We start from the raw sequence: 57671 nt of genomic DNA, 5'->3' as shown, positions 1-57671 counted from the left end.
ACTGTTTCTGAAATTCTGGAAATAGAGGCAAAGCTAAACGAAGTGCGTTACGAAATCGAGCAATATGAGCAAATGATAAAAAATTATGATAATCAACTGGCTTACAGTTCCTTAAATATTAGTCTGTATCAAGAATCAAGGCGCGAATTAGAATTTTTTAAAAAGGTCGGAGACGGCATTTACGAAGGATGGGACAACTTTCTGAGGTTTTTAATCGGCATCGTACATCTTTGGCCATTTGTCATCTTGATTTTGGTAGTAGTATATCTATTGAAGTTCAGGCGAAAAAAGTGAGCCGACTTCATTTTTTGTCTTTTTAAGCACTTTTTCTTCTTTGTACTTTTAAATGATTTGTATGAACCTTCGTAAGGTGTATTACCTTTATCGAGAATCATAAAGGAATTTTAAAGAATGGAATACAGTAAATTAGGTAAATCAGGTCTGCCTGTGAGCAGACTTTCTTTCGGTACATGGATCACCTTCGGCAATCAAATTGGTTACGACACTGCCAGAGAGCTCATGGTAATTGCTTATGATGCCGGAGTTAATTTCTTCGACAATGCAGAAGTATACGCCCATGGACGATCTGAAGAGGTAATGGGTCGCATTTTGAAGGAAACTGGCTGGTCAAGAGACACCTACACCATATCGAGCAAGGTCTTTTTTGGGGCAGGGGGGAAGCAGCCCACCCAGCGAGGCCTGCACCGCAAGCACATCCGCGAGGCCTGTGATGCTGCCTTGAGGCGGCTGCAAGTGGATTACTTAGATCTCTACTTCTGTCATCGACCTGATAAATCAACGCCCATCGAAGAGACTGTCTGGAGTATGCACCAGCTCATCATGGCAGGAAAAGTACTCTATTGGGGCACCAGCGAATGGAGTGCTCAAGAAATCATGGAGGCGCACATGATCGCTGCCCGATACAATCTTATCGGCCCTGTGGTAGAGCAACCTCAATACAACATGTTTCATCGCCATAAGGTCGAAGTCGAATTTGCGCAGATTTATAAAACTGTAGGCTTAGGACTCACTATTTGGTCGCCTCTGGCCAGTGGCTTGCTAACCGGAAAATACAATAATGGAATATCAGACGATTATCGACTCAAACGCGATGAACTCGCCTGGCTTGCCGAGCGAAATCTGGTTGAGGAAAATCTGAAAAAAGTAGCTCAGTTAATGGAATTTGCCAAAGAAATCGGCACCGATGTAACAAGGCTGGCCATCGCGTGGTGTTTGAAAAATCAGAATGTAAGCACCGTGCTTTTGGGGGCCAGTAAGCCCGGGCAACTTAAGCACAACTTAACAGCCCTTGAAGTTGTGCCCCTGCTAACTGGCGAAGTGTTGGATCGCATTGAAACTATACTGAACAACAAGCCTCAGCATCCACCCTTCTGATGATCGGCAATGAGTTTTTTACGTTCGATAGCTAATCAAATTTTTCAAGAGCATAAAAATCACCTGCACGACGTCGCTGTGGTATTGCCTTCACAGCGGTCGTGCATATTCTTTTTAAAGTATTTAGCTGATTGTTCAGAATCGGTCAGCTTAGCCCCTGATGTACTTACGATGGACCAGTTCATGACACGTATTGCCCAACAAGAGCCTACGGAATACTCAAAATTGCTGCTCGCCTTAATAGAGGTTGCTCGTAAACAAATACCTGAGCGCTGCGGCACACTGAGTGAGTTCCTGTCGTGGGGACCCATCATACTCAACGATTTCAATGCACTGGACGAACAACTGATTGAACCCAAATCGATACTTACTAATACAGCTCGTGCCAAATTACTTGAGCAGTGGCAGCTGCAAAAAGATCGGGAAAAAGGCGAAATCGAGAAAAAATTTGAAAAATTTTACGAATCACTTCCTGAGCTTTACAATGAATTCCTAGTTCAACTTAAACAGAAAAAATACAGCTCTCGAGGCCTTGTGTATAGAAGGGCAGCTGAGAATGTAGGTAAATACCCTTTACCGGGCCACAAGGTGTACTTTATCGGTTTTAATGCACTTACAAAAGCTGAATTTGAGGTGATAAATACTTTGGCACTATCGGGAAAGGCTGAATTTATTTGCGATTATGACGAATATTACTGTACCCATTTTCAAAATCATGAAGCCGGTACATTTTACCGAAAATGGCGAGAAATGGACCTTCTGTCACAAAAAAGTAGGTTCACAAATGACCTTTTGACACAGCAAAAAAGAATTACTCACCACCGCGTGGCTGGTCGAATACAACAAACACAAATTATCGCTCAAGTGATAGAGCAACTCAAAGAATACGGCAATGCAGATTTTAAGCGCGTAGCCGTTGTACTGCCCGATGAAAACATGCTCTTTCCCATACTGCATAATCTGCCGGTAGTGCCTGATGGCATCAATGTGACCATGCAACTTCCATTAGAACAGCTACCGGTTTATCAATGGATAATATCCTTCATTAAATCAGTGGAATATGCGAGCCGCAGTGAATCGTGGGGTACATATTATCATCGACAGCTGAAAGAAATATTATCAAATGCCTTAGCATATTCCTTTTTTGATCCTGAACGCATAAAAAAACTTTTACAAGAAATCATCAACTACAATTTAATTTTTGTCGATTACAAAAAGATTAACCAAATCCTTTTCGATAGCGATCATTTTCTCTTTACACCCGCAAAAACACCACAACAACTCATCGATGCGACACAAGCGCTACTCGAATTGGGGATAAGAAAATCGCCCGAGCGTGATATACTCGAAAAAGAGCAGTTGTACATGATGCGCGAAGTGCTTGCCGAACTGAAAGATGTAACGGCTGCTTGGCCTGACGACTTTTTAAAGCTCCAAGATTTGGTGCTTTTCGTAGAGGATATTGCTCGAAACTACGGCATTAATTTACGCGGAGAGCCTATTCAAGGTCTCCAAATCATGGGAATGCTTGAAACGCGATTGCTCGATTTCGATACAGTCATCATCCTCTCGGCCAACGATGGTATTTTGCCAAAATCTACATTTCATCAGTCAATCATACCCTACGATATTGCTGTAGCTCACGGATTGCCGGAGCATCGCCATCAGTTGGCTATTTATTCCTATCACTTCTATCAACTGATTAGAAATGCCAAAGAGATTCATCTGATCTCCTACGCACCAGCCATTGGAAACGAAGAAGCAATACCATCCCGTTTCATTTTTCAAATCGAATGGGAGCTTGCTGCTGAAAATAAAAATGTTCAATTCAACTACATTTCACATACCCTTACTCCGAAAATTGACAAGTACTCGTTAGAATTTCATCTAAAAAAAGATGAAGCCTTTGCACGTGATTTGTCAGAAAGGCTCAAATCAAAAGGAATTTCTCCAACACATTTGGCTAATTATATAGAGCGTCCAAGGGATTTCTACACTAAGTACATGCTCGGCATTCAGGATGTAGATGAAGAGGTAACAGAGCAGGCCGACGCCCGAATCAAAGGTGTCGCTGTACACAATACATTGAAGCGCCTGTATGAACCCTTTCTAAATTCCACATTCCCGAGTGTTGAAGCATTAAAAGCTTTAGAAGCCCAAGTGGACCAGATACTCGATGAAGAACTTCACCGTGAGCTACCTAATGCTGATTGGAATACAGGCAGAAATTTTCTCGAAAAATTTCTCATCAAACAAATGATTTTAAATCAATTACAAATTGATAACAACAGACTTAACGATCATCCTCGAAACACAAGGAGTCTATCCATTGTGCATTTAGAAAAATCATTTGAAACTACTTTAAACGTGCCAAACCTTGGTGAAATAAAATTGTACGGAACTTTAGATCGACTCGAAAGAGACGGCAATCACTTTCACATTATTGATTATAAAACCGGATCGACTACCCAAAGCAAACATTTTGATCTTGAAAACATTGACTTTTTTGACAAAAAAAAGCGATTAAAAGCAGGGAAGCCACTTCAACTCTTGTGTTACATGTTGATGGTAGCTGATTCTTTAGGTAAAGAAGGAAGTACTTACTCGGCTGCACTCCATTTTATAAAATACAAGAAAGAGCAAGAGAAATTTTTGTTTAAAGCAAAAACCAAAGGACGGTATTCTTTGGACGATTTAGACAGTTTTACTTTTAATTCTGAAGATTTAGAGACCTACCGAGCCATCGTCATTGGTTTGATAGAAGAAATGCTCGACATCCACACCATTGAAAATCAATATCTAAGTGAAATTCAAGAATTTAATAATTGATTTTAATTATCAAAAAATAAATTCAATTTAAATATGCAATATTTTCAACCTGCTATTTTTGCGCAAAAAGAGAAAACATGGCCGTAATCTTAGCTAATGATCAATCGTTTAAACAATTACTTTCTGAAAACGAAAAAGTAGTCGTTAAATACTTCGCGGATTGGTGTGGCGCGTGCAAGATGTTTGCCCCAAAATATCGCCGTGTGAGCGACGAGGAAAAGTATAAGGATATTGTATTCCTGGATGTAAATGCAGAAGAAAACCCCGATGCTCGCCATGCAGCTGGTGTAGATAATTTGCCCTTTTTAGCTATTTTTAAAAATGGACAACTTATCGAGGGCAGTGCCTCTGGCAAAGAAGAATACTTGAGAAAACTACTTGAAAAACTTCAACAGGCATGAAAATACCAGCCATAAAAAAACTTTTACCCTATGATATTGAGGCTCTTCGAAAAGCCGAGCAAGACCTCTACGAAGAACGCACCCCAGATATAACCATCGATGGCGAAGACGAGGGCGAACAACTCACTCATGTATTAGCTGCCATCTGGATCAAAGAACAGATGCAGGCCGGAATGAGCGAAACCGAAGCCATCAGAGCATATACGCAGCGCGTGCGTAACTCCATAACATAGAAACTATGCCTGTGGTTAGACACAGGTTTGGCGATTTTTTACCGCCGGGTGTGCGATGGATCTTTTTGGGTACGTTCAACCCAGAAGCATCGTGCAACCCGGCTTCTTTCTATTACAGTCGCCCTCAGAATCACTTTTGGCGGCTTTTACCGGAAATTTTTGGAATGCCCTCGCTGAAAAATGCCCCGTCTGAGGAAAAAAAATTCTTTTCAGAACAATTGAATATAGGTTTTATTGACCTGATTCGATCGGTAATTGTACCCTCTGACTGCGAATGCAATTTTAAAGACGCCTATATCGATAACAAAGTAATAGAATGGAACAACGTAACCGAGCTTCTCAGTGATTTGAAAACAATTGATCAAGTGCTCTTTACGCGTAAAAGTTTTCATGATATTCCCAACATTCGAAAGCAAATTATTTCGATTCAGTCTTTTTGTGAGGAAAAAGGAATAAAGTTTTCACTCTTACCTACACCGGCGAGAATCTATTCAATTGAAAAACAAAGAATTTGGAATAAAGAATTTATTTGGAAAGACCAAAATTCAACATTAGCACAACGTCAAAATCACTATCTTTGATATTAAGCCCAATTTAAAATTCGAGATTTCCTCGTACAGATTTAATGACATTTACAAAAGTACCGGTGGTCGGCAAGATTCACCTTCGCACAAAAACAGTCGATCAACTTCTGAAGAAAAGCGATTCTTCAAAACATCCACCTCCGATGGCCTCTGTGAAGAAATTACAATTCCATCAGAAAGAAATTTTTTCCTGTATTCCATTGCCTTAATATGAGCCGATGGACCGGTTATTACATACATTTTCCATTCTGATGCGTGCATGAGGTACACATACCACCAATGGTAATAGGCCTCCGGATGCTCGGCAGCTCGCTGTTGTAGGGCATTGATCATGGCCATCGATCGTTCGGTGTACTCTGGTTTTCCAAGAAAATGACCCATCAACATCAGATTTTCAGCCATAATGGCATTTGACGATGGAATGACGTTGTCTTCCGTTTCCACTGCCCGCTGAAATAGCAAACTATCATGTGCCGGCGTATTGGAAAAGAGAATTCTGTCCCGGGTTTCATGGGCTTCAAAAACTTGTTTTAAACACTTTTCAGCCCTTTCTAGATACCTTTCATCGCCTGTAGCGGCAAAGAGGCGGAGAGATGCCCGGATGTTCTGAGCGAGGTCATCGAGCAAACATCTCGATAGATATTGACCATTTTTATAGTAATGTGCATGTCGGTCGATTATTTTTTGAACAAAATCGGCCAAATCAATGGCTTTTTCAAGCCAACGACCTTCGCTAGTAGCTTCATAGGTGGATACTAAAGCACAAACGACCATCAGATTCCAGGAGGCAATCACTTTGTCATCTACACCCGGACGAGGTTTTTTAGCTCTTGTAGTATTTGCCCTTTTTATAAATTCATCGCGATAGAATTTAGCTTCGTTCAAGCTAAATTGGTGTTTTTCGGCATACGATTCAAGCGGTTCTCTCTGGTGCAGTACATAATGTCCTTCCCACTGTTCGCTGGGATACAGAGCATACACATCGCGTAGAAAATCAGCTGGTAGGCCCTCGAGTATTTTTTCTATCTCTTTTGGCGTAAAAGTGTAAGTTTTGCCTTCCTCGCCATCAGTATCGGCATCGAGAGCTGCGTAATAGCCTCCCTCTTTTTTACTCATTTCATTTTCTAACCAATTAAATGTTTTCTGAAGAACTTCTAAATACATTGGATTACTCGATTGTTTAAAGGCTTCAGCGTAGAGCTCCATGAGCAATGCATTGTCGTAAAGCATTTTTTCGAAGTGCGGAATTTTCCACTCCGCATCAGTCGAATAGCGGTAAAATCCGCCTGCAGTTTGGTCAAAGATGCCACGTCGAGCCATTTGTTGCAACGTAAGATGCACAAAATCAATAGCTTTTTTATTCTCAGCCCATACGCCAAGCCGAAGCACATCAAGCAATTGCATAGGCATCATAAACTTAGGAGCTCGGGTGGAGCCGCCTGTATCAAAATCGCGATGCTGTAAATACTTTTCGAGTGCCTTTTCAATTTCAGATCGCTCGGGTTTATGAAATCCTTTGAAATCGGGTGTACTGTGCAGAATGCTGATGCCTTGGCTCAATTTATCGGCATATTCCAGTAGCTGATTTGGATTATTCTTTTGTAATTCAGCTATTTGTTCTAGAGCACTCATCCAACTTTTCTTGGGTAGATATGTCACGCCCCAAACAGGCCGACCGTCAGGTAAGGCTACGATGTTCAGCGGCCAGCCTCCGCGGCCGGTCATCAGTTGAAGGGCATCCATGTAGATTTGATCAACATCCGGATGCTCTTCGCGATCCACTTTTATGGAGATGTAGTGTTTATTCATAAGGCGAGCTACCTCTCGGTCTTCAAAGCACTCGCGTTCCATAACATGGCACCAGTGGCAGGCTGAATATCCGATGCTGATGACCAACAATTTGTTTTGATTTCTTGCTGTATGAAATGCTTCTTCTCCCCAAGGATACCAATCCACCGGATTGTGTGCGTGCTGAAGTAGGTAAGGGCTGGCAGCGTTTTTAAGGCGATTCACTGACTTATCCGATTAATAATTGCGTCGAAAGATAGGTGTTTTTAGTCCTGTAAAACCCTTTATAGTTCTAATCTTTCATAGTTGTTAGCAATTCTCTGTTTTTAACAACTTCCCCCTTGCGATTGACCTTTTTTAATTAAATGGTTTAGAGAAAGGCTTAAGATTTAAATATGTTAAAATATTGTTTAAGTGTATAAAATACACTTTCTTTGTAGCAAAGTATTGATTTAATGAAAAAAGTATTACTTTCTGCGTTTACCTTTTGTACATTTTGGCTGCAAGCTCAGTTGAGGACCGTAACCTTCAGGGTTGATATGAGTCAGCAAACGGTTTCTTCAGCCGGAGTACATATAGCCGGGAGTTTTCAAAACTGGAATCCTGCCACCTCACAAATGTCAGCCGTAGGCAGTGGTGTGTACTCTTTTAGTACACAAATTGCACAGGGAACTGCCATTCAATACAAATTTATTAATGGAAATACGTGGGCAGGAGAGGAGCAAGTACCATCAGCATGCGGTGTATCTAATGGATTTGGAGGATTCAATCGATCGCTAACGGTTACACAAGACACAGTATTACCTATTGTTTGTTTTAGCTCCTGTACTACCTGCCAACCCTTGCCGCCTACCAAGCTTGTGACCTTTCGCGTAAACATGTCGAATGTTGCATCAGTCAGTCAGTTAGGTGTGCGAATTGCGGGTAGCTTCCAAGGCTGGAACCCAGCATCTACACCCATGACCAAGAGCGGAAGTATTTGGAGTTATACCGTAGCTCTACCTGTAGGGCAGACCGTGCAATACAAATTCATCAATGGAAATGCATGGGGACAAGATGAGACTGTGCCCGCGGCTTGTGGCATAGGCAATCCGGTAAATCGCTTCCTCACCGTACCAAATAACGATACGATACTTCCGGCTGTTTGTTTCGGAACATGTAATACAAATTGCCCCGTAATACCTCCAACTCCGAAAAAAGCTGTCACCTTTAGAGTGGATATGAGCCAGCAGACGGTGAGTCCGAATGGTGTATATGTGGCCGGGAATTTTCAAGGCTGGAATCCGGCCACTTCCCCAATGACTTTTGACACGGCTACCGGATTTTACGTGCGCTTAGATTCAGCAAACGTGGGCGATACAATTTTTTATAAATTCATCAACGGCAATGCATGGGGGCAGGATGAAACTGTACCAGCTGCTTGCGGCATAGGAGTACCCACGCCTAATCGTTGGTTTGTGATGCCAAATACAGATACTGTTCTGCCTGCAGTATGTTTTGGCATGTGTGGTCCTTGTCCTGTGCCTCAGCCGCGAAATGTCACTTTCAGAGTTGATATGAAAAATCAAACCATCTCACCAAATGGAGTTTATCTGGCCGGTAGTTTTAACAATTGGTCGCCTAAGGCTACGCCAATGACAGCCAACGGAACCATATACACAGCTACTGTAGTGATCAATGCCGGTTCGACTGTTCAGTATAAATTTTTGAACGATTCTACCTTCACAGGTGCTGAGGCTGTGCCCCCGGCCTGTGGAGTGAGCGATGGTTTTGGTGGATTCAATAGAGTTTTTACCGTTGCCAACGATACCATTTTACCAGCAGTTTGCTTTTCGATGTGCGATACATGTCCGGCACAGGTGCCTACTTCTAAGGTTACCATCTCAGTACTCACACATGGCATACAAGTGTCGCCCCAAGGAATGTTTGTAGCTGGTACATTCAACGGATGGAATTTTACACAACATCAAATGAGCCTGGTGAGTCCTAACAAGTATCGAATCACATTAGACCTACCAAAAGGCGAACAAATATTGTATCGATTTTCTACGACAAATAGCCCGGCTGGTCAAGAGCTTATCACCGGATCTTGTGGATTCCTTGGATCCAGAAATCTCACTGTCCCAACTTCAGACACTACACTGCCCGATGTGTGCTTTAATCGATGCGACTTGGTTTGTACATCATTTTCTATCGACGAAAATGCCTATTTCTCTCCGAAGGCTTCCTATCGCAATGGAGTTCTAAACTTATCTGGACTCCCTGCCGGAGGTGTGCCAACCACACTAAGAATAGTAGATGTGTCAGGTAAGTTGATTTATTCTATTGTTTTTCATTCATCCGGTGAGTTTACCTCACAAGTTGAGTTAGCTACAGGTGTTTATTTTATTCATATTTATGTAGATGGAATCAATAAAATACAAAAACTTCCAGTGGCTTATTACTAATTTTGATAAAAGATTCATAAAGAGCGGGGAGCAAGGAGCTTCCCGTTTTTTATTTAAATAAAAAAATTCAAAAATTAATTAATACAAATGCCAGTGTTAATAACTCAATTCTTCTCACCTCTGGCAGAATTGCGATAGTTCTTAAAATTGAGAGTTGATAGTTTAGGTTAATGTTATTTCAATAAATGTCTGAAAATCAAATAAAATATACCGAAGAGAACATCAAGACTCTCGAATGGAAGGAGCACATTCGTCTGCGGCCAGGCATGTACATCGGCAAGCTTGGCGATGGAAGCTCGCCTGACGACGGGATTTACATATTGCTTAAAGAAATCATCGACAACTCCATCGATGAATTTGTGATGGGAGCGGGTAAGACCATAGAAGTTACTATAAATGACCGCACTGTGACGGTGCGCGACTATGGCCGCGGCATACCCCTTGGCAAAACAGTGGATGTAGTAAGCAAGATCAATACCGGCGCTAAATACGATAGTCAAGCTTTTAAAAAATCAGTTGGTCTGAATGGTGTGGGCGCAAAAGCTGTAAATGCACTTTCTTCGTACTTCAAAGTACAAAGCATTCGCGATGGCAAAACAAAATGGGCTGAATTTGAACGAGGTAATTTAAAATTTGAATCCGACATTGAAGATACAACTCTCAGAAGAGGTACCCGTATCATTTTCACTCCGGACGATACGATTTTCAAAAACTTCAAATTTGTCGATGAGTACGTAGAGAGAATGATGTGGAATTACGCCTACCTGAATGCCGGACTTACCATCATCTACAATGGACAAACCATTCGTAGTGAAAACGGACTCAAAGACTTACTAACCCATACGATTGACTCGCCCATCTTACACGAAATCATACATTTGAAAGGCGACGATATCGAAATAGCAATGACCCACAGCGAACGCTCGCAATCAGAAATTTATCATTCCTTCGTAAACGGCCAGCATACTACACAGGGTGGCACACATCAAGCGGCCCTTCGCGAAGCGATGATAAAAACCATTCGCGAGTTTTACAACAAAAATTTTGATACAGCAGATATCCGCCAGTCTGTAATTGCCGCAATCTCTCTAAAAGTAATCGAACCAGTCTTTGAATCTCAAACAAAAACCAAGCTTGGCTCTACAGAAATGGGTCCAGGCTTGCCCAGCATCAGGGCGTATGTAAATGATTTTGTCAAAAAAGAACTCGACAATTATTTGCATAGAAACCCAGAAGTGGCTGACGCCATCTTGCGAAAAATCGTAGCTGCTGAAAAAGAGCGTAAAGAACTGGCCGGCATTCAGAAGTTGGCCCGCGAGCGAGCAAAAAAAGTCAGTTTGCACAACAAAAAGTTGCGCGATTGCCGCATTCACCTCACTGACGTAAAGGATGAGCGCTGCTTCGAATCAACTTTATTCATCACTGAGGGCGACTCCGCCTCAGGCAGCATTACTAAAGCCCGCGATGTAAATACACAAGCTGTCTTCTCTCTTAAAGGTAAACCCCTCAACTGCTATGGCCTGACTAAAAAAGTGGTGTATGAAAACGAAGAATTTAACCTGCTTCAAGCCGCCCTTGACATCGAAGAGTCGATTGAGAATCTTCGCTATAATCGCGTAGTGATCGCCACTGATGCCGATGTGGATGGCATGCACATCCGATTGCTGCTCATCACCTTCTTTTTGCAATTCTTTCCTGAATTGGTTCGCGAAAATCACCTCTACATTTTGCAAACACCCCTATTTAGAGTACGAACCAGAAAGGAAACCATCTACTGCTACAGCGAAGAGGAAAAATATGAAGCTCTTAGAAAGCTTGGAAACAAGGCTGAAATCACCCGATTTAAGGGACTTGGGGAGATTAGTCCCGATGAATTTCGCCATTTCATTGGCAAAGATATACGCTTAGAGCCAGTACTCATTGGTAAAGACCAAACCATCGACCAAATACTCGAATTTTACATGGGTAAGAATACCCCGGCTCGTCAAGAGTTTATCATTGGCAATCTAAAAATTGAAAAGGGCGAAAATCCCCTTGATTTGAATGACCATCAGCCCGCCGAACTCATCGAAGAGCAGCTATGAATCTATATCCGCGCATAGTATACATGGGCACGCCTTATTTTGCTGTGCCAGGTTTGAAAAAACTAGTGGAAAACAACTATCATGTAGTAGCTGTAGTCACCACACCCGACAAACCCGCCGGACGCGGACTTAAATTGCAATCTAGTGCAGTAAAGCAAGCGGCTATTGAACTCGGAATACCTGTCTTGGAGCCTCAAAACTTGAAATCAGACGATTTTTTTGAGTGTCTAAAATCTTTTAAACCAGATATTCAAATAGTAGTAGCCTTTAAAAAATTACCCGATAGAGTTTGGCAACTTCCACCTCTTGGCACATTTAATCTCCACGCATCCTTGCTCCCTCAGTACAGAGGTGCTGCACCCATCAACTGGGCAATCATCAATGGAGAGCAAGAAACGGGTCTAACCACCTTCTTTATTAACGACAAAATAGACGAAGGAAACCTTTTGCTCCAAACCAAAATACCCATTACACCCGAAATGACGGCTGGTGAACTACACGATATCATGCTTGAGCCAGGCGCTGAACTGATACTGAGAACTTTGGAAGGAATACTTAAAAAATCCATTATTCCTAAAAAACAAGAAGATCAGGAAAATCTTAAATCAGCACCTAAGATTTTTAAAGAGAACTGCCTGATTGACTGGACTAAAAGTGCTACAGAGGTTCATAATTTTGTCAGAGGTCTGAGCCCGAGTCCGGGAGCATATACGATCTTAGAAATTCAAAATAAACCAACTATTGTAAAAATTTTAAAAACAAAAATTCTCGAAAACTCCATCAAAATTCCTCCTAAAATACTACATGTCGAAAATAAAAAACAGCTCATCGCAGGGTGTGCAGATGGGGCTCTCAGCATTGAAAAACTAATGCCCGAAGGAAAAAAAGAAATGACTGCAACTGAATTTTTAAATGGTATTTTGAATAAAACAAATCTGTTAAAGATTAACAGTTAAACGTTAAAAATTTACCTCAAATTTTTTTCTCAATCTCTTGTATAATTTCATCTTTCAGCTACTTTTGTCGTTGTAAAGAAAAAATTAACATAAAATTTACTATTATGAACAAGACAGAATTCATCGATGCCGTAGCATCAAAGGCAGGAATGAGCAAGGCTAGCGCCAAAGCTGCAGTTGATGCTTTCATTAGTACTGTAAATGAGGTACTTAAGAATGGAGACAAAGTGATCCTCACAGGTTTTGGTACTTTTTCAGTGGCTGAAAGATCAGCTCGCGAAGGAAGAAACCCTTCTAATGGCCAGACCATTAGCATTCCTGCAAAGAAAGTTGCTAAGTTTAAACCAGGTAAAGAGCTTGCTGATAGCATTTCATAAGAAGAACAACTTTTATCAGCAACTCTACTCGGAAAAGATTCTACCGGCCCTCGAGTGGCCGGTTTTTTATTCATCAATTATACCAAGTCGGTTCATAATCTCAGGATTGATAAAGAGATAAGAGTGAAATTTCAGATCTTTTGAACTAAACAAGTAAATGTCATTAACACAAATTGGCAAATAACCTGTATCTTCTAAATCTTTAATGCAAAAACACTTGTCCTTAGTATTCCAAAGTATTACTCCCATGCGCTCTATCCCTACATCAATGCGAAATTCCACGATATCGAGCTCATATAAGTGCTGATTGTTTCGGTCTTTTAAGCCAGAGTATTCATCTATTTGCTTGTAGTACAGTTGATGACCCGACCACCATAGACCATTGCGCGAATAGAATTCATACGATTCACTCATCACGCGCTTATAACCTACGATTTTATCGTCTATTCTTAGCCGATATCGCTTTTCTTCAAACATGCTATTTTAACGGAAATGAGATTAAAATGTTTTTGATCAAAAATTCAAAGCACAATGTATCATGCCGTTGGCAGTGGGTGTCAGTTGTATAGAATGGTTGGAGCGTCTGGTTTGAAGATGAATTTTTGGTATGAAGTAACCAATTGACCATCCTAATACTGCCCCTGTCATTACGTCGGTTAGATGATGTACTCCTGAGTAATATCTCAAAAATCCAGAAATAACAGCTGACGTATATGTGCTATACATTAAAAAGGTAGCCCATAAACTTTGCTGTTTAAAAACTTCCTGGCAGGAGTGTACAAATCCTGCAGCAGCGAAGGCCATTGCCGTATGTCCGGAAGGGAAGGCATTCAAACTCTCGATGCCCTTATATCTCATAATGTCATATTCATCGGTGTACATTTCAGGTCTTGGCCTTCGAGTAAGAGCTTTCAGTGTTTGAACAACCAGTAAGGTAGTGGTGTAAGTCTCAATGCCCATGACTGCCATTGTCGATAGATGGGAGAATGATTTCGAATAGGTCGCCAACAAAACAGGTAAAGTGATGGTAGTCAGCATTGCATAATGACTTACGCGCTCTGTAGTGGAATTATATGTTCTGAAACTAATTCTATCGAGATAAAACAATCGTTCTCGATCAAGTTGTAAAATTTCATCCGCTTTGGGTACACTTAAATGAGCTTTTATAGCTCTATTTGTGCCGACTAATACTAGATTCCCAACTGTTAGGGATATATCTAAAGAATATGACAGCCGATATGGAAAGGTTGAACGTTGAGTGAACGCAGTAAAAGGCAGCAAAAGGATCAATAAAAAATAAATTTTATAACTTCTCATTTTCAAGCTGTTTAGCTGCATCATCGAGTTTTTGGTACCACTCCTCTCCGTATTTTCTGATGATGGCATTTTTTAAAAAAGCATACACTGGTACCTTTAGTTGAGCACCCAATTCACAAGCCGGACTGCAGATTTCCCAGCGATGAAAGTTCACTGCTTCAAAAGTTTTGTATTTTGTAATTCGGATAGGATATAAATGACAGGAAATTGGTTTTTGGAAAGCAGTTGCCCCAGCTTTCCAAGCCAATTCAATACCGCATTTAGCTGTTCCATCAGCGTCAAAAACGACATAGGCACATTCTTTCCCATCCACAAGAGGAGTTACAGGTTCACCATCACGTGGGTCTTTCAACCAGATACCTTGTTCTTCTATGGCTCGTATGCCCTCAGGCCTTAAAAATGGTTTAATATTCTTGAATTCTTTCTCCAGAATCCGAGTTTCTTCCTCCTCTAAAGGTGCACCAGCATCGCCTTGCACGCAACAAGCACCTTTGCATCTCGACAAATTACATACAAATTCTTTGGCCATTACATCTTCAGCCACTACTGCACCGTCAATTTCTACCGCAAACACAAGCAAGAATTTATGTTACAAAGTAACTGTATAACTCCTCAGGAAAAAATTTACACTTTAAGAAGTATTACCAGTGACCTTGTAAAAAGTAAAAAGACACATTTACATCTTACTTTTGACGCAAATCAAAGCCTCAATAATCTACCTGCTCAGATGTGTGCCCATCACCACCACACCTTTACCATTGATATTCATACACATATATTACCCGAACATTTACCTGACTTCAAGAAAAAATTTGGTTACGGAGGATTCATTTTTCTCGAGCATCACGCTCCCTGCCGTGCACGCATGATGCAAGATGGTCGATTCTTCCGCGAAATAGAAGACAACTGCTGGGATGCAAATACTCGCTTACGCGAATGCGGTATGCACCATGTAGATGTGCAAGTGCTCAGCACAGTGCCTGTCATGTTCAGCTATTGGGCTAAACCAGAGCACACCCTTTACATTTCCAAGTTTTTAAACGACCACATAGCAGAGGTCGTGCATCGCTATCCCAAGCGATTTGTAGGGCTTGGCACTGTTCCTCTGCAAGACACAGAATTAGCAATCGGTGAATTAGAACGCTGTAAATCCATAGGTTTAGCCGGAGTGGAAATTGGCACGCACGTAAACGATCTTAATCTCGATGCACCTCAGTTGTTTCCCTTCTTCGAAGCATGTCAAGACCTGGGAATGGCAGTCTTTGTTCACCCTTGGGATATGATGGGCAAAGAAAAAATGCCTAAATACTGGCTTCCCTGGCTCGTAGGAATGCCAGCCGAAAGTTCTTTGGCCATTTGCTCGTTGATTTTTGGGGGAGTATTTGAGCGGCTGCCGGATTTGCGGGTAGCTGTGGCACACGGTGGAGGGTCATTTGCAGCCACTTTTGGCAGAATCGCTCACGGATTCGACGTCAGACCCGACCTCTGTGCCATCGACAATCCGTATCATCCGAGTAGATATTTGGGTAAATTTTGGGTTGATAGCTTAGTGCACGATATCAACATGCTCGATTTCATCATACGCATGTTTGGTGCTGACCGTGTTGCTCTTGGCACAGATTATCCTTTTCCTTTAGGCGAGTTAAACCCCGGTGAACTAATTCATCAATACACTGATGACGAAGAATTGAAGGCTAAGTTGCTTCACGGAGCAGCCCTGCAATGGCTCAACTTGGATAAATCGCTCTTTCTGGCTGATTAAAACCGTATTAATATTTGATTCTTCTCTACTGCATCGCCTTGTTTTACTAAAATAGCAGTCACCGTGCCTTCAGCTGAGGCCTTAATGACGTTTTCCATTTTCATAGCCTCCAGCGCAAGTAGGGGAGTACCTTTTGTAACCGCTTGTCCTTCATCGACTAATATACGCCTAACGAGTCCGGGCATTGGAGCTTTCAACTCACTGACTTTCGTCGATGCGTTTCCGCCCAGTCCCATTTGCTTCATTATGAGCTCTTGATCGCTTGTAATTTCGAGTTCAATGACCTTTCCATTGATTATAAGTTTGGCTGAACCGCTTTCAGGTATCTGAAAGGGTTTTATTACTTTGAACTTGCGACCTTTATAGTGCAGAATGTATTCATATTCAGTTAAGCGCTTCAACTCGATCTCGTAAGGCTCCCCATTAATTTCGCCTTTCAATCGGTTGTTTTTTCTCGGCTTTACGTCTAAAACCTGATCTTCGTATTTTATTTGCATATCCAGCGTATGGAAGTTCAGCCAAAAGTAAACATAAACTCAGTGTTTAGAATTCTACTAACCTATTTTTTAATTCTTTTGATACATGGAAAAGCAATATCTCAATCAATTGAAAATCATCATATTGAAGTCAATCTTCATGTAGATTTTACAAAAAATGTAGCTAAAATTTCCTATTTACTCACACCTCCACCAGGAAATTACACTGCGGAATATTTGATAGAAGTCCCAACTCAATCAATACAACATTTTAAAAAGTACGTTTTAAAACCACTGGATGAAACAGCTTATCAGTACGATGGAAAAAGGCTTATTTTTCAACACAGCAATAAAAAATTTTTAAAATATTATTTCGATGTTGAAATTCCTCTATCTGACCTACAAAATGATTTGATAATAACGGAGGCTAAAAATATATTGGTATTTCAATTTAATGAACAAACTTTCAAAAGATTAATTCCAAAACCTTTCAAGAAAAACTACCTAGTTTCACTATCTATTTGCAGCACAGTCAATTTTAAAGTAAATGGCTCAAAATTTCACAGCTTTTCCGATAGAAAATCGAATACTCAATGTGTCTTTTCAAGATCTTTGACTCAAGATGATTTACAAAGGATAAATATTGCATTTGAAAGACCAGTAGTTATCGCCTCTTCGATAGAAAATCAAACATTGAAACCGTCAATTCAACCCCCTTCATCTGTTATAATTAACCAAAAAACAGAACCAACAATTCAGTCCACAGATACAGATAATCAGCAGCTGGCAGCAGCAGAAAAACAATCACAACCATCGATAATTAACGAACCAAAAGTCACATCGAGTTTGGCCCAAACAACTTTATCAAAATCAAATGCTTGTTTCACATTTATACCATATTTTAATAATTGCGGGGTTGATTCAACAGTATTTCCCAGTATTTTTTACATACCAAAGAATCGGAATTATTTCCTGATGCCACAAAGAATTTCAAATGAACACATGTGTCTTCAAGTAGCATTGATGCAATGTTTTAAAAATTCTGAAATTTTTGATGTACTCAATGCCTTTGAATTGGTAAAAGAAATAGTAAAAACATCATATCAAAGTACACATGCATTAATGCTGAGAAACATTGTTGATAATCATGTGAAAAACAACAATTACACAAATAATCGACGACTATATTATATACTTTTGTTCTACAATATGTATCACTATAATGGATTTGATGTATTAAAAGAAGTAATAGATGAATTTATTACAAACTATGCTCAAAAACAAATATATGAAATACTCCAAAGTAAAAACATTCAAATAGATATCAATCGAATTCATTTTAATAGACCTATTACCAATAAGTTTTTTATAACTTATGAGATAAAAATGTCATCCAATCCAAATGTCTTTAAAATTCAAATTTTAGATGAAAATCTATTAATAAAAAAAGGTACTTTTCTCCGATGGATTGCCTATATGAAAGATCAAAAAATAGATACTATAATTACTCCTACTACAGGTGAAAAAGTCATGATTTTCGATATATCAACACCCTCAGATATTCTCTTTTTGTACCCGCAGTGGGAAGAACATATATTGATACCAACTCATGAAATACGGCCTGAATACCAGGCACTGCTCGAGCTCAACTATGGATATACTCCTTTAAATCGATACAGAGCCTTCCGTACTATGATTGCAACCGGCAATCCCAACTTACTCGCAACAGCTGTATCACTCGCATTAGACGATTCTCTCCCAGAAATCCGCAACTTCGGATTTGAACGTCTCGACGAAGTACCAGATTTTCAAATCAGAAAGGTAAAAGACGGAATACTTTTGGGAATAGCACAGACCGATGCCTATACACGGCCCATTGCCTATCGCAATGCAGAGCGTTTCAAACTACCGGTAAAAAGACCTGCTATCAGTGATCAAAAAGAACAGGATTTATACGCTGATCTTTTGGTTATGCAGCAATTCGAAGGTCTTAAGGCCACAGAAATGGCGTTAGAAAGTTTTATAGAAGGCAACACAGATCCTGGTCTCATTTGGTTTTTAGCTGAAGCAGGTGAAAGAGAGATACTCGACCTACTCCTTACCTTCGAAAGTGGTATACCTTTTGGCGATGCATTTGAAAGAATTAGTATTGTTTATCAGGCACTTGTGTTTAATTCCAAAAAAGAACAAAACCGTTTGGGTCTAATGAATAAGGAATACATCTTAACGAAATTATTAAATGCAGGTATGAATACATCAGAAATTGAAATTTTGTGGAAAAATCTCGAAGCAAACATCCAACTTTTTAAAGCATCTTTCACCAATTAAACGATGAACTTTTTAGTTTTTTGTAAATTGTTTTAATTGCTTGTAATTAATATATGGATATTTTGATTCGAATCAGCCAATTTTTGTTAAGCCTTTCCATTTTAATTATTTTACATGAGTTAGGGCACTTTATCCCAGCAAAACTTTTTAAAACCCGCGTCGAAAAGTTTTATCTCTTTTTCAATCCTTGGTTTTCTCTTTTTAAGAAAAAGATCGGAGAAACTGAATATGGCATAGGATGGCTTCCGCTAGGCGGATATGTGAAAATATCTGGAATGATTGACGAAAGCATGGACACCGAACAGATGAAACAACCTCCTCAGCCCTACGAATTTCGCTCAAAACCGGCCTGGCAAAGGTTAATCATTATGGTAGGAGGTGTCACCGTCAATGTGCTTTTGGCAATAGTCATCTACATAGGCATGCTGATGTACTACGGCGAAGAATACATCCCTACCCAGAATGTAAAATACGGAATTGTAACTGACAGTGTAGGAACTGCCTTAGGATTTAAGAATGGCGATAAAATCCTATCCGTCAATGGAAAATATCCCGAACGCTTCCATCAGATTCCTTTAGAAATATTGCTTTCAGGTGGTGGCTATGTAGAGGTCGAGCGCGATGGAAAGCCTGTGCGAATTACCATTACGGAAGAAAAAATTTCAGACATCATTAAATCCAAAAGTACTCTTTTCGGGCTTCGATTTCCATATTACGTCGGTGGATTTGTAGAAGACAGTGAGGCAAAAAAAGCTGGACTTCTAGAAGGTGATCAATTGGTGGGCATTAATGACTTACAACTACAGTTTTTTGACCAATATTTGGAGGAAATTCCCAAACACAAAGGCGATACAATCACATTACGTGTTAACAGAGCAGGCAATATTGTCTCCATACCTGTATTTGTGCCAGAAAGTGGAAAAATAGGTGTGTTTGCTCAGAATCCCTCTCTGTTTTTTGAAACTAAAGTAATAAAATACGGATTTTTTGAAAGTATCGGTGCGGCATTTTCAAAAGCTGCAACCATGCTGAGTGACTACGTACGTCAGTTTAAAATCATTTTCAATCCAAAAACTGAAGCTTACAAAGAGGTCGGTGGATTTATAATGATTGCGAAGCAGTTTGACACCACATGGAACTGGGAGAAATTTTGGTCGTTCACAGCTTTTCTATCCATTATGCTGGCCTTTTTAAACATTTTGCCTATACCAGCTCTTGACGGTGGCCACGTGGTATTTCTGCTATGGGAAATACTTACCGGCAAACCAGCTTCGCAAAAGGTTTTGGAATATGCTCAGATCGCAGGATTTTTCATACTGTTAGGTCTTTTAATTCTAGCTAATTCAAATGATATTATCAAACTTTTTTAATTCCCAAATATCAATGTAAGCTTTGATTAAAATCATTTCATAGAATGAAAGAATCTTTTTCATTTGCTTCGTTTCCTGGAAGTGTGATGAAGGATAAAGAGCAGTTCATTAAAGATAATTTTAACAAACTTTTGCCTGAAGGTTCTCATATTCTTTTACAATATTTCATATCATCTGGTGATATAAAAATTTTCAAAATAGGTGAAGAGATTCTAAAAAAAGGCGAACCTTCCGATAAGTTTTATTGGTTGATCGAAGGAGGAGTAAAAAGCTATAGAAACGGCGAATTAATTCTTCATAAAAATGGTGATTTTTTAGGCATTTCAGCTGCCATTCAGGATATGCCAATTTTATACAATTATTCTTGCATTTCAGAATTATCGGTTTTACTCGAATTACCGACCAAAAAATTGCACGAGCTTATGACTCGTGAGCCACAAGCTGTTTTTCCAATAATGCAAGTCATTTTTAAAAAAGCTGAACTCACAGAGCAAAACGGCGTACAAATCATACAAGCGGACTCAGAGGGCAGGCTCCTACAAGTGCTTAAATATTTGATTTCCAAATATGGATTAACAGAAGACAACAGCATCCCAGTAGAATTAAACAGCGATGACCTTGCATTGCTCAGCGGATCGTCACGCACGTCTACTTACCGTTGGTTGAAAAATTTCGAAGAAAAAGGAATAATAAAAAGAAACGGAAATAAAATAAAACTGATTAATCAAAAGCTTTTTCAAAAACCATTGATTTAAAAAACTCTTCGAACAAATTATACATCTTTTTGAGGTATTGTGAATGTGAAGTGAAGTACTTTTGCATGTATGTATTCGAGCGATTCATTCCATTACCTCAAACGAGGAGTTTCAGCCAGCAAAGACGATGTACATGCAGCAATAAAAAATGTAGATAAGGGGCTATTTCCAAAAGCTTTTTGTAAAATAATTCCTGATTTACTTGCTGGCGACCCTGATTATTGCTTAGCTATGCATGCCGATGGCGCCGGCACAAAATCATCTCTGGCCTATGCCTACTGGCGCGAAACCTGCGATTTAAGCGTGTGGAAGGGGATAGCCATTGACGCCCTTGTGATGAACATCGATGATCTGCTTTGTATCGGCTCCATTGGTCCGTTTTTGATAAGTAGCACCATCGGCAGAAATAAACATCTTATTCCAGGTGAAGTCATTAAGACCATCATTGAGGCCAACGAAGAGTTTTGTCAGCTGTTAAACAATTTTGGAATTAAAGCTATTCTAACCGGCGGTGAAACGGCTGATGTCGGTGATTTGGTACGAACAATAATTGTAGATTCTACTGTAATCACCCGTTTAAAACGCAGCGATGTAATCGATAATTCCAGAATAAAAATCGGTGATGTAATCGTAGGCCTTGCATCTTATGGTCAAACGAGTTATGAAACTGTTTATAATTCAGGTATAGGCAGTAACGGCCTAACTGCTGCTCGCCACGATCTGTTTTCGAAGGAAGTCGCACATAAATATCCTGAAACCTTTGATCCTGGATTAGACCCTTCAGTAGTATATACCGGACCTTACACTCTCACCTCTCCACTGATCGGAACACCCTTAGATATGGGCAGAGCAGTACTGAGTCCTACTCGTACGTATGCACCTGTCGTAAAGCAAATTTTACATGAAGTGCGCGAAAGCATTCACGGCATGATACACTGTAGTGGAGGAGGTCAAACCAAAGTATTGCACTTTGCAGAAAATGTACATATTGTGAAGGACAATCTCTTCGGACTTCCTCCTTTATTTGCAGAGCTCCAGCGAGTGTCAGGCACTTCATGGCGCGAAATGTACACTATATATAATATGGGACATCGCATGGAAATTTACTGCGACCCTGAAGTAGCTGACAGAATTATCGAAATTTGCAAAACCTTTCACCTCGAAGCCCAAATCGTGGGTAGGATAGAACCACCATTAGAAGGTAAAAAGTTGACCATCAAAAGCAATTTCGGAACTTTTGAATATTAAATGTTTTTTGTAATGGATTCGCTTATTGAAAAAATTGAAGCGCTTGAACTAAAGTTTCAAGACATAGCTGACCAAATAGTACAGCCTCACATAATCGCCGATCAAAAAAAATATGTAGCCTTAAACCGAGAATATAAAGAGCTGGAAGCCATTGTTGAAAAGGGCAAACAGTTCAAAAATCTCTACAACTCATTACAAGAGGCAAAAGAAATTCTTAAAACTGAAAAGGATCCTGAGCTACGCGAAATCGCACTGGCTGAAATCGAAGAAGGTGAACCTCGATTGGAACAACTACGCGAGGAGATTCGACTTCTTCTGCTGCCTAAAGATCCTGAAGACGCTCGAGGATGTACAATGGAAATACGTGCCGGTACCGGTGGAGACGAAGCTGCCATTTTTGCTGGCGATTTGTTTCGCATGTACTCAAAGTATTGTGAAAAACGCGGATGGAAAGTAGAAGTACTCGATTACAACGAAGGTACCTCTGGCGGTTTTAAAGAAATCATCTTCAAGGTAAACGGCGAAGGTGCCTACGGCGTATTAAAATACGAATCAGGTGTGCATCGCGTGCAACGTGTGCCACAAACCGAAACTCAGGGTCGCGTGCACACTTCAGCTGCCACAGTTGCAGTGCTGCCTGAAGCTGATGAAATTTCCTTTGAGCTCAATCCAGCTGATGTAGAAATGCAAACAGCCCGATCAGGTGGGGCCGGCGGTCAGAACGTAAACAAGGTAGAAACCAAGGTAATGCTTACCCACAAGCCTACGGGTATAGTAGTTACCTGTCAGGTAGAGCGATCTCAACACGCCAATCGCGAACGTGCTATGCAGATGTTGCGCGATAAGCTATTTGAAATGGAATACACTAAGCGCATGGAAGAAGTAGCCTCAAAGCGTAAGACAATGGTAAGTACAGGTGACCGATCAGCTAAAATCAGAACATACAACTACCCTCAAAGCCGGGTGACAGATCATCGGATCGGTCTTACGGTTTATAATCTGGATGAAATCATGAACGGCGATTTATTCAAATTCTCAGAAGAACTCGAATTAGCAGAAAATGCTGAGCGCCTGAAAGAAAGTGCAGAAGTATAAACCTCAGAGATATGTTTACCAAAGATGCACTCGACAACCTAATCCTATCTAAGCGCACAGTACTATGTGTTGGCCTCGATACAGATCCGGCAAAAATTCCGGCCCACATTACAGGTACTATAAGGCAAAGAGTGATGGAGTTCAACACATCCATCATTAAAGCTACTCATAAATATTGTATCGCCTATAAAATCAACACCGCGTTTTATGAAGCGATGGGTGCAGAGGGTTGGCAAATTTTATTTCATACTGCCGAATATATCAAATCGCATCATTCTCAGCACTTTTTAATAGCTGACGCAAAGCGTGGTGATATTGGCAATACCGCTGAACGCTATGCGAAAGCGTTTTACGACGAAATGCCCTTTGATGCCATAACGCTTTCGCCCTACATGGGTATCGATACTGTGGAGCCATTCATCCGTAGGGGAAAATTTGCCATCGTCCTTGCACTTACCTCTAATACGGGGTCATCTGATTTTCAACTACAACCTATGGACGATGGAAAGCCCCTTTACCAGAAGGTACTTGAAAAATTTTCAGCAAAATTTGGTAAAGACGAAATTATGTTCGTTACCGGAGCTACTCACGGTACTATAGTTAAAACGGTTAGAAGTTTGGTTCCAAATCATTATCTTTTAATTCCTGGTGTGGGAGTGCAAGGGGGCGACTATCTAACTACGCTCAGTAATGCCTTGAACGAATCAGGTGCAGGAGTCTTTATCAATTCAAGCCGCGAAATTCTATACGCATCTTCTTACGAAGATTTCGATGTAGCAGCAGCTGTTGCAGCTTCAAAATACAACTTTTAAAATAATTATATTTTGTTACTAATGTATAGGTGGATATTTTCTAAATTACTGAATTTCAAATTTAAAGAAGATAGGAAAAAATTCTAATTTTCAATCAAATAATTTATTTGTAGTTACATTTACAAGTAAATTCAAAAAACAACATTTTGAAAAAATAGCAAAAAATATTTAAAAAAATTACATAATTGGTTTTAACATAAAATTGCTAAAAAAGAATTCGAACAAATTATTTGAAAACTTTGTGTTTAAAAGTATCTTTGTCATGTAAATTTAAGGCATCATGATTACTTACACACTCGGATGGTTCTTGTTTTTAATTGTTTTCTTGATGGGATTCGGTATGCTCATCTTCCTCTCATTGTTTATTGGATACTGGCTAACATTAGTGTCTATAGAGCAGATAAATCCGAAACTCGCCCACAAAATCATCGGACACAAAGAAAAAGAATAGCCCTCTTGGCAAAATATATTTAAAATAAAAAAGAGGCTCAACAGCCTCTTTTTTGTTATATACATTGTTTTATTAATAAAAATCTACGTGATCTCATTATTGGCATTAAAAAGATATTCTAAACAAACTCTATCGCTCAAATTTTCGGTCACAAAAAACCTTCAAGAAGTTGATCGAATACTTCATATTTTGTTACATGAAATGGGATATCGATTTGTAACAGGTAATAAATGGGAGCTTGCTGGACCTTCAGCCTTTAGTCTTTATCGCCTAAGATGGATACCTGAGAGATTTATGGATGTCAATATATTAAAAAAAAATGAGAATGAAACAGAAGTAGAACTCCTCGTTTCTTATTACTTATTAAGGCGTAGGTTTAAATGGAAAATCGATTCCATATTGATGAATGAATTACATATTATAAAAGATGTTCTTACGCATAGCAATTTAGATTCTAAAATTCGGGACGAAGTATTCATAAAAAGTCTTGACTCTGGAAAGAATTCCTACAACTATTTCCTGCTTTTTATTATCGTAATAATTACTGCTTTACTCGTTATTTTACTATTCAGTATACCTGGAAATGCAAAGTGGATTTTCATTGGAATATTTTTAATTATTCAAGTTTTTTTGCTGTACTGGTTTCGCGCACAGAATAAGATTTGAAATATATAAGGATAAAACGGAAATTTGTAAATGAAATCCTCTGATTTTCTGAATGATTTTATTGAATATCTCAAACTGGAAAGAGGCTTATCACAAAATACTGAAAAATCTTATACTACTGATATACAGAAGTTTTTAGATTGGATTGATAAAACAGGTAAAAATGTATTAAACATTACATTAAGCGATTTAGAAACATTCATTCGGGAATCAACTACAGGTTTAAAATCGCGTTCAATAGCTCGTCAGATAACTGCTATCCGACAATTTTATAAATTCTTGCAAATCGAAGAATACCTTCAAGAAAATCCTGCGGAATTATTAGAACTTCCAAAGCTCGAAAAATACCTACCTGAAGTATTGAATGTTGATGAAATCAATCGAATTATTGAGGCTATAGATGTTTCTACTGATGAAGGATTTAGAAACAAAACAATCATAGAAGTACTTTATGCCACAGGAATACGAGTAAGTGAGTTAGTTTCTCTTAAATTAAGCGATATATACTATGAAGAAGGATTGATAAAAGTGACTGGAAAAGGTAATAAACAACGTTTTGTACCAATCCATCAAAATGCATTACATCTTTTAGATATATATACTAAAGAAATACGAACAAAAGTCATTGATGAAAAAAAAAGTAAAAATTACGTTTTTTTAAATAGGAGAGGTGCACCTCTTACACGCGTTATGATATTTACATTTATTAAAAAATATGCCGAAGAAGCAGGGATTCAAAAGAAAATTTCACCTCATACCTTTCGACACAGTTTTGCTACACATTTGGTAGAGGCTGGAGCTGATCTAAGAGCCGTTCAGGATTTACTAGGTCATGAGAGCATATTGACGACAGAAATCTACACACATTTGAGTCAGAAACATCTGCGAGATATGATCAATACCTATCATCCCAGGTCAAATAAAAAAATTACTTTTCCCAAAAAAGATATTTAAATTATCAAATTTATGACAGTATTTTTGTCATAAAAAATCCAAATGGAGATTCTTGCTGAAAATATTCGCCTCTTGCGCAAGCGCAGACGACTATCGCAAGAAGAATTGGCCTCAGCCGTAGGAATCACCCGGTCAGCAATTAATTCCTATGAAAATAGACTAGCAGATCCACCTCTGCCGGTTTTAGTACGATTGGCTGAATTTTTTAAAGTCAGCATTGACCGATTGGTGCGGCAAGACTTGTCGAAACTACGCGAATCAGAACTCAGCGAAATCGATCGCGGAATCGACCTAGATGTACTAGGTCGTAGGCTCCGCATCTTAACTACCACCGTAGATGCAAACAGCGATACACTTACAGAGTTAGTCCCTGAAAAAGCAAAAGCCGGCTACACCACAGGATATTCTGACCCTGAGTTTATAAAAGAACTGCCCGTTATCCAGCTTCCCTTTTTGTCAAAAAACCGAAAATTTAGGGCTTTTACTATTTCGGGCGACAGTATGCCACCGGTGGGCAACGGAGATATTGTAATAGGCGAATATGTCGATGATTGGCTAAGTATGAAATCAAACATCCCTTACCTACTCGTTACGAGAAATGAGGGAATTGTTTTTAAAATTGTGAAAAACCTTCTGAATGAATCGGGCACTTTCCTTTTAATTTCTACCAATGTAGCCTACAGTCCATATACGATACCTGCTGATGAAGTTCTAGAAATCTGGAAGTTTCGATATTTCATCAGTTCTGAATTAGCTACCACTGAGCCCTCCAAAGAGGCTATTTCTAAATCGCTCAGAACGATACAAGAAGACTTGTCGAGCATCAAGCGACATTTAAATGTTCCCTGATTTTCAAAGTATCTCTGGTTTGAAAATAAAACTATTGGAAGCTGTGGCAGTATGCTGTAGCTTGTTGTACACATGGCTATTGGCTGATGGCAACATGGCCTGCTGGTGGTTTGCCATTGTGGGGTCAATGATTTATGTATTTATAACTTTTTCAATGGGTTTAGTAGCCGAGGCAGTGCTTCACTTCTTTTATTTACTCACTGCTATTTATGGACTCTTTAATCGAGGTAGTTGGGTAGAGGAGGGGGTACACTCATCACTTACAGCTGCTACACATGCATCAGCTATAGCTATCTTGGGAATACTTACTTTAATTTCAGGCCACTTGCTTCAGAAGATAAAAGGGGCAGCAGTCACATATCTCGATTCTTTTACTACGCTATTTAGCTTCTGGGCTACTTGGTTGATGGTAAATTTTTATCCGGAAAACTGGCTGTATTGGATTGTAATAGATGCTGCTTCGGTAGTCTTGTACCTCAGCAGAAGGTTATATTTATCTTCCTTACTCTTCTTCTTTTACACCCTGCTCGCCATCAGAGGCTGGCTGCTCTGGACGCAGTATTAATTTAAATTTTTCTTTTTTAAAGTTTCTTCTATTCCACGCAGCATATCGTTTACAGAATTTTCCCAGCTGTGGCTGCGCGCAAAGGCGATTCTTCGTGCTTTTAACTGATTATCATGTTTTTCCGATAGGGCCTTTTCGATAAGCGTCAAATAATCGTCGGCAGTAGTAGCTAAATGTACATAGCCTTCGAAAGCTTCCATTGCTTCAGTGCGCGTAGCTACAGTCGGTTTACCCATCGCGAGGTATTCGTCGATTTTGCGTGGATAATTACCGATAGTCATCGGATTAATTTCTTGTGGATTGATGGCCACATCGAAGAAGTACAAATATCTGGGCAGTTCTTCGGGTTTTCGAGGTCCGAGGAAGTGAACATTAGCCATTTGATGCAGGGGAGAAGCTTTAAAGTGCTCATCTTCAGGACCCACAAATACAAATTGCCAATCAGGTCGAGCTTTGGCGATTTTTTCCAGCAGAGCAAGGTCGAGTCTCAGCTTGAGCAGTGCACCGATATAGCCGATGATCGGACCTTGAATGTGCTGCATTTCGGCGGGTTTATCGTATGATTTCTCCGGGTCAAAGAGGTCGAGTTCACACCCTTGACCGATGTAATAGCTATTAGGATTATACCTGGCGCAGTAATTTTTCAGATAAATGCTGTTAGCAGCAGCCATATCGCTTTTTGCAATAAGAAGTGGCTCTATGCGCGTGCCGTGCTTTTTGAAGTAATCGGTTGAAATCAGATTGTCGCGCGAGTAATAAATGCTAAAGACGGGATTCAGAAGTTCTTTCATGTAAAAACTGCGAAACATATCGCTGTCGTTAAAGAGAATAAAATCTTTGAATCCAACGTGTTTCAGAGCAAATTTTACTTCTTTCGCCTGTCTGCGGTTGTTTATTTTATTAAAGAAGTCAAACAGTGGTCCATCAGGCAGCCAGTTGATGCTTTCAAGTACGACCCGTGGTGTAAATGTGATAAGCCGATCATTGATATTTTCAAATGGTTTGATCCTTCTTTTCAGTATGCTTTTGCGATACTCGATGTGCTTACGGTCGTTTGGCGAATTTCTCAGTATTGTAAATCTGTCTAAAGGAATATTTACGTACAAAACATTGAAGTTTTTACTCAATTCGAGAGCAATGTTTTTACAATTACTGCCAATAGGTGTATCCCAGGGCTGCTGGCCGAAAATGACAAAATTTTGTGAAGGTAGATGGAGCAACATTGTTAAAATGAATTATTCCTTCACAAACATATTTATTATTTGCAAATGCGCTTTATGATTTAAATGTTTTTTTTACTTCAAAAAACAACTGATAATTTCTTATAAAAACTTTTCGGTCATTTCGCAATGAATTATTTAAATCTTAATTGATTTTTATCATTTTTTAAGTGCATCATATCAGAGAATTTTACAAAAAATTGAAAGAAATGATACTCGGCATTTCCTACCCCATTCCTCAATCGTTAGAAAAGCTGTACTACCGATGTGAGCCACTTGAAAATTTCGTATTCAAGTACCCGGAGATACAGCATCTCTGTGCTTTTCACAATGTGAAAGAGCTTTATTTAATAGGATCAGCTGCAAGGGGACAGTTTAAAGAAGGCGATGACTTGGATTTTATAATTGACTTTTTGACGGATGAACATTCAGAGCGCAATGAAAAATTCGTTTCATTTAAAATAAGTCTTATGGAAATTTTAAACCAAGATATCGATCTATATGATGTAAAATATTTAACAGAAGACTTGATCAAAAAAGGAGATACTACAAGAATTTTGTTGTACCAAAAGAGTTAATAGTCATAAAAGTAATTTTCCGGAAATCCGAGTAAAAAAACACTTCTCCTACCACGAGTCAATGCAGTATAGAGCCAGCGCAAATACTCCAGTTCAACGGGTTGTTCTGAAGGCAAAAATGGCTTTTCGACAAATACCGTATCCCATTGGCCACCCTGAGCTTTATGTACTGTAATTGCGTACGAAAATTTCACTTGAATTGCGTTGGCATATTCATTATCTGTTACAATTTTTTTGTAATATTTACGAGCTGAATCTGCATATTTTTCCTCTGAAATATTTTTTAGTAAAAGTGCATATTCTTCATAACCCATAGAGGCGGACTCGCTGTATAAGGTATTTAAAAGCAAAATGGCATCGAAAGGCGGTTGGTCATCGATATCTGGCATACGGGCACGCACTTTTGCAAACCGAAACCCGTATTTTTCTTCAATTTTATATACTCTTAAAACCTCAAGAATATCTCCATTGGCTAAAAAGCCGGCAGGTGAAGTTTCTTCTAACCAGTAATAGTTGTTTTTCACTACCATAAGCCGATCTCCGGCATCTAATTCTGACTCCTTGAATAGTATTCTCTGTCTTATCTGTGCATTGTACATATTCGCTCGCTTGTTTGAGCGCACGAGTATTACGCTGTTATCCAGGTTTTTTGCGCTAAAGGCATCTGACAAATACTCAAAAATCTCTGCCTTGTCTTTTAAATCTCTGAAATCTGAACCGCGATAGAATGGAGGTAAAAAAAGGTTTTCGGAATTCATTGAATCTCTTAACCTTGTTGCATTAAGCAGAATCTTTGACCTGTCTTTCTGACGCACTACTTCATTGAGTTGGGCAGAAATGGTATTTACAAAGAAGTAGTTTTTCAGCAATTCTTCATTCAGAGCCGGGCTTTCTGATTGTTTAACTGGTGGTAGCTGCGCATGGTCGCCGATTAAGATCAATTTATTGCGCTGGCCGGTGAACACGTATTCGATGAGATCTTCAAGCAGGCTTGTTTCCGAATCTTCAGTCTGTAATCCGAGCATGGAGGCTTCGTCAATAAAATACAATGTATCGTTGTTTTGATTGATTTTCAACCTGAAGATAAACTTCCCTGACTTCGATGAAGTGTAATAAATGTGCCTATGAATGGTTGAAGCTGACAATGAGGCATATTGACTCATTACTTTAGCAGCTCTTCCTGTGGGTGCCAACAAAAAAAAACGAATCCGCTTCGGAAGGCTCTTAACTAAGGCAGTGATGAGAGAGGTCTTACCTGTACCGGCTGAGCCTCTCAAAATGAAGATTTGCGCATTTGAATCTGAAAGAAAATCAATAAGTTTTTTAGCTGCAACTTTTTGGTCAAGTGTAGGTTCATTGTTGAGCGCTTTAAAGATATTATCAATATTAATCATAGTTTAACAGAGCCTCCCGGGCTAAAATTTGATTTTTTGAATTTTGGTGTAGCTTTGTGCAAAGTTTTTCAAAAAGCTGTTATGAATCCAAAAGTAAAATTCACAGTAAACCTTCTTCTTGTCATAGGATCTGTATTTTTTGCCTACATGATTTACGCTTCAATTCGCAAGCCCATCGAATTCAATGAAATTAGAAAAAAGAGATACGAAAAAATAATTGATAGACTTAATTTGTTGCGCGATTTGCAAATCGAATACAGAAAAGTAAACGGATCGTATGCAAACGATTTCGATGCCCTTATCGCATTTGCTGATACTGGCAAAATCGCCATCGAAGAGCGCAAGGATTCTTCCTTCATGAGATATGATAAAACATATCAAACCGATATAGTAGTCGATACAGTAGTAATTCGCATTTTAGGATACCGCAGCGTACGAGAAGCTTTATTAGATGGAAAAGGAATTCAGGATATTAATGAGATACGCTATATTCCATTTACCGATAAAAAAGAATTCAAAATCGCAGCCTCTTCTGTCGAAAGAAATGGAATTGTACTTCCTACTTTCGAAATATCAGCTGCCGACACTGTAATTTTCGAGGATTTGAAAGGAGAATATGGTCAGTTTATCTCCAGAGAAAAAGCCCTAATACTCGGTAGTCTTACCGAACCAATAGTCAGCGGCAATTGGTAAAATTGGTTTATTAAAATTTGTCGAATTATCGTTGGAAATAGCATCAGGTTTACAGATTCTTCAAGAAACAGATTCTTTAAAAGTTCAGGAGCTTTTTTCAACGCATCCGGCTTTGCAAATGTCCATCAGAATAAAACCTGATGGCATTTCTTTTTTAATGGTATCGCATTCGCAACGACGAATTCTTTATTATAAAAATTATGCTGTAGATAATACCCCTTTGAAGATAAAATTGCTTGAAAAAGCCATTTTAAATGAACAACCATATTTGCTTTTTGCAGAAGCAATAAAATGGTCGTTTTATGCAGAGCAATTCACAATCGTTCCAGAAAATATTTACGATGCTAAACTGAACTATTATTACCTGAATTATACATGCGATCTAAAAGAAAATGAACTAATTGCCGCTGTTTATTCAGATGTAGTAAAGGCATATTTTGTTTTTGGTATCGATAATCAGTTGAATGAATTTATTACTAAATACAGCCCGTCAAGATTTAAGCTTGCAAACGTAACGGTAGCAGATAAACTTTTGAGAATGCAAGAGATTACGGGGCTTGGGGTATATGTAGATCTGCTAAAAGATGGATTTTTTATACTGATTGGCAATAAGGGAAAATTGATGCTTAACAATTTTTTCAAAACAGAAACTCCTGAAGATGTAGCCTATCATGTCCTATTTTGTGTGGAACAATTTGGATTGAATCCAGAAAAAATTCCTGTGTATTTAAGCGGTTTAGTTTCTGAAGGGGATCCTAAACACAAAATACTGTCGAAATTCATCAAAAACTGTGAGTTTACAGCATTGCCAAAAGGAGTAGATTTCCATCCCTTGGCAGGCGATAAAAGTGTACATCATATTGCCTTTACGCAAATTTGTGAAATTCTTTGATATGCGAATCATTAGCGGGAAATTTAAGTCGAAGCGCATCATTGCGCCTGCCCATTTGCCGGTAAGGCCTACTACAGATATGGCAAAGGAATCGCTATTTAATATACTGGCTAATCACTTTTATTTTGAAGACATTAAAGCTCTTGATTTATTTGCAGGAACGGGAAACATTACGTATGAATTGGCATCCAGAGGGTGTGAAGATATTACATCGGTGGATATAAACGGACTTTGTACAAAATTTATTTATGAAACGACTCAAAAACTGGGATTAAGAAACGTTAAAATTGTTCATCAAAATGCATTAGAATTTTTGTCGAAGGCTTATCATAAATATAATTTGATTTTTGCCGATCCTCCCTATGAGTTTGAGCCATATGAAGAAATAATTGAAAAAGTTTTTAATCGAAACCTTTTGACAAACGATGGCTTGTTGATAATTGAGCATTCTGAGCGCAAAGACTTTACGAATTCACCCTATTTTTACGACCATCGCAAGTATGGAAGCGTTCATTTCTCATTCTTTAAACCTGACGAAGAAGAAGACGATGAAGAAAAAAAAGCAATTGATTATTTTATGGTTGATAATCAGTTTTTTATCGGCTAATTATACCAATGCGCAAGAGCGGGTAAACACATCGAAATTTCGTCGCATTGAAGAGTGGAATACGCCCAATGCATATCGAACTGCTTCAGGTGCTCCTGGATTTAAGTATTTTCAGCAGCGGGTTGATTACAAAATTTCCATCGTTTTAGATGACAAAACACAATCTATATCAGGCGAAGAAGAAATCACCTATCTCAACCTTTCACCTGATGTTCTAACACACTTGTGGATTCAGCTCGATCAAAACATAAGCCGCGAAAACAGTACAGCTCGCCTTATCTCGAAGATGCGCATGAAAGACACCATCAGTGTAGAAGAGATGGCGTATTATTTTCCTGATTTTAAGGGTGGTTTCACCCTATCAGCAGTGGTAGACAAATCGGGCAGCAATGAAAAATACTACGTAAACGGCACCATGATGCGCCTTGATTTAAAAAAACCATTAAAACCTGGTCAGAAATACACCTTTAAAATCAAATGGTCTTATCCGATAAACGATCGGTTAAAATATGGAGGAAGATCGGGCTATGAGTATTTTCCAGCTGATGACAATTATTTATACGCCATTGCACAATTCTTTCCGCGCATGGCTGTGTACAACGACGACCGCGGTTGGCAAACACAGCAATTTCTCGGTCAAGGTGAGTTTACGTTTCCCTTTGGAGATTATGATGTGCGGATAACTGTTCCGGCAGACTTTGTGGTAGGTGCCACAGGTGAACTACAAAATGCTTCTCAAGTACTTTCGAAAGAGCAACTTAAGCGACTTAACGAGGCTAAGCACACCTTTGACAAACCAGTATTTGTTATAACACCACAGGAAGCTTCAGATAACGAGAAATCACGAACGACAAACACTAAAACATGGCACTTCAGAGCTAAGAATGTGCGCGATTTTGCCTTTGCGGCTAGCCGCAAGTTCATTTGGGATGCAATGGCTGTAAAGTTGGGCACAAATACTCCGCTGGCCATGTCCTTTTATCCAAAAGAAGGCAATCCATTGTGGGAAGAGTATTCTACCAGGGTGGTAGCCCATACGCTCAAAGTTTATTCAAAATACACCTTCGACTATCCGTATCCTGTTGCTATATCGGTACATACAGACCGCATTGGAATGGAATATCCGATGATTTGCTTCAATGGTGGACGCCCGAGACCTGACGGTACGTATAGCAAAGCCACCAAATACGGCATGATCAGCGTGATCATTCATGAAGTTGGGCACAATTGGTTCCCGATGATCGTAAACAGCGACGAGCGCCAATGGACGTGGATGGACGAAGGACTTAATACCTATCTGCAATATCTTGCAGAACAAGAATGGAAAGAAAATTACCCCTCAAGGCGCGGTGCTGCCCGCAACATTGTAGATTACATGAAAAGCGATCCTTCGACATTAGTGCCCATCATGACACAATCAGAGTCAATCCTCCAATTCGGAAACAATGCCTACGGAAAACCTGCCACAGGCCTGAATATACTTCGCGAGACCATCTTAGGCAGAGAACTCTTTGACCATGCTTTTCGCCATTACGCCAATCGCTGGAAATTTAAACACCCGACTCCCGAAGATTTTTTCCGCACCATTGAAGATGCCGTGGGCCAGGATCTGTCCTGGTTTTGGAGAGGATGGTTTTATACCACTGACGCTTGCGACCAATACTTGAAATCAGCCAGGCTTTTCGTACCTCAAATTGTTCACAAAAAAGATAATGTGTATGAGAAAGTTGAAACCTTTGAAAATCTGCCTGATGAAATTAAAAACAGATTGAGCCAAAACGAAAGAGAACTGATGCAGACCCCTTACTTTCTCGAGCTCACGATACAGAATAAAGGAGGTCTCATAATGCCTGTCATATTAAAATTCACTTTTGAAGATAGTGCCACACACGTTCTACGGTTACCAGCTGAAATTTGGCTTAAAAATGAAAAAGAATTCACAAAGGTTTTTCCCTTTGCTAAAAAGCCCGTACGTGTAGAATTGGACCCTGAACTTGAAACAACTGATATTGACACATCGAATAATCAGGTTGAAATTACCCGTTCGAATACCTTCTATATTTTTACCTTCAAAAATCAGGCTCAGTGAAAAGCAATAAAGTTTTCATCGGTGCACTTTCACTTGCGCTGATTGGATGTACAGTAAAACAAAAAACAACGGCTCGCACTGATGAGCTGCGCTTCGAATGGACGGAACAAACGACCTCTAAAACACCAACTAAACAAATAGATAAAACGCTAATCGAAACTCCTGAGCCTGCTCCAATCAAAATCTCCGCTCGCCAGTTTGAAAATTTTGACGACAAGGCAAAAGCCATTACAGATTTTACCCTCCAATGGGAAGGTACGCCCCACCGCATCGGAGGTATGAGTCGCGAGGGTATCGACTGCAGTGGATTTACGGTTCTGATGTATAAAGAGCTGTTTGACCACAAATTCACTTCTCGTCGCTCGGCCGATTTGTTTACAGAGGTCGATCCTGTTCCCAGAAAAGACCTAAAGCCTGGAGACCTCGTATTTTTCAAAATCTACGGACGACGCATCGATCACGTAGGCGTTTACATTGGCGATAGCGTATTTGCACATGCATCTGTACGAAAAGGCGTAATTTTTTCGAGATTAACAGAACCGTATTACGACCAACGATTTTACATGGGAGGCAGGGTAAAACAACCATCGAAAAACGAAAGCTCCTCAATCCAGTAATGCCATGAATTTTTTAAAAAAAATCTTTGGAAAAGAAGAGAAACAAACCCTTGACAAAGGACTTGAAAAAACCCGAAACTCCTTTCTCCATAACCTTGGAAAGGCCATAGCCGGTCGCTCAACTATTGACGATGAAGTTCTCGATGAGCTTGAAGAAATACTTCTAACAGCAGATGTAGGAGTACAAACTACACTAAAGATTATAGAGCGCATTCAAAACCGCGTAGCAAAAGATAAATATCTGGGAGCAAATGAATTAAATCGCATTTTACAAGAAGAAATCGCTGGTCTTTTGGCTGAGAAAGAAGATGCTCAGCAGAGTGAAATACCTGAAGGTATAAAACCATACGTTATATTGGTCGTTGGCGTAAACGGAGTTGGCAAGACCACGACCATAGGAAAATTAGCTGCACGATATAAAAAAATGGGCAAAGAAGTGGTGCTTGGAGCCGGAGACACCTTCAGGGCAGCTGCAGTTGATCAGCTCGTTACCTGGGGTGAAAGGGCTGGCGTACCAGTAATCAGGCAACAGATGGGCAGCGATCCAGCTTCAGTGGCCTATGATACTGTGCAGTCAGCTATTTCAAGAGGGGCCGATGTGGCCTTCATCGATACAGCGGGTCGACTGCACAACAAAACACATTTGATGAACGAGCTGGCTAAAATTCGGCGAGTTATTCAAAAGCTTATTCCCGAGGCTCCACACGAAGTCATGCTCGTAATTGATGCATCCACTGGTCAAAATGCCTTTGAGCAGGCAAAACAATTTAGCCAAGCTACACAGGTTACTTCATTGATCGTGACTAAATTAGACGGTACTGCAAAAGGAGGAGTCGTAATAGGCGTGAGCGACCAGCTCAATATTCCCGTTCGCTACATCGGAGTAGGGGAGGGCATCGATCATCTCCAGCCCTTCGACAAAATGGCTTTTGTAGAAAGCTTTTTTGGAAAATAATCTAAGATAGCGCCTAATGAATCCATCGGTGCTGATGTGTGTGCTCAATTGGGGGTATGGACATGCAGCCAGATGCACCATCATAGCGCAGCATTTGGTCAATAGTGGTCATAAAATTTACATCGCCTCTGATGGTGTTGCCCTCAGATTTTTACAAAAACACCTGCCCGAATGTGCGATTATTCCATTACCTGAATACAATATAAGATATTCAAAGTCAGGAAGATGGTTAATTCTGAAAATGATTGTTACATTTTTCAGAATGATACCCACCTTTGTGAAAGAATGGTTTGCAATACAAAGAGCAATTAATCGTTATAAACCCGATGTTTTAATCTCAGATACAAGACCCTTTTGCCACAGCTTAAAAGTTCCATCCATTTACATTACCAATCAGATCGAAATAAGACCCTTTACGCTCGGTTTCATTCATCGATTGCAAATAAAGAAGTTTAACCAAGTATGGATACCCGCCATTGAAGGCGACCCAATTGGCGGATTTACCACAAAAGTTTTTGGAAATCTGAAGAAAAAGGCTCATTATATCGGATACATTCCCAATTATCAAGATTTTACAACTAAAAAAAAAGAAAAAAAGTACTACATCGCAGCCATACTAAGCGGACCAGAACCCGCTCGAACAAATATGGAAAGTCTTGTATTACAGGAGTTTAAAAAAATAGACAAACCTACTGTACTGGTTAGGGGAGTGGCTGGGGGCAGTTCAAAGCCTTACTTTGAGTCACATACGTTGATTTTCGACTTTCTGACCTTAGAAAAAGTGGCCAAAGTGCTCTCAGAGTCTGAAATTTATGTGGGCAGAAGCGGCTTTAGCGGAATTAGTATGATGGTAGGGCTTGACATAAAAGCTATCGTAGTCCCTACGCAAGGTCAACCCGAGCAAGAGGCCAATGCACATCACTTGGCTCTGAATCGTCTGGCGATAGCAATGGATGAAAAAAATTTTAATTTAGCTAAAGCTTTGTGTGAATTAGAAAACATTTACTCACTCCAAAACATAAAAAACACACGTATACATTTTTCAGAACTTTTAAAAACATTAGCGCCATTAAAAAGATTATAGCAATAGACGCAGGACTGAAACGCTGCGGTATAGCAGAGACCGATGTGCTGCAAATCATCGCCTCGCCACGCGAAACGATTGAAACTCGGCAAATAGAAAAATTTTTAGAAAAAGTTCTTCAAAGTGAGCCTGTTGAAGCTGTGGTATTAGGCTATCCGATACGTTCTGACGGAAGCATTAACGAAGATGTGGAAGCAGTCTATCAAAAAATCACGCGCTTTCTTAAAGAAAAATTTCCAGCTGTTACCATTCATCGCATTGATGAGCGCTTTACATCGAAATTAGCTCAACGCGCCCTTATCGATTCTGGAATGAAAAAGAAAGACCGACAGAAAAAAGAAAATCTCGATCAGGTGAGCGCAGCCATCATCCTTCAGGATTTTTTAGAAGCAAGTAGATAAAACAGGAAATTTAAGCATTGCCCATTTTAAAGGTACCTGCTATAATTCTGGAGTATAAGCCTGAAACAATAATCACAAGGATTTTAAATAATTAATATAAAAAAATATATTTAACATAATATAAATTATGATTAAAATTTATTTTTGTGAAAATGTCGGTTGTATCGATGTGTTGCCGTTATTTGTAAATTGATTTTGAATATTTTTTAATTATGAAAACTGGTAAAGTAAAGTTTTACAACGAAACCAAAGGTTATGGTTTCATTGTAGCCGATGACCAATCGGGCGAAATTTTTGTACATGCAACAGGTCTGAATGAAAAGATCAGCCAGGATGATCGGGTTCAGTATGAAGTTGAATCCAATCGTCGGGGACCTCAGGCAGTGAATGTAAAAAAAATCTCCTGATATAACTGAATTACTGTTTGTTGCTCTCTTAAGCCGCTTATTTAAAAGCGGCTTTTTTTATTCCTTTAGCATGCTGTTTGATGTAAATCACAAAGATTTATGATATTTGGGATTAATAAATTATTAAGCCATGAAAGAACAATTCAAAACTATTGATAAAGAAAACATAAGAAATCTGCACTTCCCAAAAACCGATGTACTTTCCGATGATATTCAGCGGAAGTTGCGCAATTTGGAATTACAGAAAGCTCTTACTCTTGGTAACTCTGATAAGGTAAAATTCAACATTTACTTTGAAGACGAATCAAATAAGCTAAAAGTGTATACAACCATCTGGGGGCTTACAGATGATCAGGTTATCCTTAAAACAGGTGTTACACTTCCCGTCAGACGAATTTATTATCTTGAGTAATCCGGAAGATTTATTCTAAACCGGTTTTTTTGATCTCCCTTTTATAAGGCTGTTGGTCTATTTTCGCTTCAAATATTATTATATGACAGCCCCGGGAGACAAGAAGCTGTTTTTGCTCGATGCTTATGCCTTAATCTTCAGATCCTATTTTGCTTTTGCCAGGAATCCCCGCGTAACCAGTACAGGGATGGACACATCGGCCATCTTTGGCTTTACCACTACCCTGCTTGATTTGATTCAATCAGAAAAGCCCTCTCACCTGGCTGTAGTATTTGATACCGATGCGCCTACCCAGAGACACATCGACTTCGCTGATTACAAGGCTCACAGAGACGAAACGCCTGAAGCCATTAAAATCGCTGTACCTTACATAAAAAGAATTCTTCAGGCCATGCACATACCTGTACTGGGAGTAGATGGCTATGAGGCAGATGATGTAATCGGCACTCTGGCACAGAAAGCTGCAAATGAGAGCTACACAGTGTATATGGTCACTCCTGACAAGGATTTCGGGCAGTTGGTCACTGAAAAAATATTTATATATAAGCCGGGCCGAATGGGCAATCCAAATGAAGTATGGGGCGTGAAGGAAGTGTGTGAAAAATTTGATATAGACCGCGTAGAGCAGGTCATCGATATGCTTGGCATGATGGGTGACACTGTTGACAATATACCCGGAATACCAGGCGTAGGAGAAAAAACTGCAGCCAAGCTGCTCAAGGAGTTTGGAACACTGGAAAATGTGCTCGAAAATGCTCACTCCATCAAAGGAAAACTCGGTGAAAAAATCACAGCTGCAAAAGAACAGGCGTTGATGAGCAAGCGCCTGGCAACCATCATGACGGATGCACCGGTAGAGTTTGACGAAAGGCGCTTTCAGCTCGACCCCCCCGATTTGCCTGCTGTGGAAGAAGTTTTTAGAGAGCTGGAATTCCGAACATTAGCACGCAGATTCAAAGAGCTGTACGGCTTACCGACAGAAGACAATTCGAAGGAGAGCCCCTCCCCTTCTCCCTCAGGAGAGCCAGTGCAACTCAATCTTTTTGAGCAACTTGATTCGCAGGAATCCCATTCTTCAGGTAGAAAAACCATTCGCGACACAGATCATCTCTACACTCTCATTTCAGACATTCAGGGATTTAAACAGCTTATTAAAGTACTCGAAAACCACAGCGAAATCTGCATTGACACAGAAACAACATCACTCGATGTACTCGATGCCCGGCTCATTGGCATAGCTGTCAGCTACAGAAGTAATACAGGTTACTACGTTCAACTCCCTGAAAATGAAGATGAATTAAAAGACTGGTTGGTCTTGTTTGAGCCACTTTTTGCCGATGAATCGAAATTATGGATTGCTCAGAACTGGAAATACGACTACGCTGTATTGAAAAAATACGGAATTCGCCTACCGGCCAGGGTTTTTGACACCATGCTGGCACACTACGTCATCAATCCCGACACCCGGCACAACATGGATATATTAGCTGAAAATTACCTGAATTATAGCCCCATATCCATCGAGACACTCATTGGAAAGAAAGGCGCCGGTCAAGGAAATATGAAAGATGTGGATGTAAAGCTGGTGGCTGAATATTCAGCCGAAGATGCCGACATTACCTTTCAGCTGGCTCAGGTTTTTAAGCCAATGCTCGCTGAGCGAGGTGGTGAAAAAGTATTCTACGATGTAGAAATTCCATTAGTGCCCGTACTGGCAGATATGGAGCTGGCAGGAGTAAAAATTGATACTACCAACTTAAAACAACAAAGTCAGGAAATTGATGTCGAAATCCAACGAATAGAAAACGAAATAACTTCTCTGGCCGGTGAAAAATTCAACATTGCCTCTCCTAAACAACTGGGAGAAATTCTTTTTGAAAAACTCAAAGTCGGAGGCTCAAAGCCCAAAAAGACCAAAACCGGACAATATGCCACGGGTGAAGATGTACTCCAGACCTTAGAAAAAGAACATCCGATCATTCCGCTCATCCTGGAATACAGACAGCTCACCAAGCTTAAAAACACGTACATCGACACCCTCCCGCAGATGATTCATCCGAAAACCGGCCGCATACATACCAGCTTCAATCAGGCTGTGGCAGCTACCGGACGCCTGAGCAGCAACAATCCCAACCTTCAGAACATTCCCATCCGCACCGAGCGCGGACGTAAAATCAGAGAAGCCTTCGTGGCGGACGAGGGTTATAAAATACTCTCAGCCGACTACTCTCAGATCGAACTGCGCATCATAGCTGCCATCAGTGGCGATGAAGCTATGATTCAGGCCTTTAAAAACGGAGAAGACATCCATGCAGCCACGGCTGCCAAAGTTTTTGGCGTACCTCGCGAAAAAGTAACCAAAGAAATGCGCTCCAATGCAAAAACGGTTAACTTCGGCATTATTTATGGCGTTAGTGCTTTTGGACTCAGTCAACAAAGTACCCTTACAAGACAAGAAGCTGCTGCAGTGATAGAAGCGTATTTTAAAACGTACCCCGGTATTAAAAATTACATGGACAATCAGGTGAAAAAAGCCCGTGAAACCGGCTATGTGGAAACCATACTGGGCAGACGTCGATATCTGCCCGATATCGAAAGCCGCAATCAAGTAGTGCGCGGTCAGGCAGAACGCATTGCCATCAATGCACCCATTCAAGGCAGTGCTGCCGACATCATCAAGCTGGCCATGATCGACATCCATCGGTTTTTAACCGAAAACTCCTGTAAAACCCGCATGCTGCTGCAAGTACATGACGAGCTTGTTTTCGAGATTCATCAGGATGAACTTCATCTTAAAGACGAAATCAAGCGAAGGATGGAAAACGCATGGCACTTTGCAGTGCCCCTTGTGGCCGATACGGGTATAGGGGATAACTGGCTTCAGGCACATTAATCACACCATATGAAAATCAAACAATTTTTTCTGTCTGTATTGCTTTCCAGCGGTGCAGTCTTTTCCTATGCCCAGAGGGCTACTCGAGTTACAGTCTCCGGATTTGTATCCGAGAGGCGATCGGCCGAACGGCTGGTAGGAGTAAATGTGTACATCCCGAATCTGAAAGTGGGTACAATTACCAACAACTACGGGTACTACTCACTGAGCATTCCGCGCGGCAGGCATACCATCGTCTTCTCCATGCTGGGTTTTACATCCAGGCAATACGAAATTGACCTCAGGCGTGATACGGTAATCAATGTGGAACTGCAGGAAGAGATTGCCGAACTGGAAGAAGTTGTCATCATAGCCGAGAAAAAACAGGCTGAAAATGTTCAAATGAGCTCCATCGACCTACCAATGAAAACGGTAAAGAAAATTCCTATGCTCTTCGGCGAAACGGATCTGCTCCGGGCGATTCAGTATTTACCCGGTGTGCAGAGTGGCAATGAGGGATTTACCGGCATCTATGTACGCGGTGGAAGTCCTGACCAGAACCTCATATTGCTCGACGGCGTGCCTGTGTACAACGTCTCGCATCTGTTCGGTTTTTTTTCTGTGTTTAACAGTGATGCCATCAAAAGCGTACAGCTCTACAAAGGCGGCTTTCCGGCTCGGTTTGCCGGTCGCCTGAGCTCAGTGATTGACATTACCATGAAAGAGGGAAACATGCGGAAATTCGGTGCCGAAGGCTCCATTGGTTTGATTTCTTCACGCCTTACAGTCGAAGGTCCCATTCTCAAGGACAAGGCCTCTTTCATCTTCAGCGGTCGCCGTACTTATCTCGACATGCTGACCCGACCTTTGATTGGCTCAGGAAATGACGACGCTACAGGTGGATACTATTTTGGTGATTTTAATGGAAAAATCAATTATATCCTGAATCCCAAAAATCGCCTGTATCTCAGTTACTACGGTGGTATAGACAAGTTTTTCTTCCGAGACAGGACAAATTTTGGTACACATACCGAAACCGTAGAAGGAGGCCTGCAGTGGGGCAACAATACGGGTTCATTGCGCTGGAATCACCTGTTTAACAACAAAATGTTTGTAAATACTACATTGAATTATACCCGTTATAGATTTACCACTTACTTCTCTCAAACGCATAGCACAGATCCATCAAAGAACGTCTTAGCCCGATTTTTTTCGTACATCCAGGATTTTTCTCTTCGCTCCGATTGGGAATATGCCTTAAACCCGAATCACTACCTGCGCTTCGGTGTGAGCAGCATCCTGCACGACTTCAGACCTGGAGCCTTACAGGTAAGAGATAATCAGGCAAACATCGATAGCTTGGTGGACTTTTCGAAACGCATCCAATCGGTAGAAAATGGTTTATATATAGAAGACGAAATGTCTGTCGGAAATCGCACAAAACTCAACCTCGGACTGCACTATGCTCAGAATTTTGTAAAAGGAGTCACCTATCAGGGGCTTCAGCCGCGTCTGAGCGGGCGATATATGCTCACCGACAAGACTTCGATTAAGGCCTCTTATGTAATGATGCAGCAGTTCATACACCTGCTAAGTAACACCGGTATCGGCCTGCCTACTGATCTGTGGGTGCCTGCTACTGACAAGGTAAAACCACAACTTGCTCACCAGGTCGCTATCGGTGCCACCTACAGTATGAACACTACATATGAATTTTCTGCTGAAGCCTACTACAAGCATATGAGCAATTTGATCGAGTACAAGAACGGCGCCAGCTACTACTCCACCGTCGATTGGCAATCACAGGTCCATACCGGTGGTCGCGGCTGGAGCTACGGACTCGAACTCTTTGCCGAAAAAAAACTCGGCAATACCACCGGATGGATCGGCTACACACTGAGCTGGAGCTGGAGGCAATTCAAGGAGCTGAACAACGGCCTCCCCTACCCTTTTCGCTTCGATCGAAGGCATGATGTATCGATTGTTCTGAATCACAAATTCAGCGAACGCTTCGACATCGGCTTCACATGGGTGTATGGCACCGGAATCGCCACCAACATCCCGATGGGGCAGTTTGCTACCTTGCCTATAGACTTCTGGAGTGGATACAGTCCAGTTTTTATCAATCCCGACCAGCTGACCAGCGTTACCTACTTCGGCCCGCGAAACAGCTTCCGTATGCCGGCATATCACCGGGCCGACATTGGTTTGAATTTTCATAAAAAACTGGATTTCGGCATCGAGCGCACATGGAACATCAGCCTCTACAACCTTTACAGCCGTAGAAATCCCTTTTTTATCTACATCGATTACTTCAACAACAACGATCCCGACAAGGGCGCTTATAAACTGGTCAGCCTCTTCCCCATTATTCCCTCTGTGAGTTATTACCTGAAATTTTAATCCCGTATGAAAAAGATTTTAACCTTTCTGATCGCAATCCTGGCAATAACCGGTTGCGAAACCATTATCGACCTCGATATCGATTTCGACGATACCCGGATGGCTGTCAATGCAGTATTCCGCGACCAGCGTTCACCCGGCGACAGTACCATTATTGTGTGGGTAAGCGATGTACTGCACCCTTTGTCTAAAAGAAGAGTTAATACTTATCTCACTCAGGGCACCAATGTGGCTCTCTTCGAAAACGGCCAGTTTGTCGAGAATCTGCAAAAAATAGAGCAGATCCGTATCGAATATGATTGGATGACCGGTCGGCTTGATACTTTGGTTTCTGGATATTTCAAGTCCATCGTCCCTCTTACTCCCGGCAAGACCTACAAAATAGTCGCCAGTCACCCCGGTAAAAAGGATGTATCGCATACCTATACCCATGTGCCGAGAGTAATTCCCACATCGGTTAAGCTAACCAATCCGAACACCGGAGAAGTGACAATTACTTTTGACAATCCTGAGGGCATTCAGACCTATCTGATCTCCACCACTGCCACCAGTATGAATCCAAATACCTGGGAATGGGTGGAGTTTACCTGTCTTGACCCAAATTTTCAGGCCTACAATCTATCAGGATTTGATCCGCTTGAGCCCGATTCTTCAGCCTTCTATACCAGGTTTGGTTTTTATGTAGATAATTCTTCTAAACCAACTCCCAATCAAACCATTAAAATCAACATCCGAAACTTTAACCCATCCCTACTTCAGAAGATCAGAATCGAATTCGGCGTGGTATCCGAAAGTTTTCCAAGGTATGTGGCTTCCTATTTTGCGTACTACTATTCCGAAGACTCCTTCTTCTCCACGCCTGAGCCTATTTTTGGCAACTCCTCTAACGGAATAGGAGTGTCCATAGGACTCAATACCGGCAAATATCCCATTCAACCTTGAAAATGAACAGTATAGAAGAAATTTACAGTGCATACCTTCAATGCGACAGTGTGAGTTTCGACAGTCGTAAACTCTCAGGTAAATCCCTCTTTGTAGCCCTAAAAGGCTCCAAAACGGATGGTAATCTGTTTGTAAAACAAGCCCTCGACAGCGGAGCACTCTTCGCCATTGCCGACGATCCTTCCCTGCAAGGCATAGAGCGCGTATTTGTAGTAGCTGATGCCCTTGCCACCCTGCAGGACCTTGCGCGCCATCACCGCCGTCAGCTCTCCATCCCGGTCATAGGCCTTACCGGCAGCAATGGCAAGACTACCTCGAAGGAACTCTTCCGGTCTGTTTTTGCCACACGCTTCTCAACCTATGCTACTCGAGGCAACTACAACAACCATATTGGCGTGCCAGTATCGGTGCTCGAAATCAGGCCTGATCACCAAATCGCTGTAATTGAAATGGGTGCCAATCACCAAAGGGAAATCGAATTTCTCTGCACCATCTCCATGCCTGACTATGTGTACATCACTAACTATGGACTTGCCCACCTCGAAGGCTTCGGCGGTGTGGAGGGCATCATAAAGGGCAAGAGCGAAATCTACGACTATGCCCGTCAGCACGGTAAAACTGCCCTTGTAAACATTGACGATGCCAAGCAAGTCGAAAAATCGGCTGGCATTAGTCGGATTATCACTTTTGGCACCAGCGATATGGCAGATTATCAAATCACTCTCAACGCCACCAAACCATTTGTGTCTGTAAAATTCCGCGACCACATCATCGAAAGCCGTCTGAGCGGCCGATACAACTTCAGCAACATCGCAGCTGCCATAGCTCTCGGGGCACACTTTGGACTATCGATTGATGAAATCGCTAAAGGCATTGCCGCATACACGCCCGACAACAACCGTTCTCAACTTGTAGATACCGGCAAGGCCCGCATCATCTGCGATGCCTACAACGCCAACCCCAGCAGTATGGAAGGTGCTGTAAGCAATCTGGCAGAATTTGACGGAGTGCGAGTGGCCATTCTCGGCGATATGTATGAGCTGGGCGACTATACCGACGAAGCTCACCAATACATCGCTGAGCTATGTGAAAAGCTCGCAATAGACGAAGTGTATCTAATCGGAGAAAATTTCGGTAGGACAAAATCAAACAAATGGAAAAAATTGCCCAACACTGAAGAAGCCATAGAGTTTTTTAAATCCTATGACCCTACCAATAAGACTATTTTAGTAAAAGCTTCGCGCTCAATGGCCTTAGAGCAATTGTATCCCGTTTTAGGAATTTTAGCATAAACTGGTATTCAAGCCTAAAACAAGAGCCGGAAATTTTACGTATTGATTTTCGGCTTTTTTATTATACAACTTCAAGTCGATCAAGTAAGCTCTGAAAAGTTAATACCAGATTTCTTAGCTGTACTTTTGTGCGTTTATTTCTATGAACATTCAAATAGAACTCGACGGCCGTCGCCTTGACCTGGCCAGGATGCACGAAATCAGCCTGCCAATAGATTTTTCGATGACAAAAGAAAGAGCCTGGTACATTGGTCCGCCCCGTCGCGAACCGGTGCGGCTCGGCGATTGGGTGGGTTCTACCCGCGAAGGCGGCAGCGTCAACTTTTACAATCTCTTCATCAACCCACACGCACACGGCACCCATATCGAAACGGCTAGTCACATTAACCACACTTATTCCATTTCGCCGGTTGTAAATCCATTGTTTTTAAAAGCCTATTTATTTACGGCAGCTGCCGACAATTCTGGTGCTCTTGACCTTCTCACGCTCTGGCCTGCTCTGCCTTACGACGTTCAAGCCATTGTCATCCGCACGTTGCCAAACTCGCCTGATAAGGTCCACACCTGCTATTCCAACACCAATCCTTCCTTCCTCACAGCTGATGATGCCAAGCGATTGGCTAATAGCGGAATTTTCATTCTGCTTATCGACCTCCCTTCCGTAGACCCGGAGCGTGACAATGGCGCCCTAGCCGCCCACCACAGCTTCTGGGAGCATCAATTGCCCCACAGCCCTAAACCCGCCCTCATTGGTGAATTTCTCTACATACCCGACGCTCTGCCCGACGGGCCATACGCCCTGCACATTCAGCACCCGGCTATGTACACCGATGCTGTGCCCGCGCGTGTATTTCTTATTCCCTACATATAAATTGTTGACTGAAAAATGGTTTTACACAACGTTGTTAAAAAGAAAAAACAAGATATACACATTCATACCCTGCCCATCGGGCTGACAATTGTGCATCGATATACGAAGTCGCCGATCGCTCATTGCGGACTGCTCATTAAGGCAGGTACACGCGATGAACTGCCTCACGAAGGCGGCCTCGCGCACTTTACTGAGCACATGCTCTTCAAAGGTACCACCCGTCACACCGCCCGCTACATCCTCTCAAGGCTCGACGATCGCGGGGGTGAGCTCAATGCTTATACCTCCCGCGAAAGCACCATCCTGCACGCCACATGCTTCCGTCAGCACGCCCGTGAAGCCATCGAACTGCTCTTTGAAATCACCTTTCACTCCACCTTCCCTGATCGAGAAATCCGCAAGGAAGCTGAAGTCATCTGCGAAGAAATACATTCTTATAAAGACTCACCTTCTGATGCCTTGCTCGACGAGTTTGACGAGCTGATCACCGGCGGTCATCCCATCGGTCGTAACATACTAGGTACCGTCGAAAGTGTAAGCTCCTTTCAGCGCGAACACTTTATCCGCTTTACCACTGAGCTTTACCACCCTGAGCGCATCATCCTCTTCTTCAGCGGTCAGGTAAAGCCTGAAACCACCGCACTTTGGGCTGAAAATGCCACAGCAGGCTATCAACCCTTAGGGCGAGCCCGCCAACGAAGCGAAGCCCCTACTTTTCACCATTTCAACATCGTGCGCCAGCACCACAATCACCAATGCAATGCAGCTCTGGGTATACTCACACCAGGTGTACATCACCCCGACTACCCCACCCTCGCACTGCTCAACCATATGCTCGGCGGCCCTGGCTTAAACAACATCCTGACACTTAACATCCGTGAAAAATACGGTCTGACCTACGAACTCGAATCCTTCTTCAATGCGTACTCCGATTGCGGCTTCCTGGGTATTTACTTTGGCACCGATAAGGACTCACTGAAAAAAGTACTCAAACTCATCCACCTTGAACTGCGCAAGCTCATCGACATGCCCCTCACCGAACGACGGCTCATGAAAGCCAAAGTCCAGTTTATGGGACATTACCTCATACAACAAGAACACGCCCTCAATCAAATCATAAATGCGGCCCGCTCCTGGGAGCTCTTCGAAAAGATCGAAGACACCACCCACATCTGGGAGAAAATCAGCGAAATTACCTCCCAGCGCATCCAGCAGGCAGCACACACGTACCTGAATCCCGACGCACTTTCGACCCTTATCTTTGAATCGGCATGAATCCCAACCTTAATCCCGATAAAAACCGTCTTGCTCCCGAGGAAGTCGAAATCGAACGCAGACTGCGTCCGGCTACTTTCGATGACTTTGCCGGGCAGGAGGCCGTAGTCGAAAACCTCAAAGTCTTCGTAGCAGCCGCCAATCAGCGCGGTGAAGCCCTAGACCACGTACTTCTCCACGGCCCTCCGGGCTTAGGAAAAACAACCCTGGCCAATATTATTGCCAACGAACTGAAAGTCAACATCAAAATCACCTCTGGCCCCGTACTCGACAAGCCCGGCGACCTCGCCGGACTGCTTACCGGCCTCGAAGAACGCGATGTACTCTTCATTGACGAGATCCACCGCCTCTCACCCGTGGTCGAAGAATACCTCTATTCGGCTATGGAAGACTTCAAAATCGACATCATGATCGACTCAGGCCCTGCAGCCCGAAGCATACAGATTCAGATTCACCCCTTCACCCTCATCGGAGCCACCACCCGTAGCGGCCTGCTTACCAGCCCACTCCGCGCCCGCTTCGGCATCAATGCACGCCTTCAGTACTACACCACTGAACTGCTCTCCACCATCGTCATTCGAAGCGCACACATCCTTGGCGTCCCCATTCATCCCGATGCCGCCTTGGAAATAGCCCGTCGCGCACGCGGCACACCCCGCATCGCCAATGCCCTCTTGCGTCGCGTGCGCGACTTCGCCCAAATCAAAGGCGACGGCACCATCACCCTCGACATTACCCGCTTTGCCCTCACCGCACTCCAGGTCGACGAGCACGGCCTCGACGAAATGGACAACCGAATCCTCTCCGCCATCATCGATAAGTTCGGCGGTGGCCCCGTCGGCATTAATACCCTCGCCACCGCCGTAGGCGAGCAGGCCGGCACCATAGAAGAAGTCTATGAACCCTACCTCATCCAGGAAGGATTCATCGCACGCACCAGCCGCGGCCGCATCGCTATGGATAAGGCTTATCGACACCTCGGCAAAAAACCACCAGGAACCAGCCTTCCCCTCCTCTTCGACATTCAGGACTGAACCCTACATCCAGTCAATCCTTTATCATTCTTTCTGTTTTTTTGGGCGTGCCCCCTGACAAGGCGCCACAGGCGCCTTCGTCAGGGGTCGGGCTATCCGCTCATATTCGCCTTGCAGCCGGGCGAGGCACATCGGGCTGCGGTGGCTTCGCCTGTCGCCTCCTCGCCCTGTGTGCCTCAGGCCCGTCTGCTGCGGCTCATATCCGCTTCTATCCCTCACGCACTACACCTCCGTACACCTACTCCCACTGTTACCCCATTCGCCTGTACGATCACCTCTCTGGTTTCAGAAAGCCCTCCCACAGCATCTTATCCTAGCTCACCTGCACAGCCCTTAGGTACCTTTACCGTCACCAGCTACCACCATATCTGTACATTTGCATATTACCAATTTTTGTCCGAAAATCACGCACAATCTTCTTTTAAATCATCAGTAATTTTGTGTAAAACAACTGAGTATGCAACTCGTACTCAACTCTCACGGCCTCACCCTCCGCAAGGAAAACAACGCCTTCCTGATCTCCACCCTCGAGGGCCAGCAGCGAATCCCCGCTGAGCAGGTCCGTAGCATCCTCGTACATCCATCAGCAGCCGTCACCTCCGATGCCATCATGCTCGCTATTCAGCACAGCATCGATGTCATTTTTATCGACAGTCGAGGTAAACCCCACGGACGCGTATGGTCCGTACAGTTCGGCTCCATTTCCACCATCCGGCAGAAGCAGGTCGAATTTCTCTATTCATCCGAGGCCGTAGGATTTATCAAAAATCTCCTTACCGAAAAGCTCGATAACCAGATCACCCTGCTGCTCGCCTTCAAACCCGATGATCGCTCACCCGACGACCACCGGATCCAATCTGTCATCAATAGCCTCGAAGACTACAAATCCAAAATACAAGCCACACAAGCTACACATATTTCTGACATCGCTCCTACACTCCGAGGCTGGGAAGGGGTAGCCTCTCGGCGCTACTTCGAGGCAGTATCCCTGCTTCTGCCCTCACAGTGGCGATTCAACCAGCGCTCACAGCACCCGGCATTCGACCCATTCAACTGCGCCCTTAATTACGGCTACGGCATTCTCTACAGCCGTGTCGAAGGCGCATTGATCAAAGCCGGAATCGACCCCTACATGGGTATTTACCACCGCGACGACTACAACCGACCAGCTCTCGTCTTCGACATTATCGAAAAATATCGCTACTGGATCGATTATGTCGTAGTTTCCCTCTTTCGAGCCAATGCCTTCTTTGACGAATGCTTTCGCATAGAAAATCAACGCGAGTACCTCCTCGACGGCATAGGCAAGCGCATCCTCATCCAAAGCGTAAACGACTACCTCGCCGAAGTCGTCACCCAGGGACAGCTCGAGCGCTCTCGCGCCACTCACCTCGAAAACTATGCCCACTCCCTCGCTCAGAAATTTCTAAAATTCACATCATCATGATGTACGGCCGATCTGTTATGGCTTCCGATGAGCCACTGGAAAAAATTACCATTCACCAGCTTTTACACACCATCCGTCAGCCCGAACCATCTCTTGCCAGCCTCATTGCTCACCTTAGGCGAATTCGCACCCTCGACCCCAGAATTTACGCCGAAAAAAAACGCCAGCTCCCTTATTTCACTACCTCCATCTTCAATCCTCCCTTCCGCCGTAAAGAAAATTTCGTTCATACACAATTCATTATTATCGACTTCGATCACGTAAGCCAGGAACCCGATCAACTGCAAGATCTGAAAAACAAATTCTTCGCGCATCCCGCCGTCAAAGCCATCTTCACTTCGCCCGGAGCCGATGGCCTCAAGCTCCTTTTCGAGCTGAAAGAACCCCTCTCCGATGCCCCTCTTTACTCCGCATTTTACAAAGTTTTCGCCACACGCCTGGCCACCGAACTAAATGCTACTCAATGGCTCGACCGCGCCACCCACGACATCTCCCGAGCCACCTTCATCAGCCACGATCCCGACCTGCTCTCCCGCACCGAAAACGAAAAAATCGACGTCTTCTCCATACTCCCGCCAGACGATCTCTTCGCCATACGCCAGGAAGTTCAGCAGGCTGAATCGGTACTTAATAGCTCCCCCGCACCACCAAAGCAAAAAACTGAGGATCTCAACCCCGAAATTTTAAACATAATAAAATCCAAACTCAACCCCAAAGCTCGCCCGCTTCGCGAAAAAAAATACTATGTACCCCCTGAAGTCGATCAGCTCAAAGAGGAAATTATCCAATACTTCGCCCAGAGTCACATCGAAGTTGTTGACATACAGCCCATCAATTTCGGTCGTAAATTCCAGCTTAAAGCCGGCAACCTGCGTGCTGAAATCAACCTCTTCTATGGTAAAAAAGGCTATTCCGTAGTACCCACCCCCAAGACCGGTACTCATCCTCAGCTCAATGACCTGTGTCGTCAACTCCTTGAGCAGTTTCTCACTACCTCCTTATCAGACTTACCCAATCCACCCGATCAGTCAGCCTAATCTTCCTATTCATGTCCAAGCCCAGAAACCGTCCATATCCTCTTAAAGAAAAACTCCATAAAATCTATCAAAAAAACCTTCGTGCGCACACCTTAAACCCACCCGAACCACCCGACCCACTCCAGCCTATGGACGAACGCCTCCGTCAGATCCTGAAAATATTCAACCATCAACTAAAATCCACCGAAATGATTTACCTGATTATGTACGACATCGAAAACGATAAAATCCGTACCCAAATTGCCAAATACCTCATTCGCCAGGGATGCATCCGCATACAAAAGTCCGTATTCATAGCTCGATCTGACCACCCTAAATTTCAAGACATCTATACTACCCTTCAGGAAGTAAACTCCTACTACGAAAATCAGGATTCCATACTCCTCGTCCCGGTCAATACTTCCGATATACGTTCCATGAAAATCATTGGTCGCGAAATCACTCTCACTTCCATCATCTCCCCACCTAATACACTCTTCTTCTGACCTTAGCCCGACGATGCATCACTCACACCTTTGCCCCAACCTTCCCGGTTCCTTTCACGCCTTACATCCTCCACCCCGGTTTACACACCTTTCCGCCTGAAATGAATTGCTGATTTTTCTTTTTCTCCCTTACAGCATTTACCACCCTCGTCCACACCATCCTGCAGTACATAGACATCAGACAGGTTTTATCTACCACTTCCACCATTACTATAGCTCGCCACCAGATTACATCGCCCGGTAGCACATCACCATTTGTTACTTTATGCGGTCGGTACCTGAGTCTTTCATACCCTTCAACCCCAAAAAAATGCAATAACCTTCGTGCACCAGTCATTCACACCCATCCCACCTATATGGATGTATTCTGTACGGCATCTGATTCCGTAGAAAATATCAGAAATTTCACCCAAACAACCTTTTAAAGTATCTGGTTTTTATTATTTTCCCATCGGTAATCACAAATTATTCCAAGACCAATGGACAAAGAATTTTATGCCCATATTCAGACCTTAATCCAGTCCGGCAATCTCCCCGAAGCAAAGCTGCAGGCCGAAGAAGCACATCAGAAAAACCCTTCAAATCTCTACTGCCGCAGGTCGCTCGCACTATCATACATCGCATCAATCGATCACACCACCCACCCGCCTTCACTCACCAACCTTCTCCAGGTAGCACAGCAGTATCTCAACCTCGACCTACCTGCATCCGATTATCTACATTCAAAACTGGTTTGGGTACTAGCGCGACATATATTCAAAATTACCACCTATCCCGGCTTTACCTACCAAAGCCTCGATCAGCTATTCGAAGTCATAAAAAAAATACCCTATCCCCGACCCTCTCAGGCCCACTCTTATCTTTTAGCTGCTTTGCTCACCCATACCCGCTCCTACCCTCATGCCTACGAAATCCTCGAATGGTGGAACCTCAAAAACCTGCGTACCGAAGACTATCAGCCTTATCAAAACCCGGCCACGGCCGGTGAACCACCTAAATCCGGGCAGAAAATCACACTTGCCGAACGCACCTGGCTTGCTTACACCCGCCTTACTATTCAACGGCTAGCCACCACACCACCCGAGCATCCTGAGCACCCACGCCTCGTCTACAAGGCCACTCACCTGCTCTCTCGCCTTGCCCTGATCAATCAGCACAATCCCGACTTCCATTTCCTCATACTCTATCGCATCAAGCTCGCCCAGACCCTGCGCCAGCCCATAGATGCACGGCCCGAATTCATAAACTACGCCCGTACACGACCTAAGGAATTCTGGATCTACACCACACTGGCCGATACCACCGGCGATCCCGAGCAGCAGAAGGCACTCCTCGCTATGGCCATAAACCTTGCACCTAAACCCGAATACTCCATTCGTGCCCGAAAAAAAATCATCCCCCTCTTCCTCGCCAATCGATTCTATCAGCTCGCCAGCTCTCAGATTAACGTACTGATTACCATCTATAGCCAGCACAAAGATCAGAACTGGCGCCTGCCTGCTGAGCTGCGTGAGTACATCCTCTCAGAATGGTACGATCACACCGTCGAAATTCCTGACGATCAATGGATCCCGGACTTCATCCACAGCGCAGCCGAAATCATCTACCACGATTACCTACCGCTCAAAATAGCTATCGGCCTGCCGGTAGGAAATAAAATTTACGAGTACTACGCCGACAATACCCATCACGGCAAGGCCAGAATTACCAATTTTACAAAAAACACACAGATCGAAGCAGGGTACTATCAGGCACTTTTGTATACAAGCGATGTGCAAAGTCACCTGGTACTCACCCAGGCAATTCAACCCCCTGAAACCGATCCACCCCTTAAAACCATTGAAGGACCCGTAAAAATATCCCCCGACGGCAAATTTGCCCTCATAAAGCAGAAGTATTACATACCTCCCCAGCTTATTCAAAAACACAAGCTCACCAACGACCAATACATCAAAGCCCTTGTAATGCGATCATGGGACAAGAAAAAAGAAAAACCAGGCTGGAAATGCATAAAAATTTTCAACTGATATTGCATATAACAAAACTTTTTAATACAATTGCAAATCCTAAAACAGTAGTTTTATAAATGAGAAACATGTGCCCAAATAGCGTTTTAAACCATACTAAGTGCCTGAATAATAATCATTTACAAATTTACCTCCCGCCATGTATCTTCCACTAAAACAAGGATTAAGACTTCATGTTTTTTAGATTTTATGCTACAAATGTATAGTGCCCGCCATGTATCTTCCACTAAAACAAGGATTAAGACCATACCGCGGGGATCTGACCCCACGCGACAGTAATTGCCCGCCATGTATCTTCCACTAAAACAAGGATTAAGACATTAGTCTTACATGTACGTTGCTTTCAGACACATGTCTCCCGCCATGTATCTTCCACTAAAACAAGGATTAAGACCATCGATAAATTCGATGTAGTGTTGCCTTCTATTTTCCCGCCATGTATCTTCCACTAAAACAAGGATTAAGACCGGCGGCTTTTTCGTTTAACAGATCGAAAAGATCATACCCGCCATGTATCTTCCACTAAAACAAGGATTAAGACTCATTACATTCCAACGGCCTCATGGCTAACACGAAGCCCCGCCATGTATCTTCCACTAAAACAAGGATTAAGACTTTCTTACAACCGTGTACTCCTTAAAATAATTCTTACCCGCCATGTATCTTCCACTAAAACAAGGATTAAGACTTCTTTTTTCCCATTTACTAAGTTTTTCCCAAAATGCCCGCCATGTATCTTCCACTAAAACAAGGATTAAGACTTATCCCGGTTGATTCGTCCACGAGGACGTAACCACCCCGCCATGTATCTTCCACTAAAACAAGGATTAAGACTTTATTAAACGTAGATACACAATTTTCTAACTGCACCACCCGCCATGTATCTTCCACTAAAACAAGGATTAAGACTGCTTTTGATTTCGAAGCTCCACTCGAAAAACAAAGAGCCCGCCATGTATCTTCCACTAAAACAAGGATTAAGACTTTTAAGTGATGTACTTCTATACAAGTAGCGGAAAAATTCCCGCCATGTATCTTCCACTAAAACAAGGATTAAGACCACGCCACAAACGTGGCTGTGCCACATCTCCCAGCCCCCGCCATGTATCTTCCACTAAAACAAGGATTAAGACTCTGGTTTTACTTCTATTGGAAATAGCTCTTCAACCGCCCGCCATGTATCTTCCACTAAAACAAGGATTAAGACCCCACCAAATTTTATAGAATCTTTTTATACCCGGTTCCCCGCCATGTATCTTCCACTAAAACAAGGATTAAGACCAGGACTCCATACGGCTATGTAGCCGTTGGTGGTACGTCCCGCCATGTATCTTCCACTAAAACAAGGATTAAGACGTTATTCCCACCACAGTTTTGAAAATTTCTTTACTCCCCCCGCCATGTATCTTCCACTAAAACAAGGATTAAGACAACACATCGACCATAGGCTTCGCCTTATCGATCTCGTCCCCGCCATGTATCTTCCACTAAAACAAGGATTAAGACGTTTATTTTATATGTTTAATGCTCTTAATTATTGGAACCCGCCATGTATCTTCCACTAAAACAAGGATTAAGACATAGAATCCCTCTCGGGTTTCTATGAGGATTTTTTTGTCCCCGCCATGTATCTTCCACTAAAACAAGGATTAAGACACTTCAACGAATTGAGGTACGTCAAAAACAATGTAATCCCGCCATGTATCTTCCACTAAAACAAGGATTAAGACCATATGGTCAGGGGGATGTCTGAGTCCTTTACTTTAACACCCGCCATGTATCTTCCACTAAAACAAGGATTAAGACCACAAATGCTTTGAAATAATCACAAATGCTTTGAAAAACCCGCCATGTATCTTCCACTAAAACAAGGATTAAGACTTCAACTGATTATCCTTAACTAACTGATCTTTATAAGCCCCGCCATGTATCTTCCACTAAAACAAGGATTAAGACGGGTGTGGCGTTAAATTAACAATTTTACTCATATTTTCCCGCCATGTATCTTCCACTAAAACAAGGATTAAGACTTTCCAAAGCCAAAGACCTGTATTCAGTCTTACTATATTCCCGCCATGTATCTTCCACTAAAACAAGGATTAAGACTAATCTTTTCCACCACCAGTAGGGCTCGTAATTAGAACCCGCCATGTATCTTCCACTAAAACAAGGATTAAGACAATTTCTAAGTTGCATGCTTAAGAGATTTAGCAATCAGCCCGCCATGTATCTTCCACTAAAACAAGGATTAAGACGCATGTTGATGTTTTCTTCCACTTGCTGCCCCATCATCCCCCCATGTATCTTCCACTAAAACAAGGATTAAGACGGATGTGGTGTTAAATTAACAATTTTCATATCTCTCTTCCCGCCATGTATCTTCCACTAAAACAAGGATTAAGACAATTAGACTACAAATTCTTGCGCAGGTCATTTATCTCCCCGCCATGTATCTTCCACTAAAACAAGGATTAAGACGCATAATACATGCCGTTGGTCTTTTTTATCTTATAACCACCCGCCATGTATCTTCCACTAAAACAAGGATTAAGACCTCGTTTAGGCTCATCGAGAGAAAGCTTTGCAGCCGACCCGCCATGTATCTTCCACTAAAACAAGGATTAAGACTCTCCGAGATAGTCTTTTCGATTATTCGTGGAGACTCCCGCCATGTATCTTTCCATGAATGCCTGCCAACGCAGTGAGCAGTTGCATGAATGGATGCAGACACTCTGTCGTCTGCACCACTAAAACAAGGATTAAGACCCTTCCTGCAAAAACTGGAGGAAGAATACATCCACCTCCCGCCATGTATCTTCCACTAAAACAAGGATTAAGACCCTTCCTGCAAAAACTGGAGGAAGAATACATCCACCTCCCGCCATGTATCTTCCA

At 42.0% G+C, this 57671-nt stretch carries 54 protein-coding genes and 1 CRISPR repeat array (1 of these 55 only partly in view); of the genes, 46 read left to right on the top strand and 8 right to left on the bottom strand.

Annotated features, from left to right (window positions below; translation table 11 throughout):
* From ACK4EX_RS11335 to ACK4EX_RS11310, 6 genes are all read left to right on the top strand, one after another.
* Positions 1-294, top strand: partial view of a DUF4349 domain-containing protein gene (locus ACK4EX_RS11335; RefSeq protein ID WP_409772884.1) — the 3' end only. It extends 507 nt beyond the left edge of the window; the window shows 294 of its 801 coding nt (coding positions 508-801); its start codon lies beyond the left edge, outside the window; its stop codon occupies positions 292-294.
* A gap of 117 nt (positions 295-411) precedes the next feature.
* A complete protein-coding gene (locus ACK4EX_RS11330) occupies positions 412-1395 on the top strand; it encodes a potassium channel beta subunit family protein (RefSeq protein ID WP_409772883.1) in 984 nt (327 codons plus the stop codon).
* A gap of 9 nt (positions 1396-1404) precedes the next feature.
* The gene (locus ACK4EX_RS11325; RefSeq protein WP_409772881.1) at positions 1405-4224 is read left to right on the top strand and encodes a PD-(D/E)XK nuclease family protein; all 2820 of its coding nucleotides are present in this window, start codon (positions 1405-1407) and stop codon (positions 4222-4224) included.
* A 77-nt stretch (positions 4225-4301) separates the two neighbouring features.
* A complete protein-coding gene (locus ACK4EX_RS11320; RefSeq protein ID WP_409772879.1) occupies positions 4302-4625 on the top strand; it encodes a thioredoxin family protein in 324 nt (107 codons plus the stop codon).
* Complete coding sequence (locus ACK4EX_RS11315) at positions 4622-4858, top strand: DUF6952 family protein (RefSeq protein WP_409772877.1); 237 nt, start codon at positions 4622-4624, stop codon at positions 4856-4858. Before ACK4EX_RS11320 ends, ACK4EX_RS11315 begins: the two co-directional genes overlap by 4 nt.
* A 5-nt stretch (positions 4859-4863) precedes the next feature.
* Entirely contained in the window at positions 4864-5439 is a 576-nt protein-coding gene (locus tag ACK4EX_RS11310) for a hypothetical protein (protein WP_409772874.1), read from the top strand.
* Positions 5440-5490: 51 nt separating this feature from the next.
* On the opposite strand, the gene ACK4EX_RS11305 is transcribed toward ACK4EX_RS11310, so the two are convergent.
* A complete protein-coding gene (locus ACK4EX_RS11305) occupies positions 5491-7455 on the bottom strand; it encodes a thioredoxin domain-containing protein (protein WP_409772872.1) in 1965 nt (654 codons plus the stop codon).
* 230 nt (positions 7456-7685) lie between these two features.
* Here ACK4EX_RS11305 and ACK4EX_RS11300 point away from each other — a divergent pair, with 230 nt between their 5' ends.
* The 4 genes from ACK4EX_RS11300 (at position 7686) to ACK4EX_RS11285 (ending at position 13094) form a co-directional block, all read left to right on the top strand.
* On the top strand, positions 7686-9677 hold the full coding sequence (locus tag ACK4EX_RS11300) for a hypothetical protein (protein WP_409772870.1): 1992 nt from the start codon (positions 7686-7688) through the stop codon (positions 9675-9677).
* 185 nt (positions 9678-9862) lie between these two features.
* Positions 9863-11761, top strand: coding sequence for a DNA topoisomerase IV subunit B (locus tag ACK4EX_RS11295; protein ID WP_409772868.1), 1899 nt, complete (start codon positions 9863-9865; stop codon positions 11759-11761).
* Positions 11758-12717: a methionyl-tRNA formyltransferase gene (gene fmt / locus ACK4EX_RS11290; protein WP_409772865.1), complete on the top strand. Its 960-nt coding sequence runs from the start codon at positions 11758-11760 to the stop codon at positions 12715-12717. Before ACK4EX_RS11295 ends, fmt begins: the two co-directional genes overlap by 4 nt.
* 104 nt (positions 12718-12821) lie before the next feature.
* Complete coding sequence (locus tag ACK4EX_RS11285) at positions 12822-13094, top strand: HU family DNA-binding protein (RefSeq protein ID WP_409772863.1); 273 nt, start codon at positions 12822-12824, stop codon at positions 13092-13094.
* Positions 13095-13160: 66 nt separating this feature from the next.
* Here ACK4EX_RS11285 and ACK4EX_RS11280 read toward each other — a convergent pair whose 3' ends face one another.
* Genes ACK4EX_RS11280 through ACK4EX_RS11270 form a run of 3 tightly spaced genes read right to left on the bottom strand, consistent with a single transcriptional unit; the run spans position 13161 to position 14985 of the window.
* Positions 13161-13571: a hypothetical protein gene (locus tag ACK4EX_RS11280; RefSeq protein WP_409772861.1), complete on the bottom strand. Its 411-nt coding sequence runs from the start codon at positions 13569-13571 to the stop codon at positions 13161-13163.
* 36 nt (positions 13572-13607) lie between these two features.
* Positions 13608-14411 carry a phosphatase PAP2 family protein gene (locus tag ACK4EX_RS11275; RefSeq protein WP_409772859.1) on the bottom strand — a complete coding sequence of 268 codons (804 nt, stop codon included), beginning with the start codon at positions 14409-14411 and terminating at the stop codon, positions 13608-13610.
* Positions 14398-14985: a DUF3109 family protein gene (locus tag ACK4EX_RS11270; RefSeq protein WP_409772857.1), complete on the bottom strand. Its 588-nt coding sequence runs from the start codon at positions 14983-14985 to the stop codon at positions 14398-14400. The genes ACK4EX_RS11275 and ACK4EX_RS11270 overlap by 14 nt, the downstream gene beginning before the upstream one ends.
* 12 nt (positions 14986-14997) lie before the next feature.
* Here ACK4EX_RS11270 and ACK4EX_RS11265 point away from each other — a divergent pair, with 12 nt between their 5' ends.
* A complete protein-coding gene (locus tag ACK4EX_RS11265; RefSeq protein WP_409772856.1) occupies positions 14998-16173 on the top strand; it encodes an amidohydrolase family protein in 1176 nt (391 codons plus the stop codon).
* Here ACK4EX_RS11265 and ACK4EX_RS11260 read toward each other — a convergent pair.
* Positions 16170-16670, bottom strand: a complete 501-nt coding sequence (locus ACK4EX_RS11260; RefSeq protein WP_409772854.1) for a biotin/lipoyl-containing protein — start codon at positions 16668-16670, stop codon at positions 16170-16172. The genes ACK4EX_RS11265 and ACK4EX_RS11260 overlap by 4 nt on opposite strands.
* A gap of 954 nt (positions 16671-17624) precedes the next feature.
* On the opposite strand from ACK4EX_RS11260, the gene ACK4EX_RS11255 reads away from it, so the two are divergent.
* From ACK4EX_RS11255 to pnuC, 11 genes are all read left to right on the top strand, one after another.
* Positions 17625-18977, top strand: a complete 1353-nt coding sequence (locus ACK4EX_RS11255) for a hypothetical protein (RefSeq protein ID WP_409772852.1) — start codon at positions 17625-17627, stop codon at positions 18975-18977.
* Between the two features lie 53 nt (positions 18978-19030).
* Positions 19031-20347 (top strand): RIP metalloprotease RseP, encoded by a 1317-nt coding sequence (gene rseP / locus ACK4EX_RS11250; protein ID WP_409772850.1) that lies wholly within the window; start codon positions 19031-19033, stop codon positions 20345-20347.
* A 44-nt stretch (positions 20348-20391) separates the two neighbouring features.
* Positions 20392-21102 (top strand): Crp/Fnr family transcriptional regulator, encoded by a 711-nt coding sequence (locus ACK4EX_RS11245; protein WP_409772847.1) that lies wholly within the window; start codon positions 20392-20394, stop codon positions 21100-21102.
* A gap of 69 nt (positions 21103-21171) precedes the next feature.
* Complete coding sequence (locus ACK4EX_RS11240; protein ID WP_409772844.1) at positions 21172-22350, top strand: AIR synthase-related protein; 1179 nt, start codon at positions 21172-21174, stop codon at positions 22348-22350.
* 12 nt (positions 22351-22362) lie between these two features.
* The gene (gene prfA / locus ACK4EX_RS11235) at positions 22363-23445 is read left to right on the top strand and encodes a peptide chain release factor 1 (protein ID WP_409772841.1); all 1083 of its coding nucleotides are present in this window, start codon (positions 22363-22365) and stop codon (positions 23443-23445) included.
* Between the two features lie 11 nt (positions 23446-23456).
* Positions 23457-24257 carry an orotidine-5'-phosphate decarboxylase gene (gene pyrF / locus ACK4EX_RS11230; RefSeq protein WP_409772838.1) on the top strand — a complete coding sequence of 267 codons (801 nt, stop codon included), beginning with the start codon at positions 23457-23459 and terminating at the stop codon, positions 24255-24257.
* A 280-nt stretch (positions 24258-24537) separates the two neighbouring features.
* Complete coding sequence (locus ACK4EX_RS11225) at positions 24538-24708, top strand: hypothetical protein (RefSeq protein ID WP_160160511.1); 171 nt, start codon at positions 24538-24540, stop codon at positions 24706-24708.
* A gap of 87 nt (positions 24709-24795) precedes the next feature.
* Positions 24796-25374, top strand: a complete 579-nt coding sequence (locus ACK4EX_RS11220) for a hypothetical protein (protein WP_409772835.1) — start codon at positions 24796-24798, stop codon at positions 25372-25374.
* A gap of 30 nt (positions 25375-25404) precedes the next feature.
* Positions 25405-26328: a site-specific tyrosine recombinase XerD gene (gene xerD, locus ACK4EX_RS11215; RefSeq protein ID WP_409772832.1), complete on the top strand. Its 924-nt coding sequence runs from the start codon at positions 25405-25407 to the stop codon at positions 26326-26328.
* 42 nt (positions 26329-26370) lie between these two features.
* Positions 26371-27177, top strand: a complete 807-nt coding sequence (locus ACK4EX_RS11210; protein WP_409772830.1) for an XRE family transcriptional regulator — start codon at positions 26371-26373, stop codon at positions 27175-27177.
* A 19-nt stretch (positions 27178-27196) separates the two neighbouring features.
* Positions 27197-27742, top strand: a complete 546-nt coding sequence (gene pnuC / locus ACK4EX_RS11205) for a nicotinamide riboside transporter PnuC (RefSeq protein WP_409772828.1) — start codon at positions 27197-27199, stop codon at positions 27740-27742.
* Here pnuC and ACK4EX_RS11200 read toward each other — a convergent pair.
* Positions 27739-28965, bottom strand: coding sequence for a glycosyltransferase (locus ACK4EX_RS11200; RefSeq protein ID WP_409772826.1), 1227 nt, complete (start codon positions 28963-28965; stop codon positions 27739-27741). The two genes, pnuC and ACK4EX_RS11200, sit on opposite strands and share 4 nt — an antisense overlap.
* A 206-nt stretch (positions 28966-29171) precedes the next feature.
* Between ACK4EX_RS11200 and ACK4EX_RS11195 the strand changes: the two genes are divergently transcribed.
* Complete coding sequence (locus ACK4EX_RS11195) at positions 29172-29540, top strand: nucleotidyltransferase family protein (protein WP_409772823.1); 369 nt, start codon at positions 29172-29174, stop codon at positions 29538-29540.
* On the opposite strand, the gene ACK4EX_RS11190 is transcribed toward ACK4EX_RS11195, so the two are convergent.
* On the bottom strand, positions 29537-30934 hold the full coding sequence (locus ACK4EX_RS11190; protein ID WP_409772821.1) for an ATP-dependent RecD-like DNA helicase: 1398 nt from the start codon (positions 30932-30934) through the stop codon (positions 29537-29539). The two genes, ACK4EX_RS11195 and ACK4EX_RS11190, sit on opposite strands and share 4 nt — an antisense overlap.
* Positions 30935-31015: 81 nt before the next feature.
* Between ACK4EX_RS11190 and ACK4EX_RS11185 the strand changes: the two genes are divergently transcribed.
* The 21 genes from ACK4EX_RS11185 (at position 31016) to cas2 (ending at position 52749) form a co-directional block, all read left to right on the top strand.
* The gene (locus ACK4EX_RS11185; RefSeq protein WP_409772820.1) at positions 31016-31627 is read left to right on the top strand and encodes a hypothetical protein; all 612 of its coding nucleotides are present in this window, start codon (positions 31016-31018) and stop codon (positions 31625-31627) included.
* A 31-nt stretch (positions 31628-31658) separates the two neighbouring features.
* Entirely contained in the window at positions 31659-32519 is an 861-nt protein-coding gene (locus ACK4EX_RS11180; RefSeq protein ID WP_409772818.1) for a DUF3822 family protein, read from the top strand.
* A 1-nt stretch (position 32520) separates the two neighbouring features.
* Positions 32521-33126 (top strand): 16S rRNA (guanine(966)-N(2))-methyltransferase RsmD, encoded by a 606-nt coding sequence (gene rsmD, locus ACK4EX_RS11175; RefSeq protein ID WP_409772816.1) that lies wholly within the window; start codon positions 32521-32523, stop codon positions 33124-33126.
* Positions 33068-35215, top strand: coding sequence for a M1 family metallopeptidase (locus ACK4EX_RS11170; RefSeq protein WP_409772814.1), 2148 nt, complete (start codon positions 33068-33070; stop codon positions 35213-35215). The genes rsmD and ACK4EX_RS11170 overlap by 59 nt, the downstream gene beginning before the upstream one ends.
* Positions 35212-35832 carry a C40 family peptidase gene (locus ACK4EX_RS11165; protein WP_409772811.1) on the top strand — a complete coding sequence of 207 codons (621 nt, stop codon included), beginning with the start codon at positions 35212-35214 and terminating at the stop codon, positions 35830-35832. The genes ACK4EX_RS11170 and ACK4EX_RS11165 overlap by 4 nt, the downstream gene beginning before the upstream one ends.
* A 4-nt stretch (positions 35833-35836) precedes the next feature.
* A complete protein-coding gene (ftsY, locus tag ACK4EX_RS11160) occupies positions 35837-36787 on the top strand; it encodes a signal recognition particle-docking protein FtsY (RefSeq protein ID WP_409772808.1) in 951 nt (316 codons plus the stop codon).
* Between the two features lie 16 nt (positions 36788-36803).
* The gene (locus ACK4EX_RS11155) at positions 36804-37871 is read left to right on the top strand and encodes a glycosyltransferase family protein (RefSeq protein WP_409772806.1); all 1068 of its coding nucleotides are present in this window, start codon (positions 36804-36806) and stop codon (positions 37869-37871) included.
* On the top strand, positions 37847-38272 hold the full coding sequence (gene ruvX, locus ACK4EX_RS11150; RefSeq protein ID WP_409772922.1) for a Holliday junction resolvase RuvX: 426 nt from the start codon (positions 37847-37849) through the stop codon (positions 38270-38272). The genes ACK4EX_RS11155 and ruvX overlap by 25 nt, the downstream gene beginning before the upstream one ends.
* A gap of 212 nt (positions 38273-38484) precedes the next feature.
* Positions 38485-38679, top strand: coding sequence for a cold-shock protein (locus tag ACK4EX_RS11145; RefSeq protein WP_409772804.1), 195 nt, complete (start codon positions 38485-38487; stop codon positions 38677-38679).
* Between the two features lie 130 nt (positions 38680-38809).
* Positions 38810-39091: a hypothetical protein gene (locus tag ACK4EX_RS11140; protein WP_409772802.1), complete on the top strand. Its 282-nt coding sequence runs from the start codon at positions 38810-38812 to the stop codon at positions 39089-39091.
* A gap of 82 nt (positions 39092-39173) precedes the next feature.
* Positions 39174-41984 (top strand): DNA polymerase I, encoded by a 2811-nt coding sequence (gene polA / locus ACK4EX_RS11135; protein WP_409772799.1) that lies wholly within the window; start codon positions 39174-39176, stop codon positions 41982-41984.
* A 9-nt stretch (positions 41985-41993) separates the two neighbouring features.
* Positions 41994-44366, top strand: coding sequence for a TonB-dependent receptor (locus ACK4EX_RS11130; protein WP_409772796.1), 2373 nt, complete (start codon positions 41994-41996; stop codon positions 44364-44366).
* A gap of 6 nt (positions 44367-44372) precedes the next feature.
* Complete coding sequence (locus ACK4EX_RS11125; protein ID WP_409772794.1) at positions 44373-45308, top strand: DUF4249 family protein; 936 nt, start codon at positions 44373-44375, stop codon at positions 45306-45308.
* Positions 45309-45310: 2 nt separating this feature from the next.
* Complete coding sequence (murF, locus tag ACK4EX_RS11120) at positions 45311-46600, top strand: UDP-N-acetylmuramoyl-tripeptide--D-alanyl-D-alanine ligase (RefSeq protein WP_409772792.1); 1290 nt, start codon at positions 45311-45313, stop codon at positions 46598-46600.
* Positions 46601-46742: 142 nt separating this feature from the next.
* Positions 46743-47471 (top strand): cyclase family protein, encoded by a 729-nt coding sequence (locus tag ACK4EX_RS11115; RefSeq protein WP_409772790.1) that lies wholly within the window; start codon positions 46743-46745, stop codon positions 47469-47471.
* Positions 47472-47486: 15 nt separating this feature from the next.
* Positions 47487-48746 carry a M16 family metallopeptidase gene (locus ACK4EX_RS11110; RefSeq protein WP_409772788.1) on the top strand — a complete coding sequence of 420 codons (1260 nt, stop codon included), beginning with the start codon at positions 47487-47489 and terminating at the stop codon, positions 48744-48746.
* Positions 48743-49780, top strand: coding sequence for a Holliday junction branch migration DNA helicase RuvB (gene ruvB / locus ACK4EX_RS11105; RefSeq protein WP_409772785.1), 1038 nt, complete (start codon positions 48743-48745; stop codon positions 49778-49780). Before ACK4EX_RS11110 ends, ruvB begins: the two co-directional genes overlap by 4 nt.
* Positions 49781-49821: 41 nt before the next feature.
* Entirely contained in the window at positions 49822-50097 is a 276-nt protein-coding gene (locus ACK4EX_RS11100; RefSeq protein ID WP_409772783.1) for a hypothetical protein, read from the top strand.
* A 140-nt stretch (positions 50098-50237) separates the two neighbouring features.
* The gene (gene cas1, locus ACK4EX_RS11095) at positions 50238-51227 is read left to right on the top strand and encodes a CRISPR-associated endonuclease Cas1 (protein WP_409772781.1); all 990 of its coding nucleotides are present in this window, start codon (positions 50238-50240) and stop codon (positions 51225-51227) included.
* Positions 51224-52264, top strand: coding sequence for a CRISPR-associated primase-polymerase type B (locus ACK4EX_RS11090; protein ID WP_409772778.1), 1041 nt, complete (start codon positions 51224-51226; stop codon positions 52262-52264). Before cas1 ends, ACK4EX_RS11090 begins: the two co-directional genes overlap by 4 nt.
* Positions 52265-52275: 11 nt before the next feature.
* A complete protein-coding gene (gene cas2, locus ACK4EX_RS11085) occupies positions 52276-52749 on the top strand; it encodes a CRISPR-associated endonuclease Cas2 (RefSeq protein ID WP_409772776.1) in 474 nt (157 codons plus the stop codon).
* Positions 52750-52810: 61 nt separating this feature from the next.
* On the opposite strand, the gene ACK4EX_RS11080 is transcribed toward cas2, so the two are convergent.
* Positions 52811-53086: a hypothetical protein gene (locus tag ACK4EX_RS11080; RefSeq protein WP_409772775.1), complete on the bottom strand. Its 276-nt coding sequence runs from the start codon at positions 53084-53086 to the stop codon at positions 52811-52813.
* A gap of 142 nt (positions 53087-53228) precedes the next feature.
* Between ACK4EX_RS11080 and ACK4EX_RS11075 the strand changes: the two genes are divergently transcribed.
* Both ACK4EX_RS11075 and ACK4EX_RS11070 read left to right on the top strand, forming a co-directional pair.
* Positions 53229-54776 (top strand): DUF7017 domain-containing protein, encoded by a 1548-nt coding sequence (locus tag ACK4EX_RS11075; protein WP_409772773.1) that lies wholly within the window; start codon positions 53229-53231, stop codon positions 54774-54776.
* Positions 54777-54909: 133 nt separating this feature from the next.
* Positions 54910-57404: a CRISPR direct-repeat array (repeat unit 37 nt; unit sequence CCCGCCATGTATCTTCCACTAAAACAAGGATTAAGAC).
* Between the two features lie 58 nt (positions 57405-57462).
* Positions 57463-57671: hypothetical protein (locus tag ACK4EX_RS11070; RefSeq protein WP_409772770.1), on the top strand; the 209-nt coding region annotated here is incomplete at its 3' end.

The sequence above is a fragment of the Thermaurantimonas sp. genome (genome assembly GCF_046299575.1).
Classification (GTDB): Bacteria; Bacteroidota; Bacteroidia; order Flavobacteriales; family Schleiferiaceae; genus Thermaurantimonas.
This window is presented reverse-complemented; position numbering and strand designations above follow the sequence as displayed.

Bases quoted from the DNA above. Each gene is read 5' to 3' on its own strand.
- ACK4EX_RS11330 (WP_409772883.1), top strand. From the start codon at position 412: ATGGAATACAGTAAATTAGGTAAATCAGGTCTGCCTGTGAGCAGACTT.
- ACK4EX_RS11295 (WP_409772868.1), top strand. From the start codon at position 9,863: ATGTCTGAAAATCAAATAAAATATACCGAAGAGAACATCAAGACTCTC.
- ACK4EX_RS11090 (WP_409772778.1), top strand. From the start codon at position 51,224: ATGATGTACGGCCGATCTGTTATGGCTTCCGATGAGCCACTGGAAAAA.
- ACK4EX_RS11240 (WP_409772844.1), top strand. From the start codon at position 21,172: ATGTATTCGAGCGATTCATTCCATTACCTCAAACGAGGAGTTTCAGCC.
- ACK4EX_RS11280 (WP_409772861.1), bottom strand. From the start codon at position 13,571: ATGTTTGAAGAAAAGCGATATCGGCTAAGAATAGACGATAAAATCGTA.
- polA (WP_409772799.1), top strand. From the start codon at position 39,174: ATGACAGCCCCGGGAGACAAGAAGCTGTTTTTGCTCGATGCTTATGCC.
- ftsY (WP_409772808.1), top strand. From the start codon at position 35,837: ATGAATTTTTTAAAAAAAATCTTTGGAAAAGAAGAGAAACAAACCCTT.
- ACK4EX_RS11265 (WP_409772856.1), top strand. From the start codon at position 14,998: ATGTTACAAAGTAACTGTATAACTCCTCAGGAAAAAATTTACACTTTA.
- ruvB (WP_409772785.1), top strand. From the start codon at position 48,743: ATGAATCCCAACCTTAATCCCGATAAAAACCGTCTTGCTCCCGAGGAA.
- ACK4EX_RS11210 (WP_409772830.1), top strand. From the start codon at position 26,371: ATGGAGATTCTTGCTGAAAATATTCGCCTCTTGCGCAAGCGCAGACGA.
- ACK4EX_RS11320 (WP_409772879.1), top strand. From the start codon at position 4,302: ATGGCCGTAATCTTAGCTAATGATCAATCGTTTAAACAATTACTTTCT.
- ACK4EX_RS11190 (WP_409772821.1), bottom strand. From the start codon at position 30,934: ATGATTAATATTGATAATATCTTTAAAGCGCTCAACAATGAACCTACA.
- ACK4EX_RS11275 (WP_409772859.1), bottom strand. From the start codon at position 14,411: ATGAGAAGTTATAAAATTTATTTTTTATTGATCCTTTTGCTGCCTTTT.
- ACK4EX_RS11155 (WP_409772806.1), top strand. From the start codon at position 36,804: ATGAATCCATCGGTGCTGATGTGTGTGCTCAATTGGGGGTATGGACAT.
- prfA (WP_409772841.1), top strand. From the start codon at position 22,363: ATGGATTCGCTTATTGAAAAAATTGAAGCGCTTGAACTAAAGTTTCAA.
- ACK4EX_RS11225 (WP_160160511.1), top strand. From the start codon at position 24,538: ATGATTACTTACACACTCGGATGGTTCTTGTTTTTAATTGTTTTCTTG.
- ACK4EX_RS11110 (WP_409772788.1), top strand. From the start codon at position 47,487: ATGGTTTTACACAACGTTGTTAAAAAGAAAAAACAAGATATACACATT.
- cas2 (WP_409772776.1), top strand. From the start codon at position 52,276: ATGTCCAAGCCCAGAAACCGTCCATATCCTCTTAAAGAAAAACTCCAT.
- cas1 (WP_409772781.1), top strand. From the start codon at position 50,238: ATGCAACTCGTACTCAACTCTCACGGCCTCACCCTCCGCAAGGAAAAC.
- ACK4EX_RS11125 (WP_409772794.1), top strand. From the start codon at position 44,373: ATGAAAAAGATTTTAACCTTTCTGATCGCAATCCTGGCAATAACCGGT.
- ACK4EX_RS11285 (WP_409772863.1), top strand. From the start codon at position 12,822: ATGAACAAGACAGAATTCATCGATGCCGTAGCATCAAAGGCAGGAATG.
- ACK4EX_RS11300 (WP_409772870.1), top strand. From the start codon at position 7,686: ATGAAAAAAGTATTACTTTCTGCGTTTACCTTTTGTACATTTTGGCTG.
- rseP (WP_409772850.1), top strand. From the start codon at position 19,031: ATGGATATTTTGATTCGAATCAGCCAATTTTTGTTAAGCCTTTCCATT.
- ACK4EX_RS11075 (WP_409772773.1), top strand. From the start codon at position 53,229: ATGGACAAAGAATTTTATGCCCATATTCAGACCTTAATCCAGTCCGGC.
- pyrF (WP_409772838.1), top strand. From the start codon at position 23,457: ATGTTTACCAAAGATGCACTCGACAACCTAATCCTATCTAAGCGCACA.
- ACK4EX_RS11130 (WP_409772796.1), top strand. From the start codon at position 41,994: ATGAAAATCAAACAATTTTTTCTGTCTGTATTGCTTTCCAGCGGTGCA.
- ACK4EX_RS11325 (WP_409772881.1), top strand. From the start codon at position 1,405: ATGAGTTTTTTACGTTCGATAGCTAATCAAATTTTTCAAGAGCATAAA.
- ACK4EX_RS11195 (WP_409772823.1), top strand. From the start codon at position 29,172: ATGATACTCGGCATTTCCTACCCCATTCCTCAATCGTTAGAAAAGCTG.
- ACK4EX_RS11200 (WP_409772826.1), bottom strand. From the start codon at position 28,965: ATGTTGCTCCATCTACCTTCACAAAATTTTGTCATTTTCGGCCAGCAG.
- ACK4EX_RS11310 (WP_409772874.1), top strand. From the start codon at position 4,864: ATGCCTGTGGTTAGACACAGGTTTGGCGATTTTTTACCGCCGGGTGTG.
- murF (WP_409772792.1), top strand. From the start codon at position 45,311: ATGAACAGTATAGAAGAAATTTACAGTGCATACCTTCAATGCGACAGT.
- ACK4EX_RS11170 (WP_409772814.1), top strand. From the start codon at position 33,068: ATGAAGAAAAAAAAGCAATTGATTATTTTATGGTTGATAATCAGTTTT.
- ACK4EX_RS11115 (WP_409772790.1), top strand. From the start codon at position 46,743: ATGAACATTCAAATAGAACTCGACGGCCGTCGCCTTGACCTGGCCAGG.
- ACK4EX_RS11185 (WP_409772820.1), top strand. From the start codon at position 31,016: ATGAATCCAAAAGTAAAATTCACAGTAAACCTTCTTCTTGTCATAGGA.
- ACK4EX_RS11260 (WP_409772854.1), bottom strand. From the start codon at position 16,670: ATGCAAATAAAATACGAAGATCAGGTTTTAGACGTAAAGCCGAGAAAA.
- ACK4EX_RS11315 (WP_409772877.1), top strand. From the start codon at position 4,622: ATGAAAATACCAGCCATAAAAAAACTTTTACCCTATGATATTGAGGCT.
- ACK4EX_RS11080 (WP_409772775.1), bottom strand. From the start codon at position 53,086: ATGACTGGTGCACGAAGGTTATTGCATTTTTTTGGGGTTGAAGGGTAT.
- ACK4EX_RS11245 (WP_409772847.1), top strand. From the start codon at position 20,392: ATGAAAGAATCTTTTTCATTTGCTTCGTTTCCTGGAAGTGTGATGAAG.
- rsmD (WP_409772816.1), top strand. From the start codon at position 32,521: ATGCGAATCATTAGCGGGAAATTTAAGTCGAAGCGCATCATTGCGCCT.
- ACK4EX_RS11145 (WP_409772804.1), top strand. From the start codon at position 38,485: ATGAAAACTGGTAAAGTAAAGTTTTACAACGAAACCAAAGGTTATGGT.
- ACK4EX_RS11140 (WP_409772802.1), top strand. From the start codon at position 38,810: ATGAAAGAACAATTCAAAACTATTGATAAAGAAAACATAAGAAATCTG.
- fmt (WP_409772865.1), top strand. From the start codon at position 11,758: ATGAATCTATATCCGCGCATAGTATACATGGGCACGCCTTATTTTGCT.
- ACK4EX_RS11255 (WP_409772852.1), top strand. From the start codon at position 17,625: ATGCCACAAAGAATTTCAAATGAACACATGTGTCTTCAAGTAGCATTG.
- xerD (WP_409772832.1), top strand. From the start codon at position 25,405: ATGAAATCCTCTGATTTTCTGAATGATTTTATTGAATATCTCAAACTG.